General features: G+C 69.1%; 37 protein-coding genes and 1 pseudogene. 10 read left to right on the top strand and 28 right to left on the bottom strand.

Annotated elements, in window-relative coordinates; all coding sequences use genetic code 11:
• Window positions 1-50: 50 nt before the first annotated feature.
• The 6 genes from MBTS_RS13225 to MBTS_RS13200 form a co-directional block, all read right to left on the bottom strand.
• Window positions 51-1,013: a sulfonate ABC transporter substrate-binding protein gene (locus tag MBTS_RS13225; RefSeq protein ID WP_056148980.1), complete on the bottom strand. Its 963-nt coding sequence runs from the start codon at window positions 1,011-1,013 to the stop codon at window positions 51-53.
• A gap of 375 nt (window positions 1,014-1,388) precedes the next feature.
• The gene (locus tag MBTS_RS13220; protein WP_147831535.1) at window positions 1,389-2,279 is read right to left on the bottom strand and encodes an ABC transporter permease; all 891 of its coding nucleotides are present in this window, start codon (window positions 2,277-2,279) and stop codon (window positions 1,389-1,391) included.
• Complete coding sequence (locus MBTS_RS13215) at window positions 2,276-3,181, bottom strand: ABC transporter ATP-binding protein (protein ID WP_192215834.1); 906 nt, start codon at window positions 3,179-3,181, stop codon at window positions 2,276-2,278. The genes MBTS_RS13220 and MBTS_RS13215 overlap by 4 nt, the downstream gene beginning before the upstream one ends.
• A 10-nt stretch (window positions 3,182-3,191) precedes the next feature.
• On the bottom strand, window positions 3,192-4,223 hold the full coding sequence (locus tag MBTS_RS13210) for an ABC transporter substrate-binding protein (protein WP_192215833.1): 1,032 nt from the start codon (window positions 4,221-4,223) through the stop codon (window positions 3,192-3,194).
• Window positions 4,224-4,539: 316 nt separating this feature from the next.
• Window positions 4,540-5,205 carry a methionine ABC transporter permease gene (locus tag MBTS_RS13205; RefSeq protein WP_026175832.1) on the bottom strand — a complete coding sequence of 222 codons (666 nt, stop codon included), beginning with the start codon at window positions 5,203-5,205 and terminating at the stop codon, window positions 4,540-4,542.
• Window positions 5,195-6,319, bottom strand: coding sequence for a methionine ABC transporter ATP-binding protein (locus MBTS_RS13200; RefSeq protein ID WP_192215832.1), 1,125 nt, complete (start codon window positions 6,317-6,319; stop codon window positions 5,195-5,197). Before MBTS_RS13200 ends, MBTS_RS13205 begins: the two co-directional genes overlap by 11 nt.
• Before the next feature lie 482 nt (window positions 6,320-6,801).
• On the opposite strand from MBTS_RS13200, the gene soxC reads away from it, so the two are divergent.
• On the top strand, window positions 6,802-8,055 hold the full coding sequence (soxC, locus tag MBTS_RS13195) for a sulfite dehydrogenase (protein ID WP_192215831.1): 1,254 nt from the start codon (window positions 6,802-6,804) through the stop codon (window positions 8,053-8,055).
• A pseudogene (locus MBTS_RS13190) lies at window positions 8,045-8,632 on the top strand (c-type cytochrome). The gene soxC and the pseudogene MBTS_RS13190 overlap by 11 nt, the downstream one beginning before the upstream one ends.
• Here MBTS_RS13190 and MBTS_RS13185 read toward each other — a convergent pair.
• The 3 genes from MBTS_RS13185 to MBTS_RS13175 all read right to left on the bottom strand — a co-directional run bounded on the left by MBTS_RS13185 (window position 8,596) and on the right by MBTS_RS13175 (window position 11,792).
• Window positions 8,596-9,435 carry a MetQ/NlpA family ABC transporter substrate-binding protein gene (locus MBTS_RS13185; protein ID WP_192215830.1) on the bottom strand — a complete coding sequence of 280 codons (840 nt, stop codon included), beginning with the start codon at window positions 9,433-9,435 and terminating at the stop codon, window positions 8,596-8,598. The pseudogene MBTS_RS13190 and the gene MBTS_RS13185 sit on opposite strands and share 37 nt — an antisense overlap.
• Before the next feature lie 118 nt (window positions 9,436-9,553).
• Window positions 9,554-10,354: a MetQ/NlpA family ABC transporter substrate-binding protein gene (locus MBTS_RS13180; RefSeq protein ID WP_192215829.1), complete on the bottom strand. Its 801-nt coding sequence runs from the start codon at window positions 10,352-10,354 to the stop codon at window positions 9,554-9,556.
• 40 nt (window positions 10,355-10,394) lie between these two features.
• Entirely contained in the window at window positions 10,395-11,792 is a 1,398-nt protein-coding gene (locus MBTS_RS13175; protein WP_192215828.1) for an LLM class flavin-dependent oxidoreductase, read from the bottom strand.
• Between the two features lie 324 nt (window positions 11,793-12,116).
• Between MBTS_RS13175 and MBTS_RS13170 the strand changes: the two genes are divergently transcribed.
• Both MBTS_RS13170 and MBTS_RS13165 read left to right on the top strand, forming a co-directional pair.
• Window positions 12,117-13,334: an acyl-CoA dehydrogenase family protein gene (locus MBTS_RS13170; protein WP_192215827.1), complete on the top strand. Its 1,218-nt coding sequence runs from the start codon at window positions 12,117-12,119 to the stop codon at window positions 13,332-13,334.
• Between the two features lie 51 nt (window positions 13,335-13,385).
• Window positions 13,386-14,738, top strand: a complete 1,353-nt coding sequence (locus tag MBTS_RS13165) for an LLM class flavin-dependent oxidoreductase (RefSeq protein WP_147832597.1) — start codon at window positions 13,386-13,388, stop codon at window positions 14,736-14,738.
• A 45-nt stretch (window positions 14,739-14,783) separates the two neighbouring features.
• Here the strand turns inward: MBTS_RS13165 and MBTS_RS13160 are convergent, their stop codons facing one another.
• The 5 genes from MBTS_RS13160 to MBTS_RS13140 all read right to left on the bottom strand — a co-directional run bounded on the left by MBTS_RS13160 (window position 14,784) and on the right by MBTS_RS13140 (window position 21,690).
• On the bottom strand, window positions 14,784-18,095 hold the full coding sequence (locus MBTS_RS13160) for a DEAD/DEAH box helicase (RefSeq protein WP_147832598.1): 3,312 nt from the start codon (window positions 18,093-18,095) through the stop codon (window positions 14,784-14,786).
• Window positions 18,096-18,427: 332 nt separating this feature from the next.
• Window positions 18,428-19,222 carry an ABC transporter ATP-binding protein gene (locus tag MBTS_RS13155; protein WP_147832599.1) on the bottom strand — a complete coding sequence of 265 codons (795 nt, stop codon included), beginning with the start codon at window positions 19,220-19,222 and terminating at the stop codon, window positions 18,428-18,430.
• Window positions 19,216-20,259, bottom strand: coding sequence for an ABC transporter permease (locus tag MBTS_RS13150; protein WP_147832600.1), 1,044 nt, complete (start codon window positions 20,257-20,259; stop codon window positions 19,216-19,218). The genes MBTS_RS13155 and MBTS_RS13150 overlap by 7 nt, the downstream gene beginning before the upstream one ends.
• Window positions 20,260-20,268: 9 nt before the next feature.
• The gene (locus tag MBTS_RS13145) at window positions 20,269-21,342 is read right to left on the bottom strand and encodes an ABC transporter substrate-binding protein (RefSeq protein ID WP_147832601.1); all 1,074 of its coding nucleotides are present in this window, start codon (window positions 21,340-21,342) and stop codon (window positions 20,269-20,271) included.
• Window positions 21,343-21,411: 69 nt separating this feature from the next.
• The gene (locus tag MBTS_RS13140; RefSeq protein ID WP_043764538.1) at window positions 21,412-21,690 is read right to left on the bottom strand and encodes a hypothetical protein; all 279 of its coding nucleotides are present in this window, start codon (window positions 21,688-21,690) and stop codon (window positions 21,412-21,414) included.
• Between MBTS_RS13140 and MBTS_RS24020 the strand changes: the two genes are divergently transcribed.
• On the top strand, window positions 21,689-21,823 hold the full coding sequence (locus MBTS_RS24020; protein ID WP_274534506.1) for a hypothetical protein: 135 nt from the start codon (window positions 21,689-21,691) through the stop codon (window positions 21,821-21,823). The two genes, MBTS_RS13140 and MBTS_RS24020, sit on opposite strands and share 2 nt — an antisense overlap.
• 130 nt (window positions 21,824-21,953) lie before the next feature.
• On the opposite strand, the gene MBTS_RS13135 is transcribed toward MBTS_RS24020, so the two are convergent.
• From MBTS_RS13135 to MBTS_RS13120, 4 genes are read right to left on the bottom strand one after another with little or no spacing between them, the layout of a single operon-like run.
• Entirely contained in the window at window positions 21,954-25,046 is a 3,093-nt protein-coding gene (locus tag MBTS_RS13135) for an efflux RND transporter permease subunit (RefSeq protein ID WP_192215826.1), read from the bottom strand.
• A 50-nt stretch (window positions 25,047-25,096) separates the two neighbouring features.
• Window positions 25,097-26,329 (bottom strand): efflux RND transporter periplasmic adaptor subunit, encoded by a 1,233-nt coding sequence (locus MBTS_RS13130; RefSeq protein ID WP_192215825.1) that lies wholly within the window; start codon window positions 26,327-26,329, stop codon window positions 25,097-25,099.
• Complete coding sequence (locus MBTS_RS13125) at window positions 26,326-27,009, bottom strand: TetR/AcrR family transcriptional regulator (protein ID WP_192215824.1); 684 nt, start codon at window positions 27,007-27,009, stop codon at window positions 26,326-26,328. Before MBTS_RS13125 ends, MBTS_RS13130 begins: the two co-directional genes overlap by 4 nt.
• On the bottom strand, window positions 27,006-27,296 hold the full coding sequence (locus MBTS_RS13120) for a hypothetical protein (RefSeq protein ID WP_192215823.1): 291 nt from the start codon (window positions 27,294-27,296) through the stop codon (window positions 27,006-27,008). The genes MBTS_RS13125 and MBTS_RS13120 overlap by 4 nt, the downstream gene beginning before the upstream one ends.
• A gap of 85 nt (window positions 27,297-27,381) precedes the next feature.
• On the opposite strand from MBTS_RS13120, the gene MBTS_RS13115 reads away from it, so the two are divergent.
• On the top strand, window positions 27,382-27,870 hold the full coding sequence (locus tag MBTS_RS13115; protein ID WP_238253938.1) for a hypothetical protein: 489 nt from the start codon (window positions 27,382-27,384) through the stop codon (window positions 27,868-27,870).
• Window positions 27,871-28,124: 254 nt separating this feature from the next.
• On the opposite strand, the gene MBTS_RS13110 is transcribed toward MBTS_RS13115, so the two are convergent.
• The 10 genes from MBTS_RS13110 to MBTS_RS13065 all read right to left on the bottom strand — a co-directional run bounded on the left by MBTS_RS13110 (window position 28,125) and on the right by MBTS_RS13065 (window position 38,212).
• Window positions 28,125-28,523 carry a hypothetical protein gene (locus MBTS_RS13110; protein WP_026175835.1) on the bottom strand — a complete coding sequence of 133 codons (399 nt, stop codon included), beginning with the start codon at window positions 28,521-28,523 and terminating at the stop codon, window positions 28,125-28,127.
• Between the two features lie 195 nt (window positions 28,524-28,718).
• Window positions 28,719-29,621, bottom strand: coding sequence for a transporter (locus tag MBTS_RS13105; protein WP_192215821.1), 903 nt, complete (start codon window positions 29,619-29,621; stop codon window positions 28,719-28,721).
• A gap of 318 nt (window positions 29,622-29,939) precedes the next feature.
• The gene (locus MBTS_RS13100; protein ID WP_192215820.1) at window positions 29,940-31,508 is read right to left on the bottom strand and encodes a c-type cytochrome; all 1,569 of its coding nucleotides are present in this window, start codon (window positions 31,506-31,508) and stop codon (window positions 29,940-29,942) included.
• Window positions 31,509-31,554: 46 nt separating this feature from the next.
• A complete protein-coding gene (locus MBTS_RS13095) occupies window positions 31,555-31,914 on the bottom strand; it encodes a hypothetical protein (protein ID WP_192215819.1) in 360 nt (119 codons plus the stop codon).
• Window positions 31,911-32,432, bottom strand: coding sequence for a TspO/MBR family protein (locus tag MBTS_RS13090; RefSeq protein ID WP_192215818.1), 522 nt, complete (start codon window positions 32,430-32,432; stop codon window positions 31,911-31,913). The genes MBTS_RS13095 and MBTS_RS13090 overlap by 4 nt, the downstream gene beginning before the upstream one ends.
• On the bottom strand, window positions 32,429-33,613 hold the full coding sequence (locus tag MBTS_RS13085) for a geranylgeranyl diphosphate reductase (RefSeq protein WP_018043249.1): 1,185 nt from the start codon (window positions 33,611-33,613) through the stop codon (window positions 32,429-32,431). The genes MBTS_RS13090 and MBTS_RS13085 overlap by 4 nt, the downstream gene beginning before the upstream one ends.
• Before the next feature lie 10 nt (window positions 33,614-33,623).
• On the bottom strand, window positions 33,624-34,961 hold the full coding sequence (locus MBTS_RS13080) for a BCD family MFS transporter (RefSeq protein WP_056253203.1): 1,338 nt from the start codon (window positions 34,959-34,961) through the stop codon (window positions 33,624-33,626).
• Window positions 34,961-35,884 (bottom strand): chlorophyll synthase ChlG, encoded by a 924-nt coding sequence (chlG, locus tag MBTS_RS13075; RefSeq protein WP_056253206.1) that lies wholly within the window; start codon window positions 35,882-35,884, stop codon window positions 34,961-34,963. The genes MBTS_RS13080 and chlG overlap by 1 nt, the downstream gene beginning before the upstream one ends.
• Before the next feature lie 103 nt (window positions 35,885-35,987).
• On the bottom strand, window positions 35,988-37,433 hold the full coding sequence (ppsR, locus tag MBTS_RS13070; RefSeq protein WP_056148924.1) for a transcriptional regulator PpsR: 1,446 nt from the start codon (window positions 37,431-37,433) through the stop codon (window positions 35,988-35,990).
• A gap of 35 nt (window positions 37,434-37,468) precedes the next feature.
• The gene (locus MBTS_RS13065; protein ID WP_056148922.1) at window positions 37,469-38,212 is read right to left on the bottom strand and encodes a cobalamin B12-binding domain-containing protein; all 744 of its coding nucleotides are present in this window, start codon (window positions 38,210-38,212) and stop codon (window positions 37,469-37,471) included.
• A 444-nt stretch (window positions 38,213-38,656) separates the two neighbouring features.
• Between MBTS_RS13065 and bchF the strand changes: the two genes are divergently transcribed.
• From bchF to MBTS_RS13045, 4 genes are all read left to right on the top strand, one after another.
• Complete coding sequence (bchF, locus tag MBTS_RS13060) at window positions 38,657-39,163, top strand: 2-vinyl bacteriochlorophyllide hydratase (RefSeq protein ID WP_018043254.1); 507 nt, start codon at window positions 38,657-38,659, stop codon at window positions 39,161-39,163.
• Complete coding sequence (locus tag MBTS_RS13055; RefSeq protein ID WP_147833223.1) at window positions 39,160-40,443, top strand: ferredoxin:protochlorophyllide reductase (ATP-dependent) subunit N; 1,284 nt, start codon at window positions 39,160-39,162, stop codon at window positions 40,441-40,443. The genes bchF and MBTS_RS13055 overlap by 4 nt, the downstream gene beginning before the upstream one ends.
• A gap of 4 nt (window positions 40,444-40,447) precedes the next feature.
• Window positions 40,448-42,094 (top strand): ferredoxin:protochlorophyllide reductase (ATP-dependent) subunit B, encoded by a 1,647-nt coding sequence (gene bchB / locus MBTS_RS13050; protein ID WP_192215817.1) that lies wholly within the window; start codon window positions 40,448-40,450, stop codon window positions 42,092-42,094.
• Window positions 42,069-44,559: magnesium chelatase subunit H (locus MBTS_RS13045; RefSeq protein ID WP_192215816.1), on the top strand; the 2,491-nt coding region annotated here is incomplete at its 3' end. The genes bchB and MBTS_RS13045, both read left to right, overlap by 26 nt.

Here is a 44,559-nt window from a genome sequence, read left to right as displayed (position 1 = left end):
GCAGGTCGACGGGATCTTGCAGGTCGACGGGATCTTGCGGGTCGGCGCGATCAGGTGCGCGGCGGGGTCCAGACGGCGTCACGCACCTGGATGGCGCGGGGGATGAGCCCGAGACGGTGGAAGCGGTCGGCCGTGGCCTGTTGCCCCGAGAGGATCGCGTCGGTGAGGGGCCGGACCCCGAACCGGGTACGGTCCGCCGCGACCTTCTGGATCTCGTAGGGGATGCCCGTCACGGCGTTCAGCGCCTTGGCCACCTCGTCGCGGTGCCCGTCGGCCCAGGCGGCCGCCTCGGTGAGACCCGCCAGACTATGGACGATGACGCCCGGATGCGTGTCGGCGAAGGTTCTGTTGGCCAGGAAGTAGGCCGACACGTCGAGGGTCTGGCCGGAGGTCGCCAGGACCCTGGTCTTGCTCCGCGCCTGCGCCACGGCGAAGTAGGGATCCCAGATCGACCACGCGTCGACGCTGTCGTTGGCAAAGGCCGAGCCGGCATCGGCCGGCGTCAGGTAGGCGGGCGTGATGTCCGAGAAGGTGAGGCCGGCCTTCTCCAGGGCGGCGATGATGAGGTTGTGCGCGCTCGTGCCGCGACCGAACGCGACCTTCTTGCCCTTCAGATCGGCGACCGACCGGATCGGCGAAGATTCCTTGACCAGGATCGCCTCGCCGTCGCCGGAGGGCGCCGCGGCGCTGACATAGACGAGGTTGCCGCCCGCCGACTGCGAGAAGATCGGTGGCGCGTCGCCGGTATAGCCGAAATCGATACTGCCCGCGCTCAGGGCTTCGAGCAGGGGAGGCCCGGCCTGGAACTCGACCCACTGCACCTTGGTGCCCTGCGCGGCCAGGCGCTTCTCGATCACCCCCTGCTGCCGGGCGACGACGATGAGGCCGATCTTCTGGTAGCCGATCCGGAACTCCTTCGGCGCGGCCTCCTCGGCGACGGCACCGGTGAGGGCGGCGAGGCCGGCTCCGAGCGCGAGGAGCAGGCCCGGCACGCGGCGTCTGGTGATCGTCACGGATTGATCTCCCTTGAATCTGCATCCGCCCGGCGAAAAGGTGCGGCATCGGTGAAGCGGTCGCTCACGCCCTCATGGCAGGCGCAAGAGGTCGAGGATGGGCCCGGCGCCATGCCGGAGCCCGATGGCGTCGAGGGCGAGACGGGACGGCGATGCGATCGAAGCGGGGCCATCCGGCCGGCACCCCGGTCCCGCCGGCGGACGAAATACTGAATAAAAGCTTTTGCGAGAGCCGTTATACTCGCCGCAATCAGCAAAAGTCGATAATATGATCTTTTAAAGATAGAGATAGAACGATCGAAACCTGCTCTGCCGTCCGCTCGTGAAAGCAGAACCTTTCGCGCGGGGCGGCCCGGCCTCCGACATCGGTCGGGATTATCGCGCCATGCCCCAGCGCCGCACGGTGAGCCGCTCGAACGCCGCGAACACCACGTTCTCGATGACGAGGCCGATGACGACGACGAGGACGAGACCGGCGAAGACCCGGTCCGTGTAGAGTTCGTTGCGGTTCTGGAAGATATACCAGCCGAGGCCGCCGCGCCCCGAGGAGGCGCCGAAGACGAGCTCGGCCGCGATCAGCGTGCGCCAGGCAAAGGCCCATCCGATCTTGAGGCCGGACAGGATCGCCGGCAGCGCGGCGGGGATGAGGATCTGAATCACGTAGGACGGGCCGCGCAGACCGTAGTTGCGCCCGGCCATGCGCAAGGTTTCGGGCACGCCCTGAAAGCCCGCATAGGTGTTGAGCGCCATCGGCCACAGCACAGAATGGATGAGGACGAAGATCAGGCTGCCGGACCCGAGGCCGAACCAGAGCAGGGCCAGCGGCAGCAGGGCGATGGCCGGCAGCGGGTTGAACATCGCCGTCAGGGTCGAGAGCAGGTCGCGGCCGAACTGGGTCGAGACGGCCAGGGTGGTCAGCAGGAAGGCCAGGACGATGCCGCAGACATAGCCCTGCAGCAGCACGACGAGGGAGATCCGCACCCGGTCCAGCAGCTCGCCGTTCACGAGGCCGTCCACCAGGGCGGCCATCGTGGCGCCGAAGCCGGGCAGCAGCAGGTCGTTGTCCTGCCAGCGCGCCAGCCCCTCCCATACGAGGACGAGGGCGACGATGATCAGGCCCTTGCGCAGCCAATCCTGCTGCCAGAGCCGGGTCGAGAACGGCAGCACCCGCTCCACCGGTGCTTCCACGAAGGGGGCGAGCACATGGTCGTATTCGGGGCGGATCGGCGGCACGAGGTTCCGGCCCGCGAGACTGGCATCGCTCATGCGGACGCCTCCGTGGATGCTTCGGGTTCGGGCGCGGTCTCGAACAGGCGGCTGTGCAGACGCTGCACCGCGCCCTGAAAATCGCGGCTCCCGATGCTGGTCAGATCGAACGCATGGCTGTTGATCTCGGCCCGCACACGGCCCGGATGGGGCGAGAGCAGCGCCACCCGGTTGCCGACCACCAGGGCCTCCTCGATGGAATGGGTCACGAAGAGCAGCGTGAAGCGGGCCTCGTCCCACAGGGACAGCAATTCCTCCTGCATCCGGCGCCGGGTCAGGGCGTCGAGGGCCGCGAAGGGCTCGTCCATCATCAGGACCTTCGGCTGCATCGCCAGCGCCCGGGCGATCGCCACGCGCTGCTTCATGCCGCCCGAGAGCTGGTGCGGGTAGCTGTCGGCAAAGCGCGTCAGCCCGACCTTGTCGATGTAGTGCCGCGCCCGCTCGGCGGCCTCGCGCCGGCCCAGCGCACGGGCCGCGCGCAGGGGGAAGGCGACGTTCTGGGCCACCGTCTTCCAGGGCGGCAGCTGGTCGAATTCCTGGAACACCACGATGCGGTCGGGGCCGGGCTCGCGCACGGGCACGCCGCCGAGGGTGATCTCCCCCTCCACGGGGCGGAGGAAACCGGCCGCGGCCTTGAGCAGGGTGGACTTGCCGCAGCCGGACGGCCCGAGGAGGACGAACCGATCCCCCTCATGGATATCGAGGTCGATGCGATGGGTGGCGCGCACCACCCGCTCCGGCGTGCGGTATTCGAGGGTCACGCCCTTGATCCGCAGCAGCGGCGATGTCTCGGCCGCGACCGGGGCATGGGCGCGCGCGTCTTCCCGCCGGATGGAACCCGGCACGCGGGATTCGGGATGTTCGGCGATGGCAAAGTCGGAGCGGTGGGCCGCGAAAATCATGGCGCGCCGCTCAGCTGCCGTTGCTGATGCGCGGGTCATCGAAGAAGTAGTCGCCGATCGTCTTCGGCTCCGTCTTGATGGCCCCGACCCGGTGCATGAACGTGCCGAGACCGAGCGTGTTCTCGGGCGTCACCTTGAAGGATACGGCGGGGTTCTTGATGATCGTCGTCAGGAAGGCCGGGTCGATCTTGCTGCCGTTGATCCGAACGTAGATCTCGGCTGCCTTCTCCGGATTGGCGGTGATGAACTTCGCGGCGTCGTCGAGGGCGCCCAGGAAGGCCGTGTAGGTCTTCGGGCTGTCCTTGTAGAACTTCTCGGTGGCGTAGAGCACGGTCGAGGAGGCCGGCCCGCCCTGCACGTCATAGGAATTGAGGACGATCCGGGCCTTCGGATTGTCGGCGAGTTCCTGCTCCTGGAAGGGCGGGTTGCCGAAATGGCCGGAGATCTCGGTGCCGCCCTTGACGATCGCGGCAGTGGCCTCCGGATGCGGAACCGCGACGCTGATCTTGTCGAGCTTGGCGAAGTCCTTGTCGCCCCAGAGCTTCGCCGAGGCCAGTTGCAGGATGCGCGACTGAACCGAAACGCCGACGGCGGGAACCGCGATGCGGTCCTTTTCGGTGAAGTCGGCGATGGTCTTCACGTCGGGATTGTTGGTGACGAGGTAGTAGGGGAAGTTGCCGAGCGACGCGACGCCCTTGACGTTCTGCCGTCCCCTTGTGCGGTCCCAGAGGGTGAAGAGCGGGCCGACCCCGGCACCGGCGATCTCGATATTGCCGGACAGCAGCGCATCGTTGACGGCCGAACCGCCGGAGAGCTGGACGTACTCCACCTTGATGTCGAGGCCCGCCTGCTTGCCGTGCTTCTCGATGAGCTTCTGGTCCTCGACGACGTTGAGGAGCAGGTAGACCACGCCGAATTGCTTGGCGATGCGCAGCTGGCCCTCAGCGGCGGCGGCAGGGCCGAGGCTCGCCAGGGAGAGGGCGAAGCCGCCCAGAAGAGCCGCCGCTTTCCGGCGCGAGAGAGTCGGGCGTCGGGTCGTCATGGGGAAACCTGCTGTCGTAACTCGGACGCGGGACGCGGAGCCGGGGAGAGAAAGTGTCCTCCGAATCTGCTCGGCAGCGCCCTCGCCGTCAATGAAATCGTTCTCTTTATAGAACGGACAAAGGAGATGATCCGTCTCTAGAACAAACGGATCGTAGTCGTTATCGAGCCCGACGCAGCAATGCGAAGAATATTTCCGGCCGAGCGACGATAGGCCGGAGACCGTCGATTTATGTCATCACGCCCGTCGTTCGTTATATGGGACATTCCGGGCGGGTTATCCGGTGCGTGCCCCGACGAAACCTGCCGGAGCGGGATCACGCCCGGCGGATGCGCCGGTTGAGCCGGCCGGCCAGACGCTCGCCGATGGTCTGGACCGCCTGGACCAGCACGATCAGCACGACGACCACGGCCAGCATCATCTCGGGGCGGAAGCGCTGGTAGCCGTAGCGGATGCCGAGATCGCCCAGCCCCCCGCCGCCGACGGCGCCGACCATGGCCGAATAGCCGAGCAGCGACACCACCGCGAGGGTCAGGCCGAGGAGGATGCCGGGCAGCGCCTCCGGGATCAGCACCTTGCGGATGATGGTGAGCGGGCCGGCCCCGAAGGCGCGCGCCGCCTCCACCAGCCCGGCATCGACCTCGCGGATCGCCGCCTCCACCAGGCGGGCGATGAAGGGCGTCGCCGCCACCGTCAGCGGCACCGTGGCAGCCCACATCCCGATGGAAGTGCCGGCGATGAGCCGGGTGAAGGGGATGATGGCCACGACCAGGATGATGAAGGGCGTCGAGCGGGTGGCGTTGACGACGAGGCCCAGCACGCCATTGAGCCAGGGCGCGGCGAGCAATTCCCCGCGCCGGCTGGTCGCCAGGAAGACGCCCAGCGGAAGGCCGAACAGCGTGCCGAGAACGGCCGCCACGGCCACCATGGACAGGGTGTCGCCGGTGGCCTGCAGCAACAGGCGGATCATTTCAGGCGACACGGCGAGCCTCCACGCTATGGGCCGGCAGGTAGCCGAGGAGATCGGAGACGAGGCCGTGAGCGTCGAGGAAGGCGCGTGCCCGGCCGACCACGTCCGGCCCCGCGGGCAGCCCCACCGTCAGCGAGCCGAAGGGCTGGCCGGCGATCTCGTCGACGGTGCCGGACAGGATGTTGGCCTCGATGCCGGTCTCGCGCGCGAGCCGCGCGACGATCGGGTCGTTGGCGTGAGGCCCGCGGAAGGCGATCCGCAGGACCGCCCTGCCGCCCGCGATCGGTCGGGTCTCGATCCCGGCGCGGAGTGCCGCCGGCAGAGTCAGCCCCATCTCCCCGGCGAGGAGGGTGCGCGTCATCTCCGCCTGGGGCCGGGTGAAGACCTCGAACACGTCGCCCTGTTCGACGATACGGCCCGCCTCCAGCACGGCGACGCGATCCGCCACGGCGCGGATCACCGACATCTCATGGGTGATGAGCACGATGGTGAGGCCGAGCTCGCGGTTGATGCGGCGCAGCAGCGCCAGGATCGACCGCGTGGTCTGCGGGTCGAGGGCGGAGGTGGCCTCGTCGGAGAGAAGCACGCTCGGCCCCGTGGCCAGCGCGCGGGCGATGCCGACACGCTGCTTCTGGCCGCCCGAGAGTTCGGCGGGATAGCGGTCGCGCTGCTCCTCCAACCCGGTCAAGGCCAGCAATTCCTCGACGCGGGCGCGGATCGCGGCCTTGCCCCGGCCCTCGATCTCCAGGGGCAGGGCGATGTTGCCGAAGGCGGTGCGGGACGAGAGCAGGTTGAAATGCTGGAAGATCATGCCGATGCCGCGGCGCATCCGGCGCAGCGCGCGCTCGTCGAGGGACGAGACCTCGGCATCCCCGACACGGACACGACCGGCGCTCGGGCGTTCCAGCCCGTTGATGAGCCGGATCAGGCTCGATTTCCCCGCGCCCGAGCGGCCGATCACCCCCAGCACCGAACCGGCCGTCACCGACAGGTCGATCCCGCTCAGCGCCGAGACGCCGGCGCCGTCGCGGGTGGAGTAGGTCTTCGCCACCTGCTCGAAACGGATCAGCGCATCCGGCGGCGGCGGGACGGCATCGCCGCCGCGGTCGATCTGAATTCCAAGCACTCGCCAAACCTCATGCGCCCGGCACGCGCAGGCGCCGGGCGGTGGAACGGAACGATGAACATCTATCCTGCGATTCTATGACCTATACTTGGCGCATTCAACGAAATCGGCTGTCGAATTCTTTGCCCTTCAAGCAAGATCGATCCCCGCAGCCCTACCGCGAGAGAACGATCCTCCAAGTTGCCCAACATTCAGGTCGCCCGGCATTCGGGACGGGCCGCATGCGCGGCGTCGGGCAGGGCAATCCCGGCATCGCCCAAGCGGCCTTACGCGATCCGAAAAATCGTCCCTCGGCGTCCCGGTTCGAGAGAAGATGTGTTCGCGTCCCCGCAAGAATTGAAAAATCCATGCAGTTGATTGCGAAGGCCGGATACGGTCCAATGACAATCATCGAAAGAGACGCAGCCACGCTCTTCTTTCGCCATCGCCCCCGACATCTCGCTTCGCGTTCTCCTCCGAACGCCCATTCGGACCCCGTTGTCATGCCGTCTGACACATCGCGCGCACCGCGCCGGTCTTCGAGCCGGCGCGGCTTCCTTCGGCTGGCCGGCGGCGCGGCGGGCGGGATCGCCACCGCCGCCCACGCCCTGGAGACGGGCGATCCCCTCGCCATCCCCGAATGGAGCCGTACGCCCGGAGCGCCGTCCGCATCGCCGCCCTATGGCCGGCCCTCGCCCTACGAGAACCTAGGCCGGAAATCGCGGACGCCGCCGGCCTTTCCCGGCGCCTCCTCCACCGGCACGCCGCTCCAGCACCTGCACGGCATCATCACGCCCAACGGGCTGCATTTCGAGCGCCACCATGCCGGTGTCCCGGCCATCGACCCGGTCCGCCACCGGCTGGCGATCCACGGCCTCGTGGAACGGCCCCTCATCCTCACCATGGACGATCTGGTGCGGATGCCGTCTGTCTCGCGCATCCATTTCCTCGAATGCTCGGGCAACACGCCGTGGCTCGGGGCCAAACCGGGCTGGACCCTCCAGGAAAGCCACGGTCTCCTTTCCTGCGCCGAATGGACCGGCGTGGAGTTGAGCACCCTCCTCGACGAGGTCGGGGTGAAGCCCGGCGCCGCCTGGATCCTGGCGGAGGGCGCGGACGCGGCCGGGATGAGCCGGAGCATTCCCCTCGACCTCGCGCGGGACGGCGCGATCCTGGCCTATGCCCAGAACGGCGAGCGGCTCCGCCCGGAACAGGGCTACCCGCTGCGGCTGTTCGTGCCGGGGGTCGAGGGCAATCTCAGCATCAAGTGGCTGCGCCGGCTCAAGGTCGGGGACCAGCCGTTCCAGACCCGCGAGGAGACCTCGAAATACACCGACCTGATGCCGGACGGGTCGGCGCGCCAGTTCACCTTCGTGATGGAGGCCAAATCCGTCATCACCACGCCGTCCGGCGGCGAGCAACTGCGCGCGCCCGGCTTTCGCGAGATCCGCGGCCTCGCCTGGACGGGGCGCGGCCGCATCGCGGGCGTCGAGGTCTCCACCGACGGCGGCGCGCGCTGGCAGGCGGCCGTTCTGGAGGGTCCGATCCTGACCAGATGCCTCACGCGGTTCCGGCTGCCCTGGCGCTGGGAGGGCGGCCCGGCGCATCTCCTCAGCCGGGCCACCGACGAGACGGGCTACGTCCAGCCGCCGCGCGCGGCGCTGGTCTCGGTCCGGGGCATTCAATCCTTCTACCACAACAACGGAATCGCCGGCTGGCACGTCGCCGCCGAGGGAGGCGTGAGCCATGCGGTTTAGCGGCCTCGGCCTTCTCGCCTGCCTGACGGTGACGGGCGCCGCCCTGGCGGACCCGTCCGGGCCGGTCTCCCTGTCCGGGATCGGCCGCCCCGCGACCCCGCAGACCCTGGCCCTCTGGGACATCGACGTGCGGGCCGACGGTTAGGGCCTGCCCGCCGGCCATGGCAGCGTGCGCCAGGGCGAGGCCCTGTTCGGGGCGCGCTGCGCCGCCTGCCATGGGGCGCAGGGGGAGGGTGCATCCGCCGACAGGCTCGCGGGTGGCCAGGGCAGCCTCGCGACAAGCAAGCCGGTAAGGACGGTGGGTAGCTTCTGGCCCCATGCCACCACCCTGTTCGACTATATCCGCCGCGCCATGCCCTACGACGCGCCGCAATCTCTGAGCGCCGACGAGACCTACGCCCTCAGCGCCTATGTGCTGCATCTCAACGGCATCCTGCCGGAGGGGGCGGAACTCGATGCCGCCTCCCTGCCGAAGGTGCGGATGCCGAACCGGGACGGCTTCACCACGGACAGCCGCCCCGACGTGCCGGCGCGCTCCGGTCAGGCGCCTCTCACCGGGATCACCGCGCCGCGATAGCGCTCGCGGATGAAGCCCGCGACCTCCGCCGATTGCAGGAGGGAGGAGAGCGTCTGGATGCGCGCATCCTGGGCCAGGCCTTGCGTCGTCACCAGCACGTTGGCGTAGGGGTTGCCCTCCGCCCGCTCCAGGCCGAGGGAATCCTTGGCCGGGTCGAGCCCGGATTCGAGGGCGTAGTTGCCGTTGATGACCGCCAGGGCGACGTCGTCGAGGGAGCGCGGCAAGTGCGGCGGCGCCACCTCGACGAAGCTGAAGGATTTCGGATTCTCGGCGATGTCGCCGGCCGTGGCGAAGGTGCCGTCGCCGCCGGGCCTGAGACGGATGAGGCCGTTCTCCTGCAGCAGCTTCAGCCCCCGGCTGAAATTGGTGACGTTGTTGGACAGGGCGATGGTCGCCCCCTTCGGCAGGTCGGCGAGGCTGCGGACGCGGCGCGAATACAGCCCGAGGGGCTCCACATGCACGCTCGCGGTCACGGCGAAGCGGACACCGAGTTCGGCCTCCTCGCTGCGCAGATACGGCACGTGCTGGAAGAAATTGGCGTCGGCATCGCCATCGAGAACGAGGCGGTTCGGGCGGATGTCGCCGCTGATCTCGATGATCCGCAGGGGCAGGTCCGGAGCGAGCGTGTCCTGGACGTAGGTCAGGATCTCGGCATGCGGCACCGAGGAGGCGACCACCCTGAGGGGTGCCGCGGCCCGGGCCGTGGAGGCCGTGAGCAGGGCAAGGGTGCCGCCCAGCAGGGGAAGGGTGCCGCCCAGCAGGGGAAGGGTGCCGCCCAGCAGGGCGCGACGGTTCAGGGGCATGGATGCTCTCTGTTCGGGAGTGCCGGGGCGAAAACCTTCGAGCCTGGCGCAGGCTCGTTCGGGCGGCCGGCTCGCGCTTGGACGAACGGGCGGCGGCGGTTCGAATCCGAAGACCGCGCTACCAGACCGGCTCGAGGAAACCCTTGTAGGTCCGCTCGATGTAGTCCCGCACCGGCGCCGAGCGGAAGCTGCGGATGAAGGCGGCCAGACGCGGATCGTCGCGATTGTCGGGCCGCGCGACGAAGCTCAGTGTGTAGCGCCGGTCCCCGACCCCATCGGTGATGAGGGAGGTCCTGGGGTCGCCGCCGGCGGCGATCAGGTAGGTGAAGCTGACCTGAGCCAGGGTCACGTCGTCCATCGCGCGCGGCAATTGCGCCGCTTCGAGTTCGAGGATCCGCAGGTGCTTCGGATTGGCGACGATGTCGGCGACGGAGGCCTCGTCGCCGACGCCCGGCTTCAGGGTAAGCAGCTTGGCAGTTTCCAGCAGACGCAAGCCCCGCGCCGCGTTGACGGGATCGTTGGCGATGGCGACCGAGGCGCCGTCGGGAACCGTGTCGAGGCTGGTCACCGTCTTCGAGAACAGGCCCACGGGCAGGACGATGGCGCCCTCCACGGCCACCAGCTTGTAGCCCCGCGAGCGGATGGCGCTCTGGAGGTAGGGCACGTGCTGGAACAGGTTGGCGTCGATATCGCCCGAGGCCACGGCCTCGTTGGGCGTCACCCAATCGGTGAACTCGACGATCTCGACATTCTGCCCCTGCTTGCGGGCGAGATCGGCGGCGAAGGCCAGGGTCTGCCCCACGGGACCCGGCGTCGCGCCGATGCGCAGGGGTTTTTCCGCGAAGGCGGGACCGGTCGCCAGAGCGAAGAGGACAGCCGCGATGCCGAGGAGGCTGCGGCGGGTAGGGAGCGGGGTCATCGTGGAAACCTGTGATCGGGGAGAGGAAGAGGGGGGGGCGTCAGGCGGCGGAGGCGCGCGCCTCGCTGCCGCCCCGGCGGAAGCGGGCGCCGGGATGGGTCGCCTTCAGGTGGGCGCCGCCCTCCGGAAACAGCTTTTCGCGGAGCGTGCCCTCGCGATACCGCGTCTTGAACGCGCCCCGGTCCTGCAGCGCGGGCACGACGAGATCGACGAAGGCCTCGATCGTCTCGGGCGCGACGGCGCGGGTGAGATTGAAGCCGTCGAGATCGGCCTCGTCGGCCCAGGACAGCAGCGCGTCGGCGACGTCCGAGGGCGATCCGACGATGAAGGGAGCCCGTGCCCCGCGCGGGCCGAACTCGGCGAAATCGGCACGGGTGAAGGGGCGTTCGCCGGGCAGCGTCAGGTTCTCGAGCAACGACTGCATGGCGTTGGTCTTGACGTAGGCGAGCCCCTCATGGGCATCGAGCCCGGACAGGTCGATCCCGGTCCAGCCGGAGACGAGGGCGAGCTGGCCTTCCACGTCGAGATACCGCGCGTACTCGTCGCGCAGATCGAACGCCTCGGCGCGGGTGGGGGCGACGATCACGGTGGCCCCGAGGAACATCCGGATGTCGTAGGGATCGCGGCCCGCTTCCTTCGCCGCCTGCCGCGTGGCGCGCACGGCCTTGCCCGCGACGGCCTTGGTCTGGCCGTTGAGGAAGATGCTCTCGGCATGGCGGGCGGCGAAGAGACGTCCGCGCGACGAGGCGCCGGCCTGATAGAGCACGGGCGTCCGTTGCGGCGACGGCTCGCTGAGATGCTGCCCGTCGACCCGGTAGCTCGGCCCGTCATGGGTGACGCGGTGGACCCGGCCCGGCTGCGTGAACAGGCCGCCCGCCCGATCGCGCAGGGCCGCGCCGTCCTCCCAGCTTCCCTCCCAGAGCTTGTAGGCCGCCTCCAGGAAATCCTCGCCGGCATCGTAGCGCGCATCGTGTTCGCGGGCCTGGGGCAGGCCCATGCCGCGCGCGCCGCTCTCGAGATAGCCGGTGACCACGTTCCAGCCGATCCGACCGTTGGTGAGGTGGTCGAGGGTCGAGAGCCGGCGGGTGAAGGTATAGGGGTGTTCGTAAGTGAGGTTCGCCGTCACCCCGAAGCCGAGATGCGTCGTGGCATGGGCCATGGCCGGCACCAGCAGGAAGGGATCGAGGTTGGGCGCCTGCGCCGCCCGGGCGACGGCGGTGGCGGGCGAAGCACCGTAGACGTCGTAGACCCCGACCACGTCGGCGAGGAAGATCCCGTCGAACAGGCCGCGCTCGGCGGTGCGGGCCAGCGACACCCAGTACTCGAGGGTATTGTAGCGCGCCGCCGCGTCGCGCGGGTGCCGCCACAGCCCGGCCCAGGTATGGCCCGGCGCTCCCATCTCGAAGGCGTTCAGCCTCAATTCGCGGCGTGCGCTCATGGCAGATCCAGGCAATCCGGGGCGACGGTATCGTGCGATGGAGAAAGAGGCCTCGTTCACGCGATGCGGGAGGCCTTCCTGCGCATGAGCCTAGCCGGTGATCCTATCCGGTCAACGAGAATGATCTTTCAACGATCATCCCTTTCAAGCATACATCGTCTATTTTACGATTGATTAGAGCATAACATCGCTAAATCGCATATCCGACCCTAATTTATACTTGTCTGCCCTGACCGGATTGTCGATCAGGACGACCACGGGGCCGGGGGCCATCGAGCGCGAGCCCCTTCGGCGTGACGGCATCACAGGCACGGGATCGACGGAATGTCTCAGACGGAAGCGGGATGGGGCGCGGGACCGAGCGCGGGCTACGAGGCGCTCGCGGCCGGTTTCCGGCCGGTCTTCGCGCGCATCCGCGCCACCGCCATCGCCCGCGATCTCGCGCACACGCTCCCCCATGACGAGATCGGCTGGCTGAGAGAGGCGGGCTTCACCACCCTGCGCCTCGCCCGCGAAGAGGGGGGCCACGGCGCGAGCCTGCCCGAATTGTTCAACCTGCTCATCGAGTTGTCCCAGGCCGACCCCAACGTCACCAACGCCCTGCGCGCGCATTTCGGGTTCACGGAGGACATGCTGTGCTCGTCCTCACCGGAATGGCGGGCGCGCTGGACCGCCCGAATCGGCGATCGCCAGACCGTCGGCAGCGGCGTGTCCGAGACCGGCGAGGCCAAGGTCGGGCAGTTCGATACGGTCCTGCGGCCCCACGGCGGGCAATGGCTGCTCAACGGCCGGAAATTCTACACCACCGGCTCGCTCTTCGCCGACTGGATCCACGTCTCGGCCCAGGACGAGGCGGGCGCGTCCCTGGTGGCGGCCGTGCCGGTGCGGGCGCCGGGTGTCGAAATCGTCGACGATTGGGACGGTTTCGGCCAGTCGCTCACCGCCAGCGGCACGGCGATCTTCACGGACGTCCTCATCGGGCCGGAGCTGATCAAGCCCGATCCGGAGCGTTTCCCCTACGCGATGGCGTTCTTCCAACTCGTCCATCTGGCGACTTTGGCCGGCATCGGCCGTTCGGCCGCCATCGACGTGTCGCGGCTCGTGGCCGAGCGCAAGCGGGTCTACAGCCACGGCAACGGCAGCCGGGCCGGCGACGATCCCCAGATCCAACAAGTGGTCGGCCGCGTGCGCGGCGCGGCCTATGCGGCGGGCGCCATCGTCCTCAAGGCGGCGGAGGCCCTGCAGCGGACCTACGACGTTCACCGCAACGGAGAAGCGGCGGACCATGCGGCGGGCATCGCCGACATCGAGGTGAACCAGGCGGTGAGCGTGGTCACCAACCTCGTCCTCGACGCCACCACGACCCTGTTCGATGCGCTCGGCGCCTCGGCGGTGAAGAGCGGTCTCGGCCTCGACCGGCACTGGCGCAACGCCCGCACCATCGCCTCGCACAATCCCCGGATCTACCGCGACCGGGCGGTGGGCGATTTCGCCGTGAACGGTACCGCCGCGCCGCGCCAATACCGGGTCGGCTCGGCCTGAAGCGCCGCCTGCCAAGCAAGTCCAACGGAACGCGAGATCGAGGACAGACCCATGTCACGTCGCCGGGACACGATGCGCCTCGGTGCCTTCCTCTATCCGGGCGGGCACCACGTCGCGGCATGGCGGCATCCCTCGTCGCAGGCGGATGCGGGGATCGATCCCGCCCATTACCGGCGCCTCGCCAAAGTGGCAGAGGCGGCGAAGTTCGACCTGATCTTCCTCGCCGACGGAGTCAGCATCCGCGGCGACGACATCGACGCCCTGAGCCGCACGGCGATCCGTTACGTCGGACAGTTCGAGCCGCTGACCCTGCTCTCCCACCTCTCGGCGGTGACGGAGCGCATCGGCCTCGTGGCCACCGCCTCCACGACCTACAACGAGCCGTTCCACGTGGCGCGCAAGTTCGCCTCCCTCGACCATCTCAGCGGAGGCCGGGCGGGCTGGAACCTCGTCACCTCGGCGGACCCGCGCGAGGCCTACAATTTCAGCCGCGACAGCCATCTCGCCCATGCGCGCCGCTACGCCCGCGCCGAGGAATTCGTGGACGTGGTCGCCGGGCTCTGGGACACGTTCGAGGACGACGCCTTCGTCCGCGACCGCGAGGAAGGGCGCTTCTTCGACCCGGCCAAGCTGCACGTGCTCGGGCATGAGGGTGAGCATTTCTCCGTGCGCGGGCCGCTCAACGTGCCCCGTCCGCCCCAGGGCCATCCGGTCGTCGTGCAGGCGGGCTCCTCGGAGGCCGGCAAGGCCTTGGCGGCCCGAACCGCCGAGGTGATCTTCACCGCCCAGGCGACCCTGGAGGATGCGACCGCCTTCTACGCCGACGTGAAGGGCCGGCTCGGCCGGCACGGTCGCGAGCCCGACGCGCTCAAGATCCTTCCGGGCGCCTTCCCGGTGGTCGGCCGCACGCAGGCCGAGGCCGAGGACAAGTACGGCGCGTTGCAGGAGCTGATCCACCCCGTCGTCGGCCGCTCGCTCCTGGAACAGCTCGCGGGACTCGACCTCTCCGGCCATCCCGACGACGCGCCCGTTCCGGAGGCCAGCGGGACGGAGGGCGGCAAGAGCCGGCAGGACCTCCTCGTCACCATCGCCCGGCGCGAGGGCCTGACCATCCGCGAGCTCTACCTGCGCATCGCCGGAGCGCGCGGCCACTGGACCCTGATCGGAACACCCGCCCGGATCGCCGATGCGCTTCAGGAGCGGTTCGAAGCTTATGGCGCCGACGGGTTCAACATCATGCCCCCGACGCTCCCCGGCGGGCTCGACGATTTCGCCACCCTGGTGATCCCCGAATTGCAGCGGCGAGGCCTGTTCCGCACGGAATACGAGGGCACCACCCTGCGCGAGAATCTCGGCCTCCAGCGCCCCCGTCACCGCCGCCACGCAGCCTCGCGGGCGCCGTAGCCCCATCTCCGCCGGCGCCGCCCGGTGAAGACCCGAGCGGCGATCTCACCCCGCCGGGCGCCGCGTGCTGGCCTCCCGCAGGCGTTCGAGGAACCGGGCGGCGAGGCGACCGCGCTCGACCGCATCGTCGCAGCCGGCGCGCAGCAGCACGCGGCGGTCGCGGCGCTCGATATGCGCGTTGACCGGCAGCAGGATCGGAGGGGCATTGGCACGGAAATCCGCCGCCAGCCCCTGCGGGCCGCCGCTCAACCGCGCGATCCCGAGTTCGAGGCAGCCGACCCGGAGGCGGGCCAGGGTGACGAGGGCCTCGAACGCCTCCGGCGGCGGACCGAACCGGTCGGCCACCTCGTGGCGGAGGGCCTCGACCTCGTCCGGGGTCGTGAGGCGCAGGAGGCGGGTGTAGAGGCTCAGGCGCACGTCCGGCTCCGGTACGTAATCGGCCGGCACGCCGCCGGAGAGACCGATCCGGATCTCGGGCATCCAATCCTCGGCGGCTTCCCCCTTCGCGGCCCGCAGGGCGAGGTGCAGGAGGTGCTGATAGAGGCCGAGCCCGATCAGCTTGACGTGGCCCGCCTGGTTCTCGCCCACGAGGTCGCCCGCTCCGCGCAGGTCGAGGTCGCGGGCGCTGATGGCGAAGCCCGCACCGAGCCGGTCCAGGGCCTCCAGGGTGCGCAGGCGCTTCTCCGTGGCCGGGCTCAGCGGCTTCTCCGGCTGGTGGAGCAGGTGGACGACGCCCCGGCGCTGGCCGCGACCGACCCGGCCCCGCAGCTGGTGCAGCTGCGACAGGCCGAAACGCTCCGCGTCCCAGACCAGCATCGTGTTGGCGCGGGGCACGTCGAGGCCGCTCTCGATGATGCTGGTGGCCAGCAGCACGTCGCCCTCGCCATCGGCGAAGCGCACCATCACGTCGTCCATATCCGCCGCCTTGAGCTCGCCATGGGCGATCATCGTGCGCAGGTCGGGGACGAGCTTGGCGAGACGCTTCGCCATGGGGCCGATATCCTCGATCCGCGGGCACACGACGAAGCTCTGTCCGCCCCGGCGATGCTCGCGCAGGAGCGCGTCCCGCAGGCCATCGGCGTCGAACGGCGCGATCACCGTGCGGATGGGCTGGCGCACCGCCGGCGGCGTGGCGATGACGCTCAGGGATTGCAGTCCGACGAGGGCGGATTGCAGGGTGCGGGGGATCGGCGTCGCCGTGAGCGTGAGGACGTGGCCGTCTCCCGCCGTCTTGCGCAGGGCCTCCTTCATCTTGGCCCCGAAGCGCTGCTCCTCGTCGATCACCACGAGGCCGAGATCGGAGAAGGCGACGCCCTTGGCGGTGAGGCCATGGGTGCCGATGACGAGGCGGATGCTGCCGTCGGCGAGCCCCGCCTTCACGCGCTTCGCCTCGGCCGGCGAGACGAGGCGGGAGAGATGGGCGACCTCGATGCCGAACCGGGCTAAGCGCCGGGTGAAGGTCTGCACATGCTGCCGGGCCAGAACGGTGGTGGGCGCCACCACCGCCACCTGGCGACCGGCGAAGATCGCAGCGGCGGCGGCGCGCAGGGCCACTTCGGTCTTCCCGAAGCCGACATCGCCGCAGACGAGCCGGTCCATCGGCCGCCCCGAGGCGAGGTCGCCCAGGACCCCGTTCACCGCCCTCGCCTGATCGGCGGTGAGGTTGAACCCGAACCCGGCGGCAAAGCGCTCCATCTCCCGCAGCGGGGGCGACAGGACCGGCGCCTCGACCGCCCGACGCGCCTCGGCGGCGGCGAGCATCATGCGGGCGGCTTTTGCCATGCACGCTTCGGCTTCGAGGCGCCGACGGCCCCAGGATCCGCCCTCGAGCTTGTCGAGGGTCACCGCCTCGGCCTCCGAGCCGTAGCGCCAGATCCGGTCGGCCTGGGAGACCGGAACCATCAGGATCGCGTTCCCGGCAAAGCGCAGCCGGAGAGCGTCCTCACCGCCATCCTCTCCGGTGACGACGCGCTCCAGCCCCTCGAAGACGCAGAGACCGTTGTCGCGATCCACCGCCACGTCGCCGACGCGCAGCTCCACCTCGCCGATGGGAAGGCTCGCGACGGGCTCGCCCTCCGCGACGGCGGCCCGGCTCCCGAACAGGTCGGCGGCGGCGATGACACAGACACCCTGTCCCGGCACCCTGAACCCCGCCTCGATGGGCGCGGCCAGCGCCAGGATCGCACCGGACCTGGCGCGGGCCACATCCATCCAGCTCGCGACGCGCCGGGCCTTACGCCCCATCACCCGCTCGGCGACGCGGATCAGGCGACCGAGGGGCTCCTCTGGGCCTGTCAGCAGGATGCGGTCGCCCGCCTCCAGGTGCCGGCGCAGGGTCTCGGCCAGGGCCGCGTTGGGACGGGCCTTCCGCACGAAGGCGGGAATCGCCAGATCTTCGGATTCCTCCGCCGAGGCCGTAGCGACGCGGCGCGCCTCCTGAAGCGAGGCCCAGCTCCGGGGATCGAGGTAGAGCTCGTCCAAGTCGCCGTTACGACTGCCGCCGTTACGACTGCCGGTGTCCTGCCCCTCGGCGATCTGTTCGAAGAAGGCGGCGGCGCGCTCCTCGGCGCCGGTCTCCACCACGAGGCGGGCATCGGGGACGTAGTCGAGCACCGTCGTCAGGGCGGGGTAGAAGCGGGAAAGCTGGTGCTCCTGGCCGGTGAAGGGCCGCAGCCCGGTCTCGGATCCCTCGGGCAGGAGGATTTCCGTGGCCGGGTCGACGACCAGGCGCTCGGCCTCCGCCAGGGAGCGCTGGGACACCGGATCGTAGGACCGGATGGCGGTGACACGGCCGCCCTCGTGCTCGATCCGGCAGGGGCGCGGTGCGGCGGCGGGGAACACGTCCACCGTTCGGCCCCAGATCGCGACTTCGCCGGGCTCGTCGACCCGGTCGTCGAGGATGTAGCCGAGGCGCTGCAACGTCGCGGTGATCGCGTGAGGATCGAAATCATCGCCGACCCGGATCTCGAGATGGGCGTCCGCCCAGGTCTCGGGCGGCGGAACACGCTGGATCAGGGCAGGGGCGGTCGTCAGGACGATGTCGGGGAGGGCGGCGGCGTCCGTGAGCCAGCGCAACACGCCCGTGCGCTGCCCCATGACGCCGCGCGACGGCGAGGTCCGGTCGAAGGGCAGGCAATCCCATTCCGGGTAGATCGCGACGCTGCGATCCGGGGCCAGGGCGCGCAGGATCGCCGCGATGGCCTCCTGCCGGTGCGTCTCGCGCACCATGTGGATCAGAGGCTTGTTCCGAGTCACGAGGTCGAGGAGCGCCACCGCCAGGGCGCCGGTGGGAACGAGGGGAGCGACGACCTCTTCGGAGGCGCTGTCGGGAGACGTCCTAGTCCGGCGTTTTGCCATCGGGGAGTGCGCTGCCCATCACTGGTGTCGGGAGTCGGCAAACGTGGGCCGACGCGACTCTGCTCCGTCGAATCCCGGCCTGTCCCCAGTTTGTCGCAGACCGTACCGAGCGCGGGACGATGGGGTGGACGAGGGCGTCCTCCATGGCCGGGCGGGGCAATCCTCCCCGTTCTCGACCTGTGGCTCACACAACCCTCCGCCCGCGTGAATCCCGGCCGGTTTCGAGCGCGAAACAGGGTGAATCCGGCGGATCGCCCGCTTTGGAGTAAAGCCCGCCGCATGGCGCATGAAGCCCCCCTCCGATGGCGGTCGTTTGCCCCCTCGGATGGCGGTCACTTCTGCCCGAGGATGCCGAGGATCTCGGTGCGCAGGCTCAGGAGCTTCGGGTCGTCGCGGCGGCGCGGATAGGGGGCATCCACCGCGATCTCGGTCCTGATCCGGGCCGGCCGGTCGCTCAGCACGATCACCCTTTGGGCGAGGATGAGGGCCTCCTCGACATCGTGGGTGACAAGGAGCGCCGTGAAGCGGCTCTCCTGCCAGAGCCGGACGAGTTCGCCCTGCATGGCAAGGCGGGTGAGGGCGTCGAGCTTGCCCAGGGGCTCGTCGAGGAGGAGCAGGCGCGGGTCGTTGACGAGAGCCCGGGCGAGCGCCGTGCGCTGGGCCATGCCGCCGGAGAGCTGGTGGGGATAGGCCTCGGCGAAGTCGGATAGCCCGACGAGGTCCAGCGCCTCGTCGATGCGGTGGCGATGCCGCCTGAGCAACCCGCGCGCCTCCAGGCCCAGGGACACGTTCCCCCGCACCGTGCGCCAGGGATAGAGCGTCGGGTCCTGGAACACGAGGAGCCGTTCCGGATCAGGCCCGGTGATCGTCTCCCCGTCGAGGGCGAGGGTACCGGATTCAGGAGGTTCGAGACCGGCGGCGAGGCGCAGCAGCGTCGACTTCCCGCAGCCCGAAGGGCCGAGCAGGGCGACGAAGGAGCCCGGCGCGATGGTGAGATCGATGTCATCGAGGACGGGCAGGCGCGTGCCGCCGATGTCGAAGGCGTGGGAGACGCGCCTGACGGTCAGGGCTCCGCCCCGGTCGATCGCGGAGGCACAGGTCGGCGCTTCGAGGGTGGCCGCTACCATTGGACGAGCCCCTTCTGCCAGGACAGGACGCGGTCGCGCAGGCGGAACAGCAGGGTGATCAAGGTCGAGCACATCAGCGCCATGGCGATGAGGGCGGCATACATGTTGGCATAGGCCGCCCACCCTTGTGCCCATTGCAGGTACCAGCCGAGGCCGGATTTCACGCCCAGCATCTCGGCGACGACGAGGACCGCGAAGGAGGCGCCGAGGCCCATGAACAGGCCGACGAAGACATGAGGCAGGGCCGCCGGGATCGCGACCTTGCGGATGAGGAAGCTCTGCGAGGCGCCGAGAGTGCGGGCGACGTCGTAGTAGGACTTGTTGGCGGCCGCGATTCCCGACCAGGTCAGCACCGTCACCGGAAAACCCGTCGCCAGAGCCACGAGGAAGGTGCTCGCCGACCAAGATGAAGGGAACACGAAGAAGGCCAGCGGCAGCCAGGCGGTGGCCGGCAGCGGCCCGACGAAGCGCAGGACCGGATGGACCCAGTACCCGGCCGCGCGCGACCAGCCCACCGCCACGCCGAGAACGAAGCCGACCGCGGCCCCGATCAGGTAACCGCCCGACAGCAGGATCAGCGAATTGACGATGCTGCCGCCCAGCTTCGGCCAATCCTCGGCGAAGACTTCGAGGATCGCCTGGGGCGGCGGGAAGAACGGCATCGGCAGCCATTCGAGCTTGGCCGTCGCCAGTTCCCAGGCAATGAAGCCGAAGGCGAGGGCGACGATCCAAGGCCCCCAATGGCGCAGGCGGGCTCCCACCCGGCCGAGGACCGGGAGGAGAAGGCTCGCCAGGAGGAGGACGGCCCCGATCAGTCCGGCGCCATGGCCGAACGTGGCGGAATAGGGAAAGTCGCCGTTCTCCGGCAGAACGAGGGTCAGGCCCGCCAGGGCCAGCCAGAGGGAACCGGCGACAAGGCCGACCCACCACAGGGCAGCGAGACGGATCCGCCATGCTGAGCCGTTCGAGGACGTGTCCTCCGCATCGGCCGCCCGGCGGAAGCCGCCGCCGAACGCCCCCGTCAATGAACTCGACATGGATGCCCCTCAGCTCAGAACGTCGGCATAGACCCGGTCGGCGAACTTCGCCGTGTCGGTGGAGCGGCGGATCACGTTCACGCGCTTCAACTCGTCGCCGTAGAGGGCGATTTCCTGCTTGAGGGTGACACCCACCGGCCGGTGATCGTGGGTATGGCTGCGCAGCATCGCCGCCAGATCCTCCACAGAGCCCTTGCCGCCGTAGTTCGAGAAGATGCCGGCGGCGTCCTGCGGATCGGTGGCGACGCGGTGACCGCCCTCCAGGATGGCGCGGGTGAGGGCGGTGGCCACCGCCCGGTCGTTGCGGATCAGACTGCCGCGCAGGGCCACGACGCAGCAGGAACGCGTGGCGAAGGTGCCCGTCAGATTGGTGGCCACTTCCGTGAAGCGCGGGTCCTTGAGCCAGATGAAGGTACGCGGGTCGGCATCGGCCAGGGCCTGGGCCTCGCCCTTCTCCACGGCGAGGTTGAGGAGATCGGCCGGGTATTGCCGCCACTCCACCTCCCGGTCGGGATCGATGCCGGCATCGGACAGCAGCAGGGCGAAGAAGTTCTTGGCCGGGCTGGCATGGTCGCTGATGGCGATGGACTTGCCCTTCAGGGAGGCGATGTCACTGATGCCGGCGGATTTCGCGCCGAGCAGCCTGAGGCAGCCGCCATGCAGGCCAGCGGTGATCTTGACGTCGAAGCCTTGTTCGAGGGGCTTCAGCCAGCGCAGGGCCATGCCGATCCCGGCATCGGCCTTGCCGGTGGCGATGGCCTCCAGCAGGGCTTCGGTGGACCCGCCGAAATTGATGAACTCCACGTCGAGCCCGTGGGCGGCGAAGATCCCCCGCTCCTTGGCGACCGGGGCGGCGGCCGTGCAGACGGCATTGGCGTTCCAGGCGAGCTTGATGGGCCGGAGCGGGCCGCTCCACGCCTCGGTGGCCGCCGCCGGCGCGCAGAGGGGACCGGGATCGAAGGGCGCGGCGGGGCCGGGAACCCAGGCACGCCCCGCCGTCGCGGTGAGGCCGAGGGGAAGGGCGGCCGCGACGGTCGCGCCCGCTCTCAGCAGGCGGCGACGGGACAGCAGGTCTTCGGTCATGGTCGTCTCCAGGGCCGCGAGCGGCCCGCCTTCATGGATCGATGGAATGTCGAGGAGGCTGGCGGCGGGTCAGGCCGGGGCGTAGCTGAGATAGGCGACCATCATCTCGGCCACCGCCCGGTGGGCGTAGTCGTTGACGCTCTCTCCGCCATCGACCGGAAAGGCCTCGACGACGCGGCGGCCGCCCAGCACTTCGGACAGCTCCTCGGGCATCAGCCCGTTCTCGATGGCAGCCGCCACCGCCGCCCTGCCATAGGCGCGGCGAAAGTGCCTGGGCGCGATGGCGCCGCCGAAAGCAAATGCGGGACCGGACCCAACCGCTTCAAATCGTGTGTCGTGATAACCCATGACCATCAACCTCATTCGCCAGAATCGTCCCATGATGAGCACCGCCGAGATCGGCGAGACACGCATTGCGGCAACGGTTGTGTTTGAGGTTGAGGCTCTTCATTTCGCCCTCGCATCGGCAACGGGCCGATAGACGTGTCGACAAGCCGGACTATAGGCGGGGGCGCGCGAAATGTGCTTCCAAATGTCCCGCAATCGGCAGGCCGGAGATCTCGCCCGACGGATGGTTCGGGAAAGTTCCTGATCCCGGCCTCGCCGCCGCGTCAGCGGGCAGCGCTCGGGGCGGGGTCGGGTACCGCCTCGTCGCGGGCGCCGACGAAGCGGCCGAACAGGCGCCCGATAAGCGCGCCGAGGCTGTCCATCAGCAGGAACACGGCCGGCACGAAGACCAGGGACAGCAGGGTCGAGACGATGAGACCGGAGATCACCGCCACCGCCATCGGCGCGCGGAACTCGCCACCGACACCGAGCGCCAAAGCCGAAGGCACCATACCGGCGGCCATGGCGATGGTGGTCATCACGATGGGGCGCGCACGCTTGCGCCCCGCATCGACGATGGCGGTGACACGATCGACGCCCCGCGCCATCTCCTCGACGGCGAAGTCCACGAGCATGATCGCGTTCTTCGTCACCAGCCCCATCAGCATCAAGATACCGATGACCACGGGCATCGAGATCGGCATGTTGAGGATGAGGAGGCCGAGGATCGCGCCCCCGATGGAGAGGGGCAAGGAGAACAGGATGGTGAGCGGTTGCAGGAAGTTGCCGAACAGCAGCACCAGCACGGCGTAGACCATCATGATCCCGGCTCCCATGGCGAGGAGGAAGCCCGAGAAGACCTCGCCCATGATCTCGGCATCGCCGGTCTGGCGGATGGTGACGCCCGGCGGCAGCGACTTCGCGGTCGGCGTCTCCAGGGCCTGGGCGATGAGGGAGCCCAGGGCGTCCGACCCCTCCATGTTGGCCTCCACCGCCACGCGGATCACGCGGTCGTAGCGTTCGATGGCGCCGGGGCCCTGGTCGAGTTCGATGTCGGCCACGGCGGAGAGGGGCACCGCGGTGCCGTTCTTGGCCGGAACCTTGAGATTTTCAAGGCGCGAGACCGCGCCCCGCGCGCTCTCGGGCAATTGAACCCGAATCGGAATTTGGCGGTCGGCGGCGTTGAACTTGGCGAGATTTAAACCGATGTCGCCGATGGTGCCGACCCGCACCGTCTCGGCGATGGTGTCGGTGGAGACGCCGAGATCGGCGGCCGAGCCCTCCTTGGGGCGGATCCGAACCTCCGTACGGTTGAGGGGAGCGGTGGACATCACCGAGACGAGGTGGGGTATCGCCGCCATGTCGCGCTGGAGCCGGGCGGCCACCTCGGCCACCACCTCGGCATCGGGGCCGCCGACCACCAAGGCGAGGTCGCGCTGGCCGGAATCGCGCAGGAACCAGGAGCGGATATCGGGCTCCTCGGCGATAAGGGCGGAAATGTCGGTCTCCACGGCCGCCTGCTTCTTCGCGCGGCCGTTCTTCGGGGTGAGGTTGACGATGAGGGTGGCGAGCCGCGTTTCCTTCTTGCCGCCGACCTGGCGTCCGCCATCGACGAAGACCGAGGTGACTTCCGGCAGGGAGCGGATGCGGGCGACGAGGCGGTCGGACACGGCGATCGTGTCGGGCAGCCGGGCGCCGGGGGCGAGTTCCACCATGAAGAGGGTTCGGGCGTTGTCCTGCTTCGGCACGAAGCCCGAGGGCAGCAACCCGGTGGAGGCCAGCGACGCGGCAAAGAGCGCGAGGCCGACGATCAGCGTGATCACCCGGTGGCGCACGGACCAGCCCACCAGCCGGCCATAGGCGCGCATCACCCATCCCTCGCGCTCATCGTGGTGGCCGTGGTCGCGCAGGAAGTAGGCTGCGAGCATCGGCGTGATCAACCGGGCCACCAGCAGCGACATGAACACCGAGACGGCAATGGTAAGCCCGAACTGCATGAAGTAGCGACCGGCGATGCCGCCCATGAACGAGACCGGTGCGAACACCGCGATGAGCGTCGCGGTGATGGCGATGACGGCGAGCCCGATCTCGTCGGCGCCTTCGAGGGCGGCGCGATAGGCGGATTTCCCCATCCGCATGTGCCGAACGATGTTCTCGATCTCGACGATGGCGTCGTCCACCAGAATGCCGGTAACGAGGGTAATGGCCAGCAGGCTGATGCCGTTGAGGGTGAAACCCATCGCGTCCATGGCCCAGAAGGTTGGGAAGACCGAGAGCGGCAGAGCGACGGCGGCGATGAGGGTGGCGCGCCAGTCGCGCAGGAACAGGAACACCACGATGACGGCGAGCACGGCGCCCTCGATCAGCGTGTGCATGGCCGAATCGTAGCTGCCGATGGTGGCCGAGACCGAGGAATCGATCGTCTCGAATTCGAGGTCCGGATAGGTCCGGCGGAACTCCGCGATCCGCTTCTCGACGCCCGCCGCCACTTCGGCGTCGCTGGCGCCCGAGCCGCGCGACACCGCGAAGGCCACCACCGGCTCGCCGTTGAAGCGGGCGAAGGTGCGCGGCTCCTCGATGGCGTCCTGCACCAGGGCGAGATCGTCGAGACGCACCTTGCGGCCGCCGGCGAGGACGATGGAGGTCGCCTTGAGATCGCGCACGGTGCGGGAGGCGGCCAGCGTCCGGATCGACTGCTCGCGCCCGCCGACCTCGCCGCGCCCGCCCGCCATGTCCGCAGAGGTGAGTCGCAGCTGGCGGTTGACCTCCGCAGCGGTGATGCCGAGCGCCAGGAGACGGTCGGGCTGGAGCACAACTCGCATCTCGCGGGCGACGCCGCCCACGCGCTCGACGCCGCCGACGCCCTTCACCCCCTGGAGCGTGCGGGCGATCTTGTCCTCCACCAGCCAGGACAGCTCGGCGGGGGTCATGGCCAGCGCCTTCACCCCGTAGATCAGGATCGGCAGGCCCGCGATCTCCACGCGGCTGATTACCGGCTCGTCGATGGTACGGGGCAGGTTGATGCGGATCTTGGAGACCGCGTCCTTCACGTCGTTAACGGCGCGGTCGGTGTTCACCTCAAGGCGAAACTCGACCGTGGTCACGGACGAGCCCTCGGTGATGGCCGAGGTGATGTGCTTCACCCCGCGCACGCCGGCAATCGAATCCTCGACCCACTTCGTGACCTGGGTCTGCAACTCGGAGGGCGCCGCCCCCGACTGCGTGATCGCCACGGAAACGATGGGAACATCGATGTTGGGCATCCGCGTGACCGGCAGCCCCCGGAAGCTGACAAGGCCGAGCACGATCAGGACGAGGAACAGGACCAGCGGGCCGATCGGCTTGCGGATCGCCCAGGCGGAGATGTTGAGGCGCATCGCAGCAAACCGTTCTGATGGTGCGGGAGGGGGGACGGCAGGCGCAAGCCCTAGGGCTGGCCCGCCTCCGCGGTCTCCTTGCGCGACGGAGCGGCCACCATGGCCGGTGCCGATAGCGCGACGGGGACGGCGCGGACCCGGTCGCCGTCGCGCAGGAAGCTGCCGGCGCGCGCGACCACGGCCTCGCCCTCGGCAAGACCGGCGCGGATCTCTATGTCGTCGTCGTCGGAGAGGCCAGTGCGGACCTCACGTGCCTCCACGACCCCGTCCGTCACCACAAGGACGCTGCTACGCTTCGGCCCGCCATAGAGGACGGAGGCCTGGGGCACGGTTACGCCGCGCGTCCGGGCGATTTCGATGCTGCCACGGGCGAAGGTGCCGATGCGCAGGCGGGGATCAGGATCGAGCCGGACGCGGACCTTGCCGAGGCGGCTCGCCCTGTCGACTTCCGGATAGACCGCGCGCACGCTGCCCCGCACCCGCTCACCATTGGGGAGCTCCATCGAGGCGGGCGTGCCCTCACGCAGCAGCGGCAGCTTGGTCTCGATGACCTCGCCTTCGAGTTCGATCTCGCCGCGCGCGATCAACCGGAACAGGGGCTCGGTGGAGGACGAGGCGGCCATGCCCACGCGGGCGACGCGGCGGCTGACGATCCCGGCCTCGGGTGCACGGATCTCGGTGCGGGCGAGACGCAGATCGAGTTCGTCGCGCAAGGCCCTCGCCTGGGCGAGCTCTGCCCTGGCGATGACGAGGCCGTTGCGGGCGAAGGCGAGCTTGCCTTCGGCCTGGCGCAGGGTGGAGATGCGCCCCTCCATGATCACTGCCGTGCCGTTGCCGCTCTGCATGAGTTGCTTCGCCCGGTCGTGGGAGAGGCGCGCCTCCATCTCGGCGGCTTGCGCCTGCTCGATGCTGCTCTGAGCCTGCGGCACGACGGCGGCGGCCTTGTCGACGAGGGCGTTCTGCTGAGCGATCTGGCGGTCGATGAGGTCGCGCGAGAGCCGGGCGAGGACCTGACCGCTCTCCACGCGCATACCCTCTTCGACGAGGACTTCGGTCACCCGATAGCCCTCGATCTCGGGGGTCACCAGGATCTCGTCGCGGGGGACGAGGGTTCCGGTAACGACGACCTGCTCGACGATCTCGCGGCGCCGGGCCTCGACGGTGCTCACTGCCGGCGCCAGCCTGACCGGGGCGGGCGTCACTTCGGCGATGACCGACCCCGAGGGCAGGCCGAGGCCGAAAACGAGGATCGCGGGCCGGACGACCTTGAGGACGGCACTCATCGGCTGCTCTCCAAGACGGTTCGTGATGGATGACCGGGGGAGGCGAGCAGGACGCTGGATTCTGATTCGAGTGACGCCGTCGGCAGCCGTCCGGCCAAACCCGCTTCGATCAGAACACACAGATGCGCCACTGCCGGGGCCGGATCGAAGTCCGGCCGAAGGGCCAGGTTGACGAGGATGCCTTTCATCAGCGGATTCAGCGTCTCGTCGTAGAGGGCGGCGGCATCGCAGGCCGGCGAGGTGGCCAGGGACGCGAGGGTCTCGACGAACCAGAGGCGGGCCTCGGTCTCGCCCCGATCGATCATGGCGGCGATGTCGGGATTGCGGGTGGCTTCGGACCAGAGATCCACGCGCAGGACTGCACTCTCGCGGGTCGCCTTGGCGAAGTAGCGTTCGAGGACCCTCATCAGGGCGCCGCGGCGATCGCCGGCCCGCTCCATTTCCTCGACGAGGGTCATGCCATGCCCGCGCTCACGCTCGGCGAGCCCGAGGACCACAGCCTCCTTCGACTTGAAGTAGTGGTAGATGTTGCCGGCTGTCATGCCGGCCTGACGCGCGAGATCCTGCATCGTCGTCCGATGGAAACCGTTCCGCACGAAGCAGGTCTCGGCGGCATCAAGGATGTCCTGGCGCCTGGCCGAGGGGCCGGACTTCACTTCGATGGCGGCACCGGCGCTCACGATGCCGACCTCCCGTCCGCGCCGAGACTAGAACCTTCCGCTTGGGTCATTCCGCAGGACCGTGCCTGCCAGGACCAGGATTGCTCGGCGTGATCGGCGCAGACGCGCGCCTGCCAGCCGTCGGAGCCCGCACCGGTCCAGCCAAGGAAAGCGAGCCAACCAACCAGGATCAGCAGCCCCGGCAGAAGGGTTGACGGCCCACAGGCGGAACGGATCGAAGCCAGGACGCGCCCGGCATCCCACCCGCGCAGCGCATCGACATCGTCATAACAACTGAACTCGCCCATGACGCCCCCCCCGTTCCCTCAATGCCTATTGAACGTTCATTCATGAGTCAATGAACGATCATTCAATGGCGTCGGGGCGTGTGCGATGGTCCACCTCGACAGGGCGAGCGGCGCGCCTATTTTACCTGTCATGCGCCTCATCATCCTGACCGCCGCCGTGCTCTCGCTCTCAGTCCTGTCGGCACGCGCCGATTCCTGCGGTGATCTCATCGACAGCGTGGTCGCCGAAACGAAAGCCACCCTCGTCAACCGCACTATCGATTTCGCCGAGATGTCGTCGATAGACGGGATGACGCTGACGCTCGCCTGCGGTGACCCGTCAGCGGTCGGCGTACAGTTCAAGGGCGAGACGCCAGGGGATGCCTATTATGGCCTGTTCGGCCGGGCCGGGCGGATCGCCACCGGCATCGGGGCCGACCTGATCGAGGCGGCCGCGCGCCGCGCCCGCGAGCAGGCGGTCGTCACCCGACATAGTCACGCAGATGCGGCGACAGCCCTCGTCACGTGCTCGGTGACGAACGGAAGCCGCGGACCGATGACCGGATGCGCCGTGGTGGACAAGCGCGATCGCTGAAAATTTCCCCCGGCGGCCGGGTCGTGTCCCTGGACGTGGTGTAGCTTAGTGAGGGCCACCACGGTCATAGGCTTGGGCCAGGAGGATCAGACTGCCAGGGTCGGCAAGCTGAGGAGGGGATCATTACTGATCGAGGGATATTTTACCGGGTAATGGAGCGCGACTGTGCTCGATGACCCAGTTGTCACATCCCAGCAGGACGCGGCAACGAGCCTCTCTCGACGGGCCGTGAGAGGGTCCGTTTCGCGGAGAGATCAGGCCGAGGCGCCGGCGGAAGAATCGAACAGGAAATCATCGGCGGCCGGGACCGTGACGGACAGGCCCGAACCGTAGGCGGCCTTCGACAGGCGCCATGGACGATCGACCTGCGCGCGGATGGCCTCAGACGGACGCAGGCGCCGTAATGCGCTATCCTCTCCCAATTCCTCCACGGTGAGAAAGCCATAGACCTGCAGACGGGCAGCGATCAGCTTGGTCTCGCGGTCTCCGGCCGCGACCGCGAGCGTCCCGCTAGCATAGACCGCATCCATAAGTGCGCGCTGGTCCACACGCCTCGCGGCGAGGGAGGGCGAGACGACAGGAGCCTGGGGCTGTGGCCTACCAGGACGCCGGAAAGGGACCACGTTGTCGATCGCCGTGTGAACGCTACGCATACACCGTTACCCTTGAAACCACACGTGGGGACCAGCGAAAGCCGCTGCGGCCCCGACGATCGCTAGGTTTCGACGAGTCGGATTAATGGGCGGTTTACGGTAAACGCCGGGCTTGTCTCGAAGGAGCACCGACGGCCTGCGGAGCAGCGAGACGGACGGCACGCCGCGCGCCTGTCGCCGCCCCGTGACGATGCCCTACCGCAGGGATTGCCGCCCGCTCAGCGGAATAAGCGGAATAGAGGGCGCCGCCGAATTGGTACTTTCTTTGTAGATCGGCACGATCAACCGCAGCCAGCCGCGGGTCTCGCGGCCACCGTAATTGCGCTCGGCCACGTCCCGGGTGACGTAGGCCTGGACGTTCACCGGCCCGAAATTGTAGCCGACAAGCCCGCCCACCGCGATCTGGCCCTGGCGGCGATAGCCGGGGAAACGCGTGGGCAGATCGGTGGAGGCGAAGGCCACAGGGCCGACCTCCCACTTGCCGAACTTCTTCGTCGCAGTGAGATCGAGGTTGAGATAGTCGGGATAGACTACGCCCTGCGCGGTCACCGGATCGACGAAGACCCCGTAGAGCAGATTGGCGGTGAGGTTGAAACCGTTGCCACTATACGTCGCGGCAAAACGGTGGCTCAGCGACGCGTTCTGAGTCAGGAAACTCGTCTCAATCGGTAGGTATCCGCCGAAGAGATAGCTCACCCCGATATCGTTGCCGAGATTCCAGGCGAGCTGGGCGGCGAGCAGAGGCTGGCCGATACCACTCTGGTAGGGCGTGCCGCGCGGGCTCGATGCCACAACTGGCTGGATCGCCACGAGGTTGAGCCGCGCGCCCAGCAGGCTCCACGGCGTCGCCCAGAGGAAGGTAGGCAAGTTGATGTTCGATTCGGAATCGAACGGTCGGGTGTCGCGGATGCCGAAGCTTGACGTGTTAACGAAATAGAGGCCGACGGGGAGCTGGGCGCCGACCGGAAGGCCGACCGTCTGCCCGGGTTGCGCCGCCGAACCGGCCTGGGCCGGCCCGGAGGCGAGGGTCGTCAGGCCAAGCCCAACGCACAGGGTGAGACCGAGCGTGGAGGCTGCGTAGCGAAAACCGTGAATCATCCAGTGCCTCTTCCGGGAGCGCGACAGGGAAAGCGCCGCATTCGAGCGAGCTCTCCCTCATCGACGCACCAGCACCGGATCCCATTCCCTCCGTCCCTCAATCGTAGCGGCGTTGTCGCCCAAAGGTCACATTTGTATAGCCCGCCGCTCGACAAGCAATACAACGAATGACAAAGCGATCAATCATTATTTTATATTACAATATAGATATTTGTATTATAATCCACGGTGACTTAACCCGATACGCCGGCGAAAGTCATTCGCGGCAGGCTTGCAGTCTCCACCTGCGCCGAAGGAGGCAACGTCGGCCCGTATCGATCACGGCGTCGGCTCGGCACCCGCGGGACCCGGCAAGGCGACCCGTTTTTCGGGGTTCCTGATCTGGCTGTAGACGATGCTGGAGAAGCTTCCGATCACCGCGTGCCAGCCGGGCTTGCCGTAGGCCGGGTCGTTGCGGGCGGCCTGGCAGAACGCTGTGGTCAGTCCGTTGACGATGTCGTCATCTTTGGCGCCGCCGGCCGCGGCCTTCACCTTGGGCAGCAGAGCGTCGACGACCGGGATGAAGTTCTCCTGCGCCAACCCTTTCAGGCTCGTCGCGGCGGGGGTGTTGGCGATGGCTTTGGCCACGTTCGGTTGGGCGATGACGGCGCAGGGTGCCGTTCCCGCGAGCATGGTCTGCGTGGCGGCGCGGGCGGTGCCGACGATGCCGCGCTCGGCGATGACAGGGGCGCTGTTGCCCCAGGCGTTGCGGATGTAATCGGTCACGTCGGCGACCTCCTGATCGGTCATGCCCGCACCCACAGCCGGCATCGGCGCATAGCCGTTCTGGGCGGCGAGCCCGCCGAGAACGACGCGGATCACCGTCTCGGGGCCTTCCGCCTGGACGGACGTGTTGCCGGCGAGCGCCGGGATCGCCCCCTCGACCCCCTTGCCGTCCGGCTTGTGGCAGGAGGAGCAATAGCTGAGATAGGTCGCAGCACCCGGCGCATCGGCCTGGTTAAACGCCTGAAGATCCTTGACTTTATAACTTTCTTTCGCTTTCTGCGTGCGCAGGTAGGCGACCATCGCCTTCAGATCGGCGTCGGTCAGCTTGGAGAGGGATTCCTCGATGGTCTGACGCATTGGCCCTGCCGCGACGCCCGGCTGGTTGCCCGGAGCGGCGCCGGTTTTGAGGTATTCGACCACTTGATCGTCGCTCCAGGAGCCGATGCCGGTGTGGTCGTCGGGGGTGATGTTGGGGGCGTACCAGCCGTCGATGACCCCGCCGCCGAGTTTTCCGGCCAGCCCGCTGTTTCCGACGATCTTGTTGGCGTTGTGGCACATGCCGCAATGGCCGAGCCCCTCCACGAGATAGCCGCCGCGGTTGACCTCGGCGCTGGCGTTCGGATCCGGCTTGAATTCGCCCGCGGTGAAGAACGCGGTGCGCCAGGTGATGAGCGCCGTGCGAATATTGAACGGGAACGGGATCTCGGAAGGCTTGCGCGGCTCCTTCACCGGTTCGAGGGAGCGCAGGTAAGCAAAGATCGCGTCGGAATCCTCGCGCGTGACTTTGGTGTACCAGGCGAAGGGGAAGGCCGGATAGAGATAGCTGCCCTCGTTGTCGATGCCTTCGTGCAGGGCGCGGTAGAAGTCGTCGGCGGTCCATTTGCCGAGCCCGGTCTCGTCGTCCGGTGTGAGGTTCGGCGTGCGGATCTTCCCGATCGGCGTGTTGAGAACGTAGTTCCCCGCGAACGGCTTGCCCCCCGGCGCCGAATGGCAGGCGACGCAATCGCCCGCCGTCGCCAAGTATTCACCCCGCTTGATCTGTTCCGCATCTTGGGCCGAGGCACAGGTCGCGGCGGCCATGAGGCCGGCCGAACCGAGCAGGAGGGCAGATATGCGACGCATGAAGCCGGTTCTCCACTCATGAAGCCGAAGGTTGGACAGCTGCAATTCAGGCACGCCTCGTGACCGTTCTGCCCGGTTGGCCAAGGTCGGGCATGGCCGGATCGGATGCGGAACGCGACCCCCCGAACATGCGCAACGCGACCTCCCCTAGATGCGCCATCAGAGAGGCGATGAGGCAGAGCGCCACCACCGTCCAATCCGAGCCGATCAGCGCGGCGCGGATCGCCATCATCAGCGCCGCGCCCGAGGCGAGATTGCAGAAAAGGGGCGCAAGGAGCGGGCGATCCCCCCCGTAGAGGCGCCATGCCACGAGGGCGGCGGCCTCCAGGGCCACGAGACCGAGGATCACGTCGATGATCCGCCCGGAGGCGAACAATGCCGCCAGGGTCGCAGCATCCGGAATCATGCGCGGCTTCCGATACTGCGAGCGGGGCGGGCCTCACCGAACGGCCCGTTCAGCCGCACGATCGCCCGGTTGAGCAGTGTCGCGACGCTGACCCAGGCGAGGTAGGGCGCGAGCAGGAGGGCCGCGATCCCCGAGACCTGGGCCGTCACGGCGATCAGCGCCACGATGGAGAGCCACAGAGCGATCACCTCGAGATAGGCCCAGTCCGGCCGGCGCAGGCGGAAGAAGATGCCGCTCCAGGCGATGTTGAGGACGAGGTTGACGCCGTAGACGGCGAGCAATGCGCCACGCGCCGAGGTTCCGGCCTCCGCGTGCCAGGCTATCACGGCGGAGATCGCCGTGAGGGTGAAGATCGTGGTCCAGACCGGGCCGAAGGCCCAGTCCGGCGGCTTCCACGAGGGCCGCCGCAGGGATTGATACCAGGGGCCGGTGGTCGTCAGGAGCCCGCCGGCGAGGGCGGTGACGAGGGCGGCGGCCGCCGCGACGACGACCGGGCCGGTCTCGAACCCGCCGATCATGGGGAGACCCAGCGGAACAGGTGCGCCAGATCCTTGAAGAAGATCCTCACATGGGCGGCGGGCTTTGCCCGCACCAGCTCCTTGTTCATGTAGGAATCCCAGGTGAGCTGCTGGACGTCCTTGTCCTTGCAGATCGAGACGAAGCGCTCGCGCAGGGCATCGTTGCGGTACCAGACCCACTGCATCATGCGCAGGATCAGGAAGACGCGGCCGTGCAGGCGCATGAAGCGACGCCGGGCCAGGGCCAGGGAGGCGGCCTTGCCGGTGGCGAGGAAGGTGTCGGCCGCCTCCGCCGCGAGACGGCCGCCGAGCATGGCGTAGTAGATGCCCTCGCCCGAGGCCGGGGCGACGATGCCGGCGGCGTCCCCGGTGAGCAGCACGTCGCGGCCATTGTCCCAGCGCTTGAGCGGTTTCAGCGGCAGCGGCGCGCCCTCGCGGCGCAGGGTTTCCCCGGCATCGAGGCCGGTGGAGGCGCGCAAGGCCCGGATCGCCCCGCGCAGGGAGAAGCCCTTGCGGGCGCTGCCGGTGCCGATGCTGATCGTGTCGCCATGGGGGAAGACCCAGGCGTAGAAATCCGGCGAGAGCTTGCCCTGGTAATAGACGTCGCAGCGCGTCCCCTCGACGTCGCCGCTCCCATCCGCCGGACGCCGGACGATCTCGTGATAGGCGAAGACCTGTTTCATGGCCGCGTGGCCGGGAATCTCGGCCCGCCCGACCACGGAACTCGCCCCGTCAGCGCCGATGACGAGGCGGGCGCGGACCCGGTGCTCGGCCTCGCCGGAGCGGTAATGCACGGTGGCCCCGCCGTCGTCGTCTCGGACGATGCGGGTGAAGCTGCCGGGGCGGTGGTCGGCCCCGGCCAGGGCCGCGCGGTCGCGCAGCCAGGGGTCGAAATGCTCGCGGTCGACCATGCCGACGAAACCGTCGCCGATGGGCATGTCGACACGCTTGTCCTTGGGCGAGACCATCCGCGCCGAGCGCACGCGTGCGACGAGCAGATGGTCGGGAATCGCGAAGTCGCGGATCAGGCGCGGGGGAATCGCGCCGCCGCAGGGCTTGATCCGGCCCGGCTTGTCGAGGAGCAGGACGCGGCGCCCCATCCGGGCGAGATCGGTGGCGGCGGTGGCCCCGGCCGGGCCGCCCCCCACCACCACGACGTCGAAGGTCTCCGGCTCCGGCATGGGACTCACCTCAGCGATAGCGGGGTTGAAGCACGGGCCGTCGTGGGCGGGCGGCACGGCGCAGCAGCGTCGCGCCCGCGTGCTCGATCCTAAGAGCCAGGAGCGCGCCCACCAGGAACAGGGCGGCCTCGGCCAGGAACACGGCGGCATAGGCATGGACCGGCTCGGGGCTGACGAGACGGGCGAGATCCACCGCCATGGTCCCGAGGAAGCCGCCGGCCCCGAAGGCGACGCCCTGGGCCGCGCCCCAGACCCCCATCCGGGTGCCGCGCTCGGCCTCGCCGCCGGCACCCGCCAGGCCCATCATCGAGCCGATGGCGGCCACGGCGAACATGCCGTTGAACAGGCCGAGGGCGAAGACCGCGACGCGCAGGGGAAAGTCCGGGCCGACGAGGCCGCCGCCGGCGATCCCCGCCAGCGCCAGGGCCGAACCGGCGCAGCCGGTGGCGGTCCACAGTTTCAGCGAGCCGAGATACGGGCCGCCGATCCCCATGGTGAGGCCGGCCACCGTGAGCATGCCGGCGAGCACGCCGCCATGCTGCAGACCCGAGAGCTTGGTGGTGACGCCGGGCGTCATCGCGAAGACGAGGCCGGCGAAGGGTTCGAGGATGAGTTCCTGCGCGCTGTAGGCCAGCATCGCCACGAAGATGAAAACGGTGAAGCGGCGCGAGGCCGGCTCGGACCAGACCCGTGCCAGCACCTCGCGGAACGGCCGCTTCGGGGCGCCCTCCGCGTGGCTGGACGGAGCGCGCTCCGGCTCGATGCCGCCGACCGCGAGCACGGCCAGGAGGAAAGCGAGGAGCGAGACCGTGCCCGACACGGCCACCAGCCGGGCGCCGGAGAACGGATCGAGGAAATGTCCGGCGATCGGCGCGGTGATGGCAAAGCCCGCGATCATCATCACCCAGACGATGGTGGCCGCAGCCCCCCGGCGGCGCGCCTCGACGCCGCCGGCCAGGAGCACGAGGAGGGAGGTGCCCGCGGCACCCGCCCCCATGCCCACGGTGAGGAAGGACAGGATCGCCAGAGCGATGCCGGCGGCAAGATGGGTTTCCATGAGGGCGGTCGCCGTCGCCGCGCCGAAGCCGCCGAGGCACAGCGCGGCCATGCCGCCGACGATCCAGGGCGTGCGTCGACCGCCCATATCCGAGCCGTAGCCCCAGCGCGGGCGCAGGACCTGGACGGCGTAATGGAGGGTCACGAGGGCGCCGGGAATCATCGCCGGCAAGGCGAGCTCCACTACCATGACCCGGTTGAGGGTCGAGGTCATGAGGACGACCACGGCACCCAAAGCGGTCTGGACGAGGCCGAGGCGGACGATGGCGAGCCAGCCCAAGGTCGGCGCCATCACGCGGCTCCCTGCTGCGCGAGTGCCCTGAGGGCGAAGGCCGCCACCAGCATGCCGAGCACGTAGAGGGTGGTGCCGGTGCCGTTGTACCAGGCCGCCCGTCCGCGGGGATCCTTCAACAGGCGGGACATCAGGACGAGTTGCGCGGCGAGCAGGCCGGCAACGAAGACCGCATGCCCGGACCGGTCCCAGGCGTAGAGGAGGGCGATCACCGCCAGCTGGGGCAGGGCCATGACGAGGCAGGCGAGGCGGGCGGCCCGGTCGGTCCCGAGCTGGACCGGCAGCGAGCGGAGATTCATGCGCGCATCCCCTTCCACCGACTTGAAATCGTTGAGGGTCATGATGCCGTGAGCGCCCACGGAATAGAGAAAGGCCACGGTGAGGATGCGGTGGTCGGGCAGGGCGCCGGCCATCACGGCGGCACCGGTGAACCAGGGCAGGCCCTCGTAGCAGAGCCCCACCGCGGCGTTGCCCCACCACCCGTTCTGCTTCAGCCTCAAGGGCGGCGCGCTGTAGATCCAGGCGAGGACCAGCCCGAACAGGGCGGCATAGAGGATCCAGACCCCCAGGGCGGCCGCGACGGAGAGGGAGAGGGCGGTCCAGGCCAGTGCCACGTAGAGGCCCCAGCGGCCGGGCATCCGGCCGGACGGGATCGGCCGGTTCGGCTCGTTGATCGCGTCGACATGGCGGTCGTACCAGTCGTTGGCCGCCTGCGAGGTGGCGCAGACCAGGGGGCCGGCGAGCACGATCCCGGCGACGATGACCGGCCAGTGCCCGCTCGCCGGAACCCCGGAAGAGACCACCCCGCAGGCAAAGGCCCACATCGGCGCGAACCAGGTGATCGGCTTCAACAGCTCCAGCAAGGCGCTGGGAGCGGGCAGTCCGCGGATGGCGGAAGGAGCGGGGGAGACCGACGTTGCCATGACGTGGAAGCTAGGTTCCGACGCCTCGACGTGTCAAGTTTGATTTACACTTTGACCGACAAATAAGGGCGACAGTCGGACGCAGGCCGCCCGTCGCCGAGGCTCATTCGTCGTCGGCGAGATCCGGCCCGTCGAGGTCACCGATCCCGTAGCGGCGCAGCTTGGCGTAGAGCCCCTGGCGGCTGAGGCCCAGCATCTCGGCGGCCGAGGCGCGGTTGTCGCGGGTGATGCGCAGGGCGGCCTCGATACACAGGCGCTCGATCAGGTCCGTCGATTCGCGCACCAGGTTCTTCATGGAGACCCGCCCGACCAGCTCGGTCATCTGCTCGACGGACCGCGGCAATTCCCGCCCGCCGGGGGCGGCGGCAGTGCGGCGGGGGGTCGAGCGGATGGTGAAGCCGAGACAGGGCTGGCCGCCGCCCGGGACCGAGACGGCGGCGACCTCGACCTCTTCCACCGACCCGTACTCGCCGCGCAGGCTCGTCGCATAGTGGCGCACGGAGCCGTGATGGCCGAGGGTCGAGAACAAGGCGGCGGCCTCGGTCTCCTCGCGCCCGAGCCAGCGGTCGAGGGGTTCGCCGCGCACCTGTTCCTCGGTGGCGAGCTGCACCAGATCGAGGAAGGCGGCGTTGGCCGCGAGGATGCGCCGCTGCGGATCGGTGACGACGAAGCCCTCCGGCAGGCTCTGGATCACGTCGAGGGCCGAGGCCCCGGTCCGGCTCGGGGGGGCCGCGTCGGTGGGCTCGGCCGACAGCCGCAGAAGGGCGCTGGTGGCGTTTTCCTGCCGGAACAGCGAGGCGGCAACGCGGGTCTCGCCGCGACCGTTGCCGAGACGGGCGACGAGGTCACCCGCTTGTCCGGTCACGCGCAGGCCGGCGAAGAGCGATTCGAGCTCGCGGGTACTGCCCGCATCGAACAGGTCCACCACGTCCTGACCGATGATGCGCTTCTCCACGCGGCCGATGAGGCGGGCGGCGGCCGGGTTCACCTCGGTGACCCGGCGCGTGGCGGCATCCACCACCAGGACCGGCTCGCCGGCGAGCTGGAACAGCAGGCGGTAACGGGTCTCGGCGCCGCGCAGGCGCAGGTAGTCGCGCTCCAGCGCCTGCTGGGTCTCGGCGAGCTTGCGCTGCAGCGCCGCCATCGCACGCAGGTTGCGGCCGATGACGATCACCGGGCCGCCAGTCTCCAGGCGCATGGCCGAGTAGCGCACCGGCAGGTCGATGCCCGTGGCGGAGGGATGGTTCACCTGGCGCCAGCGCGTGACCGCGCCGGGGGCCGCGTCACGCAGGAGGGCGGCGATCTTGGGCCGGCTCTCGACGGTGACGGTGTCCACCCAGAGCTGGCCGAGCCAGGTCTCGCAACCCTCGTCGGTGAAATCGGCATTGCCGAAGGCCGCATCGCGGATGACCCCGTCCGCGTCGACGATCAACGCGAGGTCCGTCGCCGCGGCGACGAGGAGCCCGGCCGCCTCCGCATCGAGGGGACCGAGGGTTTTGCGAAGCGCTGCGAACGTTTCCGCCGCTGCAGGGAGTGCCAGACTGGTCAAGGATCACCACGATGTGACGACGTCGAGCCGGTCTTTCAGCAGGGTCTGGCCCGCGGATCAAGCAAGCTCTCGGCAATGGAAATGGCGAGACGGGCATCGCTCGCCGTCGCGTCAGCGCCGACGAGAACCGAATGGTCGGGGTTTTCGGTGAAGATCGGCCCACCGACCATGACACGAACCGACGGATTGCGCGAGGCGCGCCGAAGCTCCGCCACCATGTTCGCGAGGGCCGGAAGGAGGGTTTCGGAGCCGAGCGACACCCCGATCACGTCGAACCAGCCCGTGCGGGCGGTCCGGATCGGGTCGGGATGGAGCTCGTGCGCCGCGCTCGTGACGTCCCATCCGGCATCGCGGAAGAACCGCTCGATGAGGGAGAGGCCGAAGCTGTGCGTCTCGCCCGGGCAGGCCATCAGGAAGATGCTACGCCCGTGCGGATCCGGCGCCGGCTCCGAGCGGAACCGGGCTGTGAGGTCGTGCATGATGCGCTGGAGGCGCCCCATGGCGATGGTGAGCTCCGCGAAATCGCAGAGATCCTCCTCCCACAGGTGGCCGAGATGGCGTGCCGTGGGGGCGAGGAGGTCGAGGAGCAGGCTGTCCAGGGAGAGGCCGTCCTCGATGAGGACGACGATCCGGCTCTCCACATCGTCGCAATCGGGCGCGAGCACCAGGGCGGCGAATTCGGCGATCTGGTCCGGCGTCGGCAGGATTCCGGGACGCTCGGAGCGGGGGTCGGCCCGGTGGGCCAGCATCAACCGCGGGATGATCTCGGCTTCGACCACGCTGGCGAGGTCGCGGTCCCAGGCCGGGCTCCGATCCTGAAACGGTCGATCGGGATATAATGCATTATTACGTTGCGGATGGACTTCGCTGGACGACCTCTCAAACATCGAGGCCGCCCGAAGCGAACTGACGTCATCCATTGGAACCTCCCAATGTTGCTGACGGCTTCTTGATCCAGCTCGATCTTGAGTGTCGAACTTCGCATCATCGACTTGCGAATGCCTTTGACGCTGCGAGCAACATGAAAATGGTTACAAGCGGGCCTTGACGACGACGATACCGGTTGCCAACGATTTGGCAATCCCGCCCCTCACATTATTCTGCATCAAATCTGTAAAATGAAAACGACGTAAAGCTAGCTTGACACTCTTCCGGCGGGTTCCTAACCTCCCTCTCAACGGGCCTCCGACCATGCGGGGCCGGGTCAAGACGGGGTGGAGCCGATGCCTGCAAGAGGAGGCCAGCCGAGACGACCTCTCTATTCGCCGGCCGAGCGCGCCCGGCGCGACGCCTCCGCCTGGACTCTGGTTCAGGGCATCCTCGCGCCGCTCCAGTTCCTGGTCTTCCTCGTCAGCCTCGGCCTCGTCCTGCGCACGTTGGCGACGGGGGAGGGCGCGTCGGCCGCCAACGCCTCCATCGTGGTCAAGACCCTCGTCCTCTACGCGATCATGGTCACCGGCTCGATCTGGGAGAAGGACGTCTTCGGGCGCTACCTGTTCGCCCCCGCCTTCTATTGGGAGGACATGGTCAGCATGCTCGTGCTGGCCCTCCACACCGCCTATCTCGTGGCGCTGGCCACGGGCGCCCTCGACACGACGGGGCTGATGCTCCTGGCGCTGGCCGCCTACGCCTCCTACGCCGTCAACGCCGCGCAATTCCTGCTGAAGCTGCGGGCCGCCCGCCTGCAGGCGTCGCCCCACGCCGTCCTCTTCACGGAGGGCGCGCGATGAATGCCCACGCTCCCGTCACGGCGTTCGAGAACGAGCACGGCCTGGAGATCCGGCAGGAACGCGGCCAGCGGGCGGTGTTCTGCGGGCTCACCGGCATCGTCTGGCTTCACCGCAAGATCCAGGACGCCTTCTTCCTCGTGGTGGGGTCGCGCACCTGCGCGCATCTCATCCAGTCGGCCGCCGGGGTGATGATCTTCGCCGAGCCGCGCTTCGCCACCGCCATCATGGACGAGCGCGACCTCGCCGGCCTCGCCGACATGAACGACGAACTCGACGCGGTGGTGGGCCGCCTCGTGGCGCGCCGGCCCGAGATCAAGCTCCTGTTCCTGGTGGGGTCGTGCCCCTCGGAAGTGATCAAGCTCGACCTGTCGCGCGCCGCCCAGAGGCTGTCGCGCAGCCTCGCGCCCGACGTGCGGGTGCTGAGCTATTCCGGGAGCGGCATCGAGACCACCTTTACGCAAGGGGAGGATGCCTGCCTCGCCTCCCTCGTGCCCGAGATGCCGGCCGAGGCGGCCAATGCCGAGACCTCGCTCCTCGTGGTCGGCGCGCTCGCCGACGTGGTCGAGGACCAGTTCGCCCGGATCTTCTCGGAGATGGGAATCGGCCCCGTGAGGTTCCTGCCCGCGCGCCGGGCCGGGGCGATGCCGCCTGTCGGGGAAAACACCCGCTATCTCCTGGCCCAGCCCTTCCTCGCCGACACGGCGCGGGCGCTGGAAGAGCGGGGCGCCACACGGCTCGCCGCTCCGTTCCCACTGGGAGCCGAAGGCACCACGGGCTGGCTCAAGGCGGCGGCGGAAGCCTTCGGCGTGTCGGCCGGACGGTTCGAGGCCGCCACCGCGCCGGGGCTGCGCCGGGCCGAGCAGGCGCTCGCCCCCTACCGGGCGATGCTGGCGCAGCGCCGGATCTTCTTCTTTCCCGATTCGCAGCTGGAAATCCCCCTGGCGCGCTTCCTCTCGCGGGAGATGGGCGCCGAACTGGTGGAAGTCGGCACCCCCTACCTCCATCGCGGGCATCTCGACCGCGAGATGGCCCTGCTGCCGCGCGGCACCCGGATCGTGGAAGGGCAGAGCCTCGACGACCAGATGGACCGCTGCCGGCAGGCCCGCCCCGACCTCACCGTCTGCGGGCTCGGCCTCGCCAATCCGCTGGAGGCGGAAGGGCTCGCGACCAAATGGTCGATCGAGCTGCTGTTCACCCCGATCCAGGGCTACGACCAGGCCGGCGACCTCGCCGAGCTGTTCGCGCGCCCCCTCGTCCGCCGTACCCGGCTGGAGGTGTAGCCCGATGCAGCTCACCGTCTGGACCTACGAGGGACCGCCCCATATCGGCGCCATGCGCGTCGCCACCGCCATGCGCGGCCTGCACTACGTGCTGCACGCCCCCCAGGGCGACACCTATGCCGATTTGCTGTTCACCATGATCGAGCGGCGCGATGCCCGCCCGCCGGTGACCTACACCACCTTCCAGGCGCGCGACCTCGGCTCGGACACCGCCGCGATCTTCAAGGACGCGGTGGCTGCCGCCTACGAGCGCTTCCGCCCCGAGGCGATGATCGTCGGCGCCTCCTGCACGGCGGAGCTGATCCAGGACGATCCGGGCGGTCTCGCCAAGGCCCTGGCCCTGCCGATCCCGGTGATCCCGCTGGACCTGCCCGCCTACCAGAAGAAGGAGAACTGGGGCGCCTCGGAAACGTTCTATCGGCTGGTGCGGACTCTGTGCGGCCCGAAGGCGGAGACGGTCGGGAAGGCCGGACGGCGCCCGTCCTGCAACATCCTCGGCCCCACGGCCCTGGGCTTCCGCCACCGCGACGACCTCGTGGAGATCCGGACGCTTCTCGACGCCCTCGGCGTCGACGTGAACGTGGTGGCGCCCCTCGGCGCGAGCCCCGCCGATCTCGGCCGCCTCGGCGAGGCCGATTTCAACGTGGTGCTCTATCCCGAGATCGCGCGCGCCGCCGGGCAGCACCTCCAAAAGACCTTCGGCCAGCCGATGGTCGAGACCGTGCCGATCGGTGTCGCCGCCACGATCCGCTTCGTGGAGGAGGTGGCGGCGGTCGCCGGTGTCGATCCGGCCCCGGTCCTGTCCGGCGCGCCCTCGCGGCTACCCTGGTATTCGCGCTCGGTCGATTCGACCTATCTCACGGGGAAACGCGTCTTCGTTTTCGGCGATGCCACCCATGCCCTCGCCGCCGCCCAGATCGCCGCCACCGAACTCGGCTTCAAGGTGGTGGGTCTCGGCAGCTATGCCCGCGAATTCGCCCGCGAGATCCGGGCGGAGGCGGCGCTCCACGGCATCGAGGCGACGATCACCGACGATTACCTCGAGGTGGAGGCGGCGATCCAGGCCAGCGCCGCCGAACTGGTTCTCGGCACGCAGATGGAGCGCCACATCGCCAAGCGTCTGGGCCTGCCCTGCGCGGTGATCTCGGCCCCGATCCACGTCCAGGATTTCCCCGCCCGGCACTCGCCGCAGATGGGGTTCGAGGGCGCCAACGTCCTGTTCGACACCTGGGTCCATCCCCTGATGATGGGGCTCGAAGAGCATCTGCTCGGCATGTTCCGCGAGGATTCCGAGTTCCACGCCGACGCAGCGCCCTCCCATCTCGGCCCCGGTCACCAGCCGCTACCTCCCCCCTCTGCGGGGGAGGGTGGCCCTCGCGTCAGCGAGGGTCGGGAGAGGGGAGCGCCAGTTCCGGAGAGGTCGCCCCCTCTCCCGCCTGCTCCGCAGGCACCCTCCCCCGCAGAGGGGGGAGGGAGCTCCGGTTCCGCACACAGCACGTGGGCTCCCGATGCCGAGAAAGAACTGAAGAAGATCCCGTTCTTCGTGCGGGGCAAAGCCCGCGCCAACACCGAACGCTTCGCCCGGGAGCGGGCGCTCCCCCTCATCACCGTCGAGACGCTGTACGATGCCAAAGCGCATTTCGGACGCTGAGCGTCCCGCCCTCAGCCTCGTCGTCGTGACGATGGACAACCACATGGCCAGCGCCCTGGAGCGCGCCCGCCACAGGCTGCGCGACGAGATGCCGGGGCTCACGCTCTGCTTCCACGCGGCGGCGGAATGGGACACCGACCCGGCGGCTTTGGCCGCCTGCAAGGCCGACATCGCCCGCGCCGACATCGTGGTCTCCACCATGCTGTTCATGGACGAGCACGTCCGCGCCATCCATCCGGCGCTGCTCGCCCGCCGCCCGCATTGCGACGCGATGATCGGCTGCCTCTCGGCCAGCGAGATCGTCAAGACCACCCGCCTCAACCGCTTCGACATGGACGGCACCAAAAGCGGCGCCCTCGAATTCCTGAAGAAGCTGCGCGGCAAGACCGGTGCCCAGGGCAGCGGCGCCCGCCAGATGGCGATGATCCGCCGGCTGCCCAAGATCCTGCGCTTCATCCCCGGCTCGGCCCAGGATGTCAGGGCCTATTTCCTCACCCTGCAATACTGGCTCTCGGGCTCGGACGAGAACATCGCCAACCTCGTGCGCTTCCTCGTCGGCCGCTACGCCGCCGGGCCGCGCGAGAGCTGGCGCCGGATCGCCGCCGCGCCGGCGCCCCTGAGCTACCCCGAGACCGGTCTCTACCACCCGCGCATGAAGGGCCGGATCGGCGAGGATCCCTCGCGGCTGCCGGTTCCGTCCGCAGGGGTGAAGGGCCGCGTCGGCCTGCTGGTGATGCGCTCCTACGTGCTTGCCGGGAACACCGCCCATTACGATGGCGTCATCGCCGCCATCGAGGCGCGCGGGCTCAGTGTCGTGCCGGCCTTCGCCAGCGGCCTCGACAACCGTCCGGCGGTGGAAGCGTTCTTCCGGAGCGACGGCCGGCCCGCCATCGACGCCCTCGTCTCGCTCACCGGGTTCTCCCTGGTGGGCGGCCCCGCCTACAACGACGCGGCCGCCGCCGAGACCACCCTGCGCGACCTCGACGTCCCCTACCTCGCCGCGCACGCCCTCGAATTCCAGACCGTGGAGCAGTGGGAGGCCTCCGACCGCGGCCTCTCCCCCGTGGAAGCCACCATGATGGTGGCGATCCCCGAACTCGACGGGGCCACCGCGCCGATGGTGTTCGGCGGCCGTTCCAGCCGCTCGCCCGGAGCCAATGCCCGAGACATGAGCGTCCATTCCGAGCGGGCCGACATGCTCGCCGCCCGTGTCGAGCGCCTCGTCTCCCTGCGCCGCAAGGACAGGGCCGCGCGCAAGGTGGCCATCGTCCTGTTCGGCTTCCCGCCCAATGCCGGGAGCATCGGCACCGCCGCCTTCCTCTCGGTCTACCAGTCCCTCCACAACACCCTGAAGGGCCTGAAGGCCGACGGCTACGACGTCGCGGTGCCCGACAGCGTCGACGATTTGCGCAACGCGGTGCTGGCCGGCAACGCCGCCCGCTATGGCACCAGCGCCAACGTCCATCACCGCATCCCGGCCGACGACCATGTCCGGCGCGAGCGGCATCTCTCCGAGATCGAGGCGCAATGGGGTCCGGCGCCGGGGCGCCAGAACAGCAACGGCTCACAGATCTTCGTGCTGGGCGCGCAGTTCGGCAACGTCTTCGTCGGCGTGCAGCCGGGCTTCGGCTACGAGGGCGACCCGATGCGGCTGCTGTTCGAGCGCGGCTTTGCCCCGACCCACGCCTTTTCGGCCTTCTACCGGTACCTGCGCGAGGATTTCCGCGCCGACGCCGTTCTGCATTTCGGCACCCACGGGGCGCTCGAATTCATGCCCGGCAAGCAGACCGGCCTGTCGGATTCCTGCTGGCCCGAGCGCCTGATCGGGCCGCTGCCCAACGTCTACCTCTACGCCGCCAACAACCCCTCCGAGGGCATGATCGCCAAGCGCCGCTCGGCCGCCACCATGGTGAGCTACCTCACCCCGAGTCTCACCCAGGCCGGGCTCTACCGGGGCCTCATCGACCTCAAGGCTTCCATCGAGCGCTGGCGCGGCCTGGAGCCCGAGGCGGAAGCCGAGCGCCGCGACCTCGGCCAGATGATCCAGGCGCAGGGTTCCGCCCTCGACCTGACATCGGCCGAGCCGGCCTGGTCCGGGGACATGTCCGGCAGGGTCCTGGCGCTGGGCCTCGCACTCAGTGAACTCGAACACACCCTGATCCCGCACGGGATGCACGTGGTCGGGGAAGGCACGCCCCCCGAGGAGCGGATCGACTTGCTGCTCGCCCTGGCCGACGCGTCGGGCGGCCTGAAGCCCGACCGCGCCGGCATCGAGGCCCTGGTGGCGGGCGCCCCCCTCGACCGGGCGCTGGCCGAAGCGGGCCTGCCCCTCGACGAGGAGCACCGCGCCGCCTTCGCCGCCCTGCGCGACACCGACGCCCTGCTGGCGCACGACCACGAGCTTCCCGCCCTGCTGCGGGCGCTCGACGGCCGCTTCATCGCCCCGGTCGCCGGCGGCGACCTCC

Origin of the sequence: Methylobacterium bullatum (assembly GCF_014845095.1) — a bacterium.
GTDB lineage: Bacteria > Pseudomonadota > Alphaproteobacteria > Rhizobiales > Beijerinckiaceae > Methylobacterium > Methylobacterium bullatum.
Note: the sequence above shows the minus strand (reverse complement) of the source record. Positions and strands in the feature narration are given on the sequence as shown.

Bases quoted from the DNA above. Each gene is read 5' to 3' on its own strand.
- MBTS_RS13220 (WP_147831535.1), bottom strand. From the start codon at position 2,279: ATGAGCGATGCCAGTCTCGCGGGCCGGAACCTCGTGCCGCCGATCCGC.
- MBTS_RS13215 (WP_192215834.1), bottom strand. From the start codon at position 3,181: ATGATTTTCGCGGCCCACCGCTCCGACTTTGCCATCGCCGAACATCCC.
- MBTS_RS13210 (WP_192215833.1), bottom strand. From the start codon at position 4,223: ATGACGACCCGACGCCCGACTCTCTCGCGCCGGAAAGCGGCGGCTCTT.
- soxC (WP_192215831.1), top strand. From the start codon at position 6,802: ATGCCGTCTGACACATCGCGCGCACCGCGCCGGTCTTCGAGCCGGCGC.
- MBTS_RS13185 (WP_192215830.1), bottom strand. From the start codon at position 9,435: ATGCCCCTGAACCGTCGCGCCCTGCTGGGCGGCACCCTTCCCCTGCTG.
- MBTS_RS13180 (WP_192215829.1), bottom strand. From the start codon at position 10,354: ATGACCCCGCTCCCTACCCGCCGCAGCCTCCTCGGCATCGCGGCTGTC.
- MBTS_RS13175 (WP_192215828.1), bottom strand. From the start codon at position 11,792: ATGAGCGCACGCCGCGAATTGAGGCTGAACGCCTTCGAGATGGGAGCG.
- MBTS_RS13170 (WP_192215827.1), top strand. From the start codon at position 12,117: ATGTCTCAGACGGAAGCGGGATGGGGCGCGGGACCGAGCGCGGGCTAC.
- MBTS_RS13165 (WP_147832597.1), top strand. From the start codon at position 13,386: ATGTCACGTCGCCGGGACACGATGCGCCTCGGTGCCTTCCTCTATCCG.
- MBTS_RS13160 (WP_147832598.1), bottom strand. From the start codon at position 18,095: ATGGCAAAACGCCGGACTAGGACGTCTCCCGACAGCGCCTCCGAAGAG.
- MBTS_RS13155 (WP_147832599.1), bottom strand. From the start codon at position 19,222: ATGGTAGCGGCCACCCTCGAAGCGCCGACCTGTGCCTCCGCGATCGAC.
- MBTS_RS13150 (WP_147832600.1), bottom strand. From the start codon at position 20,259: ATGTCGAGTTCATTGACGGGGGCGTTCGGCGGCGGCTTCCGCCGGGCG.
- MBTS_RS13145 (WP_147832601.1), bottom strand. From the start codon at position 21,342: ATGACCGAAGACCTGCTGTCCCGTCGCCGCCTGCTGAGAGCGGGCGCG.
- MBTS_RS24020 (WP_274534506.1), top strand. From the start codon at position 21,689: ATGACCATCAACCTCATTCGCCAGAATCGTCCCATGATGAGCACCGCC.
- MBTS_RS13140 (WP_043764538.1), bottom strand. From the start codon at position 21,690: ATGGGTTATCACGACACACGATTTGAAGCGGTTGGGTCCGGTCCCGCA.
- MBTS_RS13135 (WP_192215826.1), bottom strand. From the start codon at position 25,046: ATGCGCCTCAACATCTCCGCCTGGGCGATCCGCAAGCCGATCGGCCCG.
- MBTS_RS13130 (WP_192215825.1), bottom strand. From the start codon at position 26,329: ATGAGTGCCGTCCTCAAGGTCGTCCGGCCCGCGATCCTCGTTTTCGGC.
- MBTS_RS13120 (WP_192215823.1), bottom strand. From the start codon at position 27,296: ATGGGCGAGTTCAGTTGTTATGACGATGTCGATGCGCTGCGCGGGTGG.
- MBTS_RS13115 (WP_238253938.1), top strand. From the start codon at position 27,382: ATGGTCCACCTCGACAGGGCGAGCGGCGCGCCTATTTTACCTGTCATG.
- MBTS_RS13110 (WP_026175835.1), bottom strand. From the start codon at position 28,523: ATGCGTAGCGTTCACACGGCGATCGACAACGTGGTCCCTTTCCGGCGT.
- MBTS_RS13105 (WP_192215821.1), bottom strand. From the start codon at position 29,621: ATGATTCACGGTTTTCGCTACGCAGCCTCCACGCTCGGTCTCACCCTG.
- MBTS_RS13100 (WP_192215820.1), bottom strand. From the start codon at position 31,508: ATGCGTCGCATATCTGCCCTCCTGCTCGGTTCGGCCGGCCTCATGGCC.
- MBTS_RS13095 (WP_192215819.1), bottom strand. From the start codon at position 31,914: ATGATTCCGGATGCTGCGACCCTGGCGGCATTGTTCGCCTCCGGGCGG.
- MBTS_RS13090 (WP_192215818.1), bottom strand. From the start codon at position 32,432: ATGATCGGCGGGTTCGAGACCGGCCCGGTCGTCGTCGCGGCGGCCGCC.
- MBTS_RS13085 (WP_018043249.1), bottom strand. From the start codon at position 33,613: ATGCCGGAGCCGGAGACCTTCGACGTCGTGGTGGTGGGGGGCGGCCCG.
- MBTS_RS13080 (WP_056253203.1), bottom strand. From the start codon at position 34,961: ATGGCGCCGACCTTGGGCTGGCTCGCCATCGTCCGCCTCGGCCTCGTC.
- chlG (WP_056253206.1), bottom strand. From the start codon at position 35,884: ATGGCAACGTCGGTCTCCCCCGCTCCTTCCGCCATCCGCGGACTGCCC.
- bchF (WP_018043254.1), top strand. From the start codon at position 38,657: ATGCCTGCAAGAGGAGGCCAGCCGAGACGACCTCTCTATTCGCCGGCC.
- MBTS_RS13055 (WP_147833223.1), top strand. From the start codon at position 39,160: ATGAATGCCCACGCTCCCGTCACGGCGTTCGAGAACGAGCACGGCCTG.
- bchB (WP_192215817.1), top strand. From the start codon at position 40,448: ATGCAGCTCACCGTCTGGACCTACGAGGGACCGCCCCATATCGGCGCC.